This is a genomic window from Flavobacterium sp., from assembly GCF_043760115.1.
GTDB lineage: Bacteria > Bacteroidota > Bacteroidia > Flavobacteriales > Flavobacteriaceae > Flavobacterium.
This window is the reverse complement of record NZ_JAYUPK010000082.1, coordinates 1-49917: the sequence shown is the minus strand read 5'-3', so window position 1 is coordinate 49917 and position 49917 is coordinate 1. Positions and strand designations below refer to the sequence as shown.

The window sequence follows — 49917 nt, the reverse complement described above, 5'->3', positions numbered from 1 at the left end:
TTTTTAGTTTTAATTTCATTTGCATTTGCACAAGCACAAGATAAATTAAAAGATTCAGTAAAATTGGATGAAGTTATTATTAAAACTCAAAAAAAAGCTATAGAGCAAAAGCCAGATAGAACTATTTTTAATATTGCCGATCAACCCAATTTAAATGCTGGAACTTTAATGGAAACTATGAAGCAACTTCCGGGTTTAATATCATCAGATGTTGCTGGAATGATGTATCAAGGAAAATTATTGGAAGTTTTTTTAGATGGTAGACCATTAAATATTAATAATAACGAACTCAATTCTTTTCTTGAAGGAATGCCAGCCAATTCTGTAGATAGGATAGAAGTAATTACGCAACCTGGAGCAGAATTTCCTGCAACTGCTGGTGGCGCAATTTTAAATATTATTACCAATAAAAATGCTAAAAAGTATTTGAGTGCAACGTACACAACAAGTAATGCATTCAACTCTTATGATAAAATTCGTTTTAGAACTTACAACAGTCTTTTATTAAATGCGAGAAATAAATATTTTGGTTGGCAATTAAATATTGGTCAAAATTATAGAGAAAACGCACTTTGGAACGAATTTTCAAGAACTGATACAGGCGTTTTTTTATCAAATACTAAAACCGATAGAATAAATCGTTCTCAGTTTTTAAAAGCAGGATTAACATTTGATATTAAAAAGGATAGATTATTATTAAATTATGATGTTTTTACAAGTAATGGCGACAGCGAAATAGATGGATTTGGTGAAGGATTTACAACATCTGATAGAACTAAAAATCGTTCTACAAGGCAAGAAGCAACTGCCACTTATCAAAAAAGATTTAATGATAAGGATAAAAAATTAGATGTTGTTTTAAATTTTAATACTAATAAAAACGACTTTAATTTATTTGCAAAACTGCAAAATAATACCACTTTAAATAATCTTTCTAATCAAGATTTTTATAGTGCTAAAGTTGATTATTCTCAAAATTTTAAAATTTTAAAAGATGGAGGAAAAGTAAGTTTTGGTGCTTTGTATGACAAACTTATTTTTGATGCTAAAAGTTTTGGAAACTTAAATCTTCAATACGATAGAATCACTACTACTGGATATTTAGAATTTCAAGCAAAATATAATCAATTTGATTTTATATTAGGTTCAAGAGCAGAGAATTATGAAATAGGAGGAAAAACAAATGTTTCAGATTTAATTCCGTTTAATCAATTTCGATTTTTTCCTAATGCGACTGTACAATATAACGTTAGCAATCAAATTTTCTTGAATATGAATTACAATAAGAAAATAACATTGCCTTCTACATCTGCATTGAATCCAAATAATACAACGTATCAAAATCAAAATGTAAATACCATTGGAAATCCAAATTTACAACCCACAATTTTTGATAATTTTGAAGTAAAAATTAGTGCTTTTGATTATGCATATCTTGGTTATAATTTAAGTTCTGCAAAAAATCAAGTCATTCAAGAGTTGAGTGTGAATGCCAATCAGATTCAAAATACAAATTTGAATTTATCAGAAATTAAAATTCACAATTTTAATATTGCAATTCCGTTGCCTTATATGTTGTTTACCAAAGGATTAAAAGAAACTATGAAGTTTGATTTTAATCCAGATAAAATTAATTTTTTATACCTTTATACAGGTTATCAATACCATCAAATTCCTAATTTAGATACCAAAGGATTTTGGAGTATTAATTTAATGTCTCAAATTTTGTTACCAAAAGACATTAAGTTTGTAACCGAATTTGGAATAAATACTGCTGGTGGAAATTACTTTTATTTTGTTGCCGATAAACCTTTTGGAAACTACTTAGATTTTACTTTTAGTAAAAAATTCTTGAAAGATCAATTAACAGTTACACTTTATGCAGATGATGTTTTAAATATGAATAGAAGTTCGTTTCGTCCGGTAAATGCGCCTTTACTTGCTTATAATAAAAATGATACTCGAAAATTTGGGTTTACTTTAAATTATAAATTACCGACCAAAAATAAATTGGCTAAGGAAGATCCTAATTTGTTAAACAATGAAAAAAAAGAATCAGAAACTACTATTGGTAATTAAAAAAACCTGTAAATTATAAAACTTACAGGTTAAAAATAAATTTAAGATTTATTATAAAATATAATCAGTATTGATAAAATTAGATTCTTTATTATTTAAAAGTGCTTGTAAAATTTCATTATTATATTCATTGTCTTTAGAAGCAACAAATGTTCTTATAGAAAAAGAACGTAAGGCATCAAAAATACTCAATGTTCCCACAGCCGAATCTTTTCTACCAGTAAATGGATAAATATCTGGACCACGTTGGCACGAACTATTCAAGTTTACTCTAGTTACTAAATTTACAAGTGTATCAATTAAAGGAGCAATAGTTTTTATGTTTTTACCAAATAAACTCACTTGCTGACCATAATTAGACTCTGCCATATCATCAAGTGGTTCTTGAATATTTTTAAAAGTTAGTATCGGAACAACTGGACCAAATTGTTCTTCATAATACACTTTCATTTTTTTATTTATTGGATATAAAACCGCAGGATAAATATAATTTGCTACTCGTTCACCACCTTTTTTATTCAATACTTTTGCTCCATTTGCAATAGCATCGTCAATTAAACCTTGTAAATATTCTGGTTTGTCTTTTTCTGGTAATGGTGTTAAAAATACATTTTCATCCCAAGGATTTCCATAGTTTAATGCATCTACTTTAGCACAAAATCGTTTATTAAATTCATCAGCAATACTTTCGTGAACATATAAAATTTTAAGTGCTGTACAACGTTGACCATTGAATGACAAACTCCCAGAAATACATTCTTGGATAGCTAAATCTAAATCGGCATCTTCTAGAATTATGGCAGGATTTTTAGCTTCAAGTCCTAATATTAATCGCAATCTGTTTTTATTTGGACTTTGATCTTGCAACGCCACAGCAGCTTTACTGTTTCCAATTAATGCTAAAATTGATATTTTACCCGATTTCATAATTGGTGTTGCAACCTCACGACCACGACCGTAAACAATGTTAATTACACCTTTAGGAAAACTTTTTTGAAAAGCATCTAATAAAGGAGAAAGTAATAATACACCTAATTTTGCAGGTTTAAAAACTACCGTATTTCCCATGATTATTGCAGGAATAAGTAGTGTAAAAGTTTCGTTTAACGGATAATTATATGGTCCAAGACACAAAACTACACCAACTGGACCACGACGAACCATTGCATTAATGCCTTGATTCTTTGTAAACTTGGCCGAGTTTCTATCAATTATTTTATATTCTTCAATGGTTTCGTTAATATAATCTACAGTTCTGTCAAACTCTTTTTGAGAATCTGCCAATGATTTTCCAATTTCCCACATTAATAGTTTTACTACTTCATCACGAGTTTTTTTCATCTCGATAACAAAATTTTGCATGCATTTTATTCTATCAATAACTTTCATTGTTGGCCACGAACCTTGACCATTATTGTAAGCTAAAACTGATGATTCTAGTGCTTCAAGTGCTTCTTTTTCACCCATTACTGGAGTTGAACCTAATAATGTTGGTTCGTAATTTTCTGTAGATGAAATGGTGGAATAAATAGATGTAGTTTCTCCAACCCATTTTTTTAATTCACCATTTATTAAATAGGTTTCTTGGTTGAGTGGAGTTTTTATTTTAAATTTTTCAGGAATTGGTTGCATTATGTAATTTTAAAAATTATTGATTTTTAGTTAACTAAACTTTGAATGTAAGCAAGAAATCTAGAAATTATTCCAGGTTTTTCAGATCTTTCATTATCTAGTTTCTTTGCGCTTTCAAATGCTTTAAATGTTGAAATAAAAAATGTTATAAAACATAGTATAACAACAATATTTAATATTATTATGTCAATATTTTTCATATTATTTTTTCAATTTAAGGTTAAAGAAAATAAGTAATCCTACAATCGTTGGTGGCCATAATCCAATGAAGATTGCACGTTTCCAATCATTCATTACAACAAAATAATATTCTGAAATAAATATTAATACAATTACAACTATTAATGTAAATAATTCTGATTTTTTAAATTTGTCAAACATTTTAAATTTATTTAATTTATTAATTTTTTATAAAAGTAATACAAAAATTGTTTTGTTTAACATTTTGTTAATAACATTAAACAAAAAAAACCTGCAAGTATAAAATTGCAGGTTTGTTATAAACGTATTTTAAAAATTTATGATTTCAGACTTCCATCTTCCATCTACAAACTTCCATCTTATTTTATCAACTCAAAACTTCTCTTTACAAAGGCAGTTAAATCTTCTCCTTTTAATAATCCTTGAGAAATTTTAGCCAAATCTAAAGCTTGTTTCACCAAATGTTCTTGGGTAGATTTATCAGTTGTGTTTAAAATGGTTGTAGCTAATTCTGAATTAGAATTTACAACTAAATTGTACATTTCTGGCATATTTCCCATTCCAAACATTCCGCCACCACCAGATTGACTCATTTCTTTCATTCTTCGCATAAATTCTGGTTGCGTAATTATAAATGGCGATGCGTTACTGTCCATTGCTTCCAATTGCACATTATAAGTTGGTTTTGGAACCAATGTTTCTAAAACTGTTTTCAATTTTTCTGTTTCATCATCAGATAATTTAGAAATTTGAACTTCGTCTTTTTCTATTAATTTTTCTATAGAATCTCCATCAACTCTCACAAAAGTTAGGTTTTCATTATCGCCTTCTAATTTTTGAATTAAGTGCGAAATAATTGGAGAATCTAATAATAATACTTGGTAACCCTTGTCTTTTGCAGCAGCAATATAACTGTGTTGCGCATCTTTATTAGAAGCATAAAGAACAACAAGTTTACCGTTTTTATCGGTTTGATTGTCTTTAATTGCTTCTTTTAGTTCGTTAAGAATATAATATTTATTGTCTACAGTTGGATACAAAATAAACGAACCAGCTTTTTCATAAAACTTTGGTTCAGATAGCATTCCGTATTCTAAGACAATTTTAATATCGTTCCATTTCTTTTCGAAATCTTCTCTGTTTTCTGTAAATAATGCTTTTAATTTATCGGCAACTTTACGAGTAATATAGTTTGAAATTTTCTTAACATTACTATCTGCTTGCAAACCAGAACGAGAAACGTTTAACGGAATATCTGGTGAGTCAATTACACCTTTTAGCATTCCAAGAAATTCTGGAACAATTCCCTCCACATTATCTGTTACAAATACTTGATTTTGATACATTTGTATCTTATCTTTTTGCATTTGCATATCGTTAGACATTTTCGGAAAATATAAAATTCCAGTCAAGTTAAACGGATAATCAACATTTAAATGAATGTTAAATAAAGGTTCTTCAAATTGCATTGGATACAACTCGTGATAGAAAGTTTTGTAATCTTCATCAGTCAAATCTGCCGGTTGTTTTGTCCAAGCCGGATTTGGATTATTGATTATATTATCAACTTCAATTTCTTCTGCAACGTAATCATCTGCTGCATCTTCTGGTTTTGGAAGTGATTGTTTTTTAGTACCAAATTTTATTGCAATAGGCATAAACTTGTTGTACTTATTTAGCAATTCTTTAATTTTATATTCTTCTAAGAAATCTAAAGAATCTTCGGCAATGTGAAGAATAATTTCTGTTCCACGAGTTGTTTTATCGCTTGGAATTAAAGTAAATTCTGGACTACCATCGCAAGTCCAATGTGCTGCAGGTTCGTCTTTGTATGATTTTGTAATTAATTCAACTTTTTCTGCTACCATAAAAGCAGAGTAAAATCCTAGTCCAAAATGACCAATAATTCCTGAATCTTTAGCAGAATCTTTATATTTTTCTAGAAATTCTTCTGCTCCAGAAAAAGCAACTTGATTGATGTATTTTTCAACTTCGTCACTCGTCATTCCTAAACCTTGATCAATAATGTGAAGTTTTTTTCCTTCTTTATCAATTTTAACTTCAATAATTGGGTTGCCATATTCTACTTTAGCTTCGCCAATACTAGTTAAATGTTTTAACTTTAAAGTTGCATCTGTTGCATTAGAAACCAATTCACGAAGAAAAATTTCGTGATCATTGTAAAGAAATTTTTTAATTAGTGGGAAAATGTTTTCTACAGAAACATTAATTTTTCCTGATGCCATATTTTTGATGTTTATATTAGTATTTTAATTAACTTTAACTATTCAAATAGAATACCAAATTAAAATTTCTGACAAATTGACGTAGTGGGATTTCTACAAAATTATATTTGAATTGTATAAATGTTAAATTATTTTAATCTTATATATTTGTATCATTCAAATTATATTTAAAAATCAGTAAAAACACCTAGAAATAATAATTGATTGCAGTATACTTTTGACAAATAATAACTTAAAATTTAAAACAATGAAAAAAACCTTTTTACTACTACTTATGGCAACTTTGGTATTTGGATGCAAATCTAAATCGGCCACAAACACTAAACTTAACAACAAAGCAGAAGTTCTTGTTAAAGGAAATTGGAACATCTCATCAGTAACCTATCCAGGTTCAGATTATATTAAAGTAACTTCGTTTGATGTTGCCGATTCTAAATGTTTTGTTGGAAGTCAATGGAAATTTATTTCTAATAATAACAAAGGCGATATGGCATTAAATAATGCGGCTTGCACAGGATTTAGTTCTCCAATTACTTGGTTTATTAACAAAGAAGGACAATTTGTAATGAAAATTATAAACGAGACTAAATCTAAAAAAGTATTAGATGGTTACGTTTTAAAAGTGGCGAATATGACAGAAACTTCTTTTCAATTAATAGACAATATTAATGTAGGAGGAAAAAATGTTGATGTAGTTTACCAATTTGCAAGAAATTAATTTAAAAAATAAATAAGATGAAAAAATACATAGTATATAGTTTAGTTACAGTTTTAAGTTTTACAACAATTTTAAGCAGTTGTAAAGCAGTAAAAAATTCAAATAATACCCAAAGAGGAGTTGGAATTGGCGCTGTTGCTGGTGGAGTTCTTGGAGCAGTTCTTGGAAACAATCTAGGAAAAGGTGGAAATGGAGCACTTGGAGCAGTTCTTGGTGGTGTAGTTGGTGGAGTTGCTGGTGGTTTAATTGGTAAAAAAATGGACAAACAAGCTAGAGAAATTCAAACTGCTTTGCCTGGTGCACAAGTAGAAAGAGTAGGTGAAGGAATACGTTTAGTTCTTGGAGAAAATTCTGTTCGTTTTGATACTAATAAATCTACTTTAACTGCTGCTGCAAAAGCTAATTTAGACAAAATTATTCCAGTTTTAAAAAGTTATGAAGATACTAATTTAGTAATTTATGGATATACTGATAGTACAGGAAAAGTAGAATACAATCAAACATTATCAGAAAATAGAGCTGCATCTGTAAAATCTTATTTGGCTTCTAAAGGTTTAAGTACTGCTAGAATTACAACTACTGGTTTAGGTATTGCAGATCCAATTGCAAGTAATGAAACTGCAGATGGAAAAGCTAAAAATAGAAGAGTTGAATTTGCAATTACAGCCAACGAAAAAATGGTTGAAGATGCTAAAAAAGAATCTGGAAATTAATACAATTTTTAATTTATATAAAAAAACGACTTCAATTTGGAGTCGTTTTTTTTTGATTTCAAAATTATTGAACGAACATTAACAAAACTTTTTGTTTAATATGTTTTGCAATACGTTAAACAACACTTAACTTTACAACATAAATTTTATAGTATGGAAACAGTAAAAAAAACAACTGCTAAAAAGAAATTGATTGACGATAATTTTATCATTTCTAAATATATGGAAACGGTTCTAGAAAATAGTATGGAACCTAAAAACGTATATTTATTTTGCAAAGAACACAAAATTATAGAATCAGAATTTTACACTTTTTATGGATCTTTAGATGCAGTTAAGCAAGATGTTTGGACTAAATTTTTCGAAAATGCATCTGCTACAATTGAAAAGGATGAAGCATTTGAAAATTATTCAGATAAAAATAAATTATTAACATTGTATTTTACATTGTTTGAAATTTTAACATTAAATAGAAGTTATGTACTTTTTACATTGAAAGAAAATGAAAAAGGAATTCATAATTTAAAAACGCTTAAACATTTTAGAAAGTATTTTAAAGAATTTGTAGAAAATATTATTGAAAGTGAAACTGAAAATAAAAGCGAAAGAGTTTCAAGAATAACCAAACCGGTTTTTGCAGAAGGTGCATGGCTTCAATTTTTATTTTTATTGAAATATTGGATGGAAGACAGTTCCAAATCATTTGAAAAAACCGATGTTTTAATAGAGAAATCAGTTAATACTGTTGTTGATTTATTAGATACAAAACCATTAGAAAGCTTGTTCGATTTAGGAAAATTCCTTTTTAAAGAAAGTAGAAATTAATGAAAACGATTGATAGAATTCCAACAAATAAGATAGACAGAGCAAGTCAATTAGTTAAAACTGGATTTAAAGTAGGAGGAAATTATATTGCTTATTATGGCGAAAAAATTGTAAATCCTAAATTAAATAAAGACAAACTAAACGAGAATAATGCTGAGGATATTTATGATGGACTCAAAAATTTAAAAGGAAGTGCGTTGAAAGTGGCTCAAATGTTGAGTATGGACAAAAGCATTATGCCACAACAATATGTAGATAAATTTTCGTTGTCGCAATTTTCAGTTCCGCCATTATCTGCGCCATTAGTTAGAAAAACTTTTAAAAAATATTTTGGAAAATTTCCAGAAGAATTATACGACACGTTTTCGCCAGATGCTATGAATGCTGCCAGTATTGGTCAAGTACACAAAGCAACCAAAGATGGGAAAAATCTTGCTGTGAAAATCCAATATCCAGGTGTAGCCGAAAGTATAAGTTCTGATTTAACTATGGTTAAGCCATTTGCAACAAGAATGTTTAACCTTAGAGGAAAAGATTCTGAAAAATATTTTAGAGAAGTAGAGGATAAACTTTTAGAAGAAACTGATTATAAATTAGAATTAAAACAAAGTGTTTCAATATCTAAAAAATGTTCTGAAATTTCAAATTTACGTTTCCCAGAATATTATCCAGAGTTGTCATCTGATAAAATATTGACAATGCAATGGATTGATGGTGTTCACTTATCAGAATTTACAAAAGTGAATGAAGATAGAGCGAAAGGTGACAAAATTGGTCAGGCAATGTGGGATTTTTATATGTTTCAAATGCATGGTTTAAAAGAAGTTCATGCTGATCCTCATCCTGGAAATTTCTTAATAGATAAAGATGATAATTTAATTGCCATTGATTTTGGTTGTATTAAAAAAGTACCAGATGAATTTTATGTTCCTTATTTTGAATTGGCATCAGTAGAAGTTATCGATAATCCAATAAAATTTAATGAAAAATTGTACGAGTTAGAAATTTTAAGAAAAGACGATTCGCCTGAAGAAGTGAAGTATTTTACTAAAATGTTTCATAATTTGTTAAGCTTATTTACCAAGCCATTTCATGGTGATTTCTTTGATTTTTCTGATGAAGAGTTTTTTGGAAATATTGCTAAAATGGGAGAAGAATTAACAAAAGATACACAATTAAGAAAAATGAATGGAAACAGAGGTTCTAAACATTTTCTTTACATAAACAGAACGTTTTTTGGATTATATAATTTATTACATGATTTAAAAGCTAGAGTAGATACAAAATCTTTTGAAAAATATATAAAATAATAAAGGTTGTTTTATTGGTTAGGTTGATAAGAGCAATTTTCGGTTTTTGAAAATTGCTCTTTTCTTTTTTAGTTTAGTTTGAAGGTGTTGCTTGTATTCTAGTTTCAGCTTTTTTGGCTTCTTCTTGTAATTGAAAATAATCTATAAAACCTTTTGGCATTGGGGTTGGTTTGTAGTTTTTCTTTTGCTCTTCTTGAAAGCGAACATTTTCATTGTAATTTATTGGTGGTGGAGTTGCATATTGATTGTATTGTCTAGTGTCTCCTTCACCCCAAAGTGGATCATTACCAAAACGATGGTCTTGAAAATGTAAACGTTTAGCCATTATTCTAAATGAAAAAGTGATGTTTGATGTTCCTCCATTTTTTTCTTTTACTATAAAACCTTTATTGTCTGCATCTTTTATAACTATTAATCCATTGCTTTCACCTTCTTCTTGAAGGAATACTCTCATCGGATGGGTTGCATCAACAAAAATAGTTTCTAAAAATATTGGATCCAATTGAATATGAATACTTCCGTTTACTAATTGTCCTCCTCCAACATCTTCAAACCAAACTTCGGGTAATTCAGTAACATACAATAATTGATTTCCTTTACTTGTGCCTACACTTGCAGTTTTTGTTCCGTTAGTAATTACATGATTTCCGTTAAAATATCCGCTATAATTTGCATTGTTTGCTCTCCATCCTACAACTGCAATATCATTATTTCCAGTTATTAGTCCACCTCCAAATCCTAAACCATAAACACCAATACCAAAAGCAGATCCATTGTACAAACCTAAAACACCCATGTGTTGATTTCCAGAACTGGCTTGATTGTTACCTAAAACTGCGGTTCCGCCTGTTGCTATATTTGTAGTTGGTATTGAACCAGTTACTCCTGCTCTTATATTTGAAATATTAGTTCCACCATATGAACCAAAAACGCCAGAACCCAATCCGCTACCATAATATTCACCTTGAACAGAAGAAAAATTTGTAGTTCCAGCTTGTACAGATCCATAAACACCACCACCATCATTTGAGGTATAACCATTTATTGCCCAAGGAAAAGTTGCATTACCAACTGCATTCATTAAATCTCCTGCTAAAGCAGTATTTAAAGTTCCCACAAAAAATTCACCAAGACTACTAAATCTTCCTCTATAAACACCACCAGTTCTAAAATCTAAATTTTGTGCATCGGTAGTTCCAATAAAATTTGTTCCAGCTGTTGTAATAGTTCCACCTGTTGTTCCTGCATTTCCTAAAGTACTCCAAGCAAAATCGCTATTATTTGCCCAAGTTACATTTCCAGTTCCATCAGTTCTTAGTATTTGTCCAACAGTTCCTCTAGAAGGAGGAAAAATATAAGTATTGGCAGTTGTTGTTCCAATACCAACATTTCCTAGAAAATATCCAGCAAAATTTGTTGCTCCAGGTTTTAATACTGATGAATAAACTCCATAGTGTGTTCCGCCAGATAAACTTCCAATTGAATTATAATTTGCATATTTAGTTCCTGTTCCAGTTCCGTCAGTCTGATTCCAAGTTCCATATTGAGTTCCATTTCCAATGCTATTTATTATATTTCTTGTTGCCCAATAATTACCACTACCAGAACTATATATTTCTGAGTTAACACCATAATTATCTCCAGTTCCACTAGATGTAATTGTATTTGTCACACCAACTGTTAAACCATTTCCAGAGCCACCAATTGTATTGAAAATTCCGAAATGATTACCATTGCTGTTATTTGCAATATAATTATCAAATCCAACTAATGCTCCTGAAGTAGAACCTGTTATTTGACTGTGAATACCAATATTATTAGCCGTACCAGATGTATTAAGATAATTTTGAGTTCCATATTTAATACCAGTTCCTGTACCTGTTAAGAAGTTTTTTAATCCAACATGAATGCCGTTTCCTGTATTTAAAATCTCGTTTATTGTACCATTTTTAACACCGTTACTCGTACCACTAATTTGGTTGTGAACACCAGTGTGTATAGTGTTACTATTATTTGTTATATTAATTAAGTTAAAAGCACCATATTGTGCGCCCATTCCACTTCCAGTTAATTCTGTATAACTACCATAATGATTTCCATTTCCTGTATTTGGAATTGTGGTATAAGTACCAAATTGATTTCCAGTTCCAGTTCCAGATAACGTATTATAATTAGCATAATGAACTCCTGTTCCAGTTCCAGTTAAACTATTTTTTAAGCCAAAACTATCGTCATTAGTAGAACCTCCAACAGTATTTGAAATCCCAGTTTTATCAATAGTATTAGTGGTAGCATTATTAAAATCATTATTTACACCAATGTCAAAACTAGTATTATTTACTTCCAAAGGAAAATTAGCTGTATTTTTACCAATAGCTAAATTTCCAGTATGAAACATATCGTCTGTAATAGCATTTGGAGCTAAAGTCGTTCCTTCTTCATACCAATCGTGATCACCATTGGCGGTTGATGAAATTCCTATCCAAGTTAAGGTTGGAAAATCCCAATAATAAAATCCTTTTTGAAATGTTGGAGATAAATTAGTTGTTAAATAAACTAACATTCCTTGTTGTGCAATTGTGGGAACTGCTATTAAATTATCAACTTTCGGAATTAAAATTCCATCATCAATTGCTGGCGAAGCTTGGTTGGAAGATCGAATATCTAACTGAGCATCAGGAACAATAGTTCCCACACCAACCTGTGCAAAACTGATTTTAAAACATAAAATCAATACAATAATAAGGTAACTTTTCATTTTCATAATCTTCCACTTTGGTTATTAATACTCTATTAAAATTAATGAAAATATATTAATTACGCACTAATTGTCGTTATAAGATAATGTTTTATCGATTAAATGCACAATATTATAATAATATGCCATTTTTAAATCTTAAATATATTTTAAATTTTAAGTTTCTTATTTTTACAGAATGCTAAAAGTATCCAATTTAGAGTTTTCCTATTTAAAAAAATTAACCCTTTTCAACACTAATTTCAATTTAGAAAAAGGTAAAAATTTGGTATTGATTGGAGAAAGTGGTTGCGGAAAAAGTACTTTATTAAAATTAATTTATGGTTTGTTTGATTTAGATAAAGGAACTATATTTTGGAATGATATTGAAGTTCTTGGACCAAAATACAATTTAATTCCAGGAATGAATTTTATGAAATATTTGGCGCAAGATTTTGATTTAATGCCTTTTATAACCGTTGCAGAGAATGTTGGAAAACACTTATCTAATGTTGATTTAGAGAAAAAACAACAACGAATTTTAGAGTTGCTTGATGTTGTAGAAATGACAGAATATGCATCTGTAAAAGCTAAATATTTAAGTGGCGGACAAATGCAACGAGTAGCAATTGCAAGGGTTTTAGCTTTAGAACCAGAATTGTTATTACTAGATGAACCTTTTAGTCATATAGATAATTTTAGAAAAAATTCGCTTAGAAGAAAATTATTTGAATACTTCAAGTTAAAAAATATTACAACCATAATTGCAACTCACGATAGTACCGATGTTTTATCGTTTTCTGATGAAGTTTTGATATTAAAAGCTGGAAAAATTATTGAAAAAGGAATTCCAAAAGATATTTATAATTCTCCAAAATCAGTATATATTGCTTCTCTTTTTGGCGATGTAAATCAAATTTCTTCTCACTTTTTTAACGAGAAAAATGATGATAGTATTTTATTATATCCGCATCAATTAGAAGTTGTTAAACATTCTAAACTTAAAGTTCTCGTAAAGAAAACTTATTTTAGAGGAAGTCATTATTTAATAGAATGCAACTATGAAAATGGAACTTTATTTTTTGAAAACAAAACTAATATTGATTTAGAAACTGTGGTTTTTTTAAATAAAAAAGACCTTTGATTTTTCACTTCAAAGGTCATTTACATTTTTTTTAATTTTTCAAATACTTTTCTAAAAACTGATCTTGTTCCCAAAGTAAGTGTAAAATATTATCTTTTGCTACATAACTGTGTGCTTCTTTTGGTAGTATTACCATTCTTGCTGGCGCACCAAGTCCTTTTAAAGCTTGAAAGTAACGTTCTGTTTGCAAAGTAAAAGTCCCAGGATTGTTATCGGCTTCACCGTGAACTAGCAATAATGGTGTTTTCATTTTATCTGCATTCATAAAAGGCGACATGGTATTGTAAACACTTGGAGTTTCCCAGTAATTACGTTGCTCACTTTGAAATCCAAACGGAGTTAATGTTCTATTATAAGCACCACTTCTGGCAATTCCGCAAGCAAAAATATTGGAATGTGTAAGCAAGTTTGCTGTCATAAATGCACCATAAGAATGTCCGCCAACTGCCACTTTTTTTCTGTTTATGTAACCCAATTTATCAACAGCATCAATTGCTGCTTCTGCATTATCAACAAGTTGTGTAATAAAATTATCGTTTGGTTCAGTAGTTCCTTCTCCAATTATTGGAAAAGCAGCATCATCAAGAACTGCGTAACCTCTTGTTACCCAATATACAAATGAACCATAGTATGGCGCAGTAAATTCATTTGGGTTTTGACTGCCTTGTCCAGCACTGTTTTTATCCTTGTATTCTGCTGGATATGCCCAAATTAATAATGGTAATTTTTCTTTTTTAGTTTTGTCGTAACCTACAGGTAAATATAGCGTTCCGCTAAGTTCAACACCATCTTTTCGTTGGTATTTTATAACTTCTTTATATACATCTTTTATGCTTTCAAAAGGATTTTTAAAACCTGTAATTGAAGTAATTTTTTTAGATTTTATGTTTCTAAAATAGTAATTAGGATATTCATTTTTAGATTGCATCATTACCAAAACATCTCCTTTTTTAAAATCTTCAATTGATAAAATATCTTCTTTTTTATCTTTATAAGTTGAGGTATAAAGACGTTTTGCTTTAAATGTTTTTAAATTATACTCAGCAATAAATGGAAATTGACCTTCTTTTGTAAATCCGTCACCAATTAAAAATGCATTATTATTTTCTAAAGCTAAAACATATCTGTTGAATTCATTTTTCTTGGTTTCAAAACTTCCTGGATCAGAATAAATATCTTGCGAATTTCTGTCAAATAATACTTTTTGTGCTTTTAATGGATTGGACGGATTGATAAGAAAAGTTTTTTCATTTCTAGTATCGTACCATTGTTCTGATAAAATTGCTGTAGTTTCATTTCCCCAAATTATTCCGCTATAACGTTGAACTGTTTTGGTTAAAGTTGATGGATTATCAGTAAAAGGCGCATTCCATAAAAAAACTTCATCTCTAAAAGCTACAGTATTTGCAGGATTTCCTTCATCTAATGCTTCAACATAATATAATGTTGCTGGTTTGTCTAATCGCCAACTCATATTTCTTTTTCCTTTTCTAACCGCCATAAAACCTTTCGGAATTATCTCGTTTAACGGAACTTCATTTACCGTTTTTAAAGCTGTTCCATTTAAATCACAAACAACAGTTTTTGATGGAAATCTATCTAAAGGAACAATGTAAGAAAATGGTTTTTGAATAGTTGTAATCATTATTAAGGTTCCATCTGGCGAAAATCCTAGTCCAGAATATAAATCGGCTTCTTTATATAATGTAGCATTTCCGTCAAGAGAAATTTTGTATAATTCGGATGTTACTAAGTTTTCAAAATTTGTTTCATCAGTTTTATTTTTCAATAAATCCTGATAGGTTCTATTTTGCGATTTTTTTCCGTCAGCATTAGAAATAATTGGTCCACTTGGTAAATCTTTTTTGGTGTCTAATAATTGATTTCTGTTTTTTGGCAACATTTTTACTAAAATACTTTCACTATTATTGAACCAGTTAAATGGATTTCCTAGATTGGCATTTAGTTTTGCATCAGTAAGTTTAATAGCTTTTGCAGAAGCAACATCAATTATCCAAAGTTCAACTCCTGTAGCAATTGTATTTGTAAAGGCAATTTTCTTTTCGTTTGGCGACCAAGCAACATTAGTAATTTTTGCATTTTGTGGCAAACCAGAAACTTGAATTTCGTCTTTTCCTGAAACTTTTCTAATTTTTAAATTATTTATGTAAGTAACAGCGCTAGAGATGTTTGTAACTGGATTAATTCGCAATCCGCCCAAACGCATTTCTTCTTGATTCAAATCGTCCAATGTTTTATAGGTATTTCTATAAGACAATAACATATATTCTTTTTTGGTATCCATAGAAACCGATGGCGCACGTTCATAATCGGCTAAGTCTAAGATAGATTTTGGTGGTTTTTGATAGGAAACATTTTCTTGTGAAAATCCTAAAAAAGAGATGAATAGCAATAATAGAAATTTTATTTTCATAAAAATAAATTGAAGTTAGTTAGTGAATTATTGGACTAAAATAAGACAAACTTGTTACATAAATAATTTGTTTTAAAGTTTTAACAATTTTTATACTATTGATAAATCATTTATCTTTACAAAAATATTTATTGATGAAAAAGTTTTACATTTTATTAGTACTAGTAAGTTCATTTTCAAATGCTCAACTTAGTTGGTCGCCAATTACAACAATTCCTACCGATGTAAACGGTCAGCGATTTGATGATGTTTTTTTCTTAAATGAAAATTTAGGTTGGGCAATTAAAGGATATTATTCGGCACTTTTTAAAACTACAGATGGTGGTGTAACTTGGACACAGCAAATTGCAAATGGTGGTTTGGGTGGATTTTTATATTTTAGAAATGTTGAATTTATTGATGAAAATATAGGATTTTTAGGAACTTTAAGTGGTTCATTTTTTAAATCTATAGACGGTGGAACAATTTGGAATGAGGTAACTACTATTTCTCCAAATCCTCCTGCAATATGTGGTATGGATGCAGTTGGAACTTCAACAATTTATGGTTGTGGTACTTATTTTGGTCCAGCATTTATTATAAAATCTACAGATAGTGGAACGACTTGGCAACATATTGATATGAGTGCTTATGCCACTACTTTGGTAGAGGTTTTATTTTTAGATGAAAATATTGGTTTTGCTGCAGGTGGTAATTCTAATGGAGCAGTAATTTTAAAAACTATTGATGGCGGAACAACTTGGACTACATTATATAACGGAACAATTGCAGGAGAAAATGTTTGGAAACTTCAAATTTTATTAAATTCTGGCAATAATGTAATTTTTGGATCTGTAGAATCTTTTGCTCCTAATAATGGTAGAATGGTTAAAAGCGTTGATGGTGGAAGTAATTGGATATCTAAAAATGTACCAGATATAAATGTTCAAGCAATTGGCTTTGTAACTGAAAATCATGGCTGGATTGGAGGACATCAGACTGGTTTTTTTGAAACTTTTGATGGTGGTGACACTTGGACAAATACTACAGTAGGAAGTAATTTAAATAGAATTATATTTTTTTCAGATGTGCTAGCGTATGCTTGTGGAACTACGATATATAAAATGACAAACAATTTATCAACAACAACTTTTCAAGAGCAAGCTAGAGTTCCTTTAAAGGTTAGCGTTGCTCCAAATCCAATAAAAGATAAATTAAATGTTTCAATAGATTTTATTGGTAGTGATAATTTAATTTTAGGATTATATTCTTCAACAGGACAATTATTATCAGAACTTAAAAAAGATTTAATTTCATCTCCACAAACTAAAAATTACACTTTTGATTTTCCTTATTCTAGTGGAATTTACATTTTAAATTTACATACAAATACTGGTAGACAATCTATCAAAATTATAAAGTAGAATTAATTGTACAATGATTATTTGTTAAATTAGAAAAAAAAATATAATTTTAGTTCCTATTTACTTAACAAACTAAAAATACAATTATGGGAAAATTTGTAATTTCAACTAGAAAAAACGGCGAATTTCAATTCAATTTAAAAGCAGGTAACGGTCAAACAATCTTAGGAAGTGAAGGTTATAAAACTAAAGCGGCTTGCGAAAACGGAATAGAATCTGTTAGAAAAAACTCTCAAGACGAAGGAAGATTTGATAAACTAGAAGCTAAAAGTGGTCAACCTTACTTTAATTTAAAAGCTGGAAACGGACAAGTTATTGGAAACAGTGAAATGTACGAAAGTGTAGCTTCAAGAGATAACGGAATTGCTTCTGTAATGAAAAATGCACCAGATGCAACTGTAGAAGAAGTAGAATAATTTTTATAAAATTCACTATGAACCAATTTATTAATTTAGATTGGTTTTTTTATTGAAAAAAGTGAAAAAAACTTCATTACTTAAAATTTAAAAATCTAACAATTGTTAAATATTTGTATCAAGAATAGCATCGGTTTTAAAAGATGACTAAATTTGTGCTACTAAATTTGCTAAATAAATAAAATATGTATCATTCTAAAATAGCTGGTCTTGGATATTACGTTCCAGAAAATGTTGTAACAAATAACGATTTATCCAAAATTATGGATACTAACGACGAATGGATTCAAGAACGAACCGGAATTAAAGAGCGCCGCCACATTATTAGAGGAGAAGATACAACTACAACTATGGGAGTAAAAGCTGCCAAAATTGCAATTGAACGTTCAGGAGTTGCTAACGAAGATATAGATTTTGTTGTTTTTGCGACGTTGAGTCCAGATTATTATTTTCCTGGTCCAGGAGTTTTGGTACAAAGAGATTTAGGTTTACGAACTGTTGGCGCATTAGATGTTAGAAATCAATGTTCGGGATTTATTTATGCATTATCGGTTGCAGATCAATACATTAAAACTGGAATGTATAAAAATATTCTTGTTATTGGTAGTGAAGTGCATTCTACAGGATTGGATATGACTGATAGAGGAAGAGGAGTTTCTGTAATTTTTGGTGATGGTGCAGGCGCAGCAGTTGTGAGTAGAGAAGAAGATTTATCTAAAGGAATTCTTTCTACACATTTGCATAGTGAAGGTTTGCATGCTGAGGAATTAATTGTAAAAGCACCAGGAATGGGAAGTCGTTGGGTAACAGATATTATTGCAGATAATGATCCAAATGATGAAAGTTATTTTCCCTATATGAACGGACAATTTGTGTTTAAAAATGCGGTGGTTCGTTTTAGTGAGGTAATTATGGAAGGTTTAGCAGCCAATAATCTTGAAGTTTCCGATATTGATATGTTGGTTCCACATCAAGCTAATCTTAGAATTTCGCAATTTATACAACAAAAATTTAAATTAACAGACAATCAAGTTTTTAATAATATTCAAAAATACGGAAACACAACTGCCGCTTCAATTCCAATTGCTCTTACAGAAGCTTGGGAATTAGGAAAAATAAAATCTGGAGATACTGTTGTACTTGCTGCTTTTGGTAGCGGATTTACTTGGGCAAGTGCTATAATTAAATGGTAGGAATTTACAATTTAAACGCAAATCTAATTATTTTTTAGTTGGTTTTTCAAATACCATAATATTAATAGTTATCGATGAAAGTAATCGCATTATTTGTCATTCTGACGAAGGAAGAATCTCTTTGTTTTTTTACTTGAATTGTTTGTGGAGATTCTTTCTTTGTCAGAATGGAAAAGCATCACAACAAAATAAAATTAGAATAGAAATCAAGTTTAAATAAAATACAAAAACCTCGAATTGCACTTCGAGGTTTTTTAGTTCAAATGGTATTGTTTTTTGGCAGTTATCGTTTCAATGTAAAATGGGCTTTAAATTCTTTAGATTCTCCATTCTTTAAGTAAGAAATAGTAAACCAGTAATCGTCAGCAATCAGTATTTGATTGTTGTACATTCCATCCCAACCTTGACCAGATGGTTTTATTTGTTTTAATAATTTTCCGTATCGGTCATAAATATATATTGTTGCAAATTGCTGTTCAGATAAATCTACAATATTCCAAGTTTCATTAAATCCATCGCCATTTGGAGTAAAATATTTAGGATAATTTACCACAATTGCTTCAACAGATGTTGTTCCGCAACCGTTTTTATCTCTAACAGTTATGATATGAATTCCAGACATTACATGATCAAATATTGGACTGTCTTGAAATTGACCATCATCTAACTGATATTCATAATCGCCACCAGTTCCAGTTGCTTCAATTGTTACAACTTGATTATTGGCAAAATCTTCATTAACTGTATACGCTATAATTGCTGGCTCAGATGCATTTGCTGTAGCAAAAACTTCGGCAGAAACACAACCAGTAATAGTATTTGTAGCAATTACACTAAAAGTTCCAGCTACGTTAGTTTGATAATTTGCGCCAGTTCCAACTTGAATTCCTGTTGCATTAAACCATTGAAATGTGTGAGTACTTGATGATAATCCTGACATAAATACATACGGATTTAATAACGTATTGGTTTTACTGTCAATACACACAATTCCATCTTTAGGTGTTGGTTTTGGTAATTTATTTACAATTATCGTAATCTGTTTTACGTCATAACAATTTGGAGCTAAACTATTACTAACTCTAACAAATGCTGTTGTAGAAGTTGTATTTAAAATAGTATTTATATTAGCATTAGCTTCTTGAGAAGTGGCAAAATAAGTAATACTAAATTCACTTCCTGTTTGATTTCCTAAAATAGTTGCATTTAATTGCGCCAAATTAAAAGCTGTAATTCCATCGTTTAATCCATCTTCATCGCAAACGGTTCTCATTATTATTGGAACTGAATTTGCAATTGGAGTATCAATAATGGTTATATCAAACTGAGTTTCATCAGAACAATTCGGATTAAATCCTGAATTTGCAAATACATAAATAGTTTTACTAGTAGAAATTGAACTTCCTTGTGCAATCATTCCACCAGTTCCGTTTGCGCCATTATAATAATTTCCTACTGATAAAGTTGGTAAAATGTAGCTTTCGCAAATAGTAACATCTTGCAATTGATCTACATTAAATATAGTTACACTAAATAGTTTTTCGTCAAAGCAATTTGGAGTTGTACCAGTTTGGGCATAAACAAATAAAGTTTGATTAGTAGTTAAAACTGTTCCTGCTAAAATCTCTGCTCCAATTCCACCAGATTGTGAAAAATAGTTCCCAACTGTTAAACTTGGTAAAGTATATGAATTACAAACAGTTACATTTGGAATAGTACCAATTACAGGAGTTTTATTAATTGTTACAACAAAACTACTTTCGTTGGTACAATTAATTCGTTCTCCAGATTCTATAAAAATATAAATTGTTTGAGTAGAAGTTATAGTTGTTCCAGCAGCAATTTGAGTTCCAGTTCCAAATGGACCATTTGGTTGCGTATAGTATTTATTGCTTCCAGTTAAAGCTGGTAAAACATAACTATCACAATGAGTTTCGTTTGCCACAACTTGAGCATCAATTGTAAAAATATTTAATTGAAAATTGGTTTCATTTACGCATCCATTTGCCACAGCATAAATATAAACTAATTGCGAAGTTGTTAAAACAGTTCCACCATTATACATCGTTCCTGTTCCGTTTGGTGCTGTAAAATAATTTCCATTTACTAAATTTGTTAATGTGTACGAATGACAAGCATCAATTTCTGATCTTGAATCAATAAATGGAGGTAAATTTACAGTTACATTAAATGAAACATCGTTTGTACAACCATTATTATCATTCAAATAAATATAAATTGTTTGCGAAGTTGTTAAAACATTTCCAGCAAATAACGCAGTTCCTGTTCCGCCAGAACCAGTAAAATAATTTCCTATTGGAATATTTGGTAAAACATAATTTTCACAAGCAACTGTAATTGTTGGAACTTCAATAACTGGAAGTTGTATGGTTACTGTAAAATTATAATTATCTGTGCAATTGGGTTGCGATTGACTAACTGCATATACATAAATTGTTTGCGTAGTATTAATAATTGTTCCGGCAGCAATTTGAGTTCCAGTTCCCATTGGTCCAGTAAAATAATTTCCAACTGCAAGTTGTGGTAAAACATATTGCGCACATTTTGTAATTGAAGTTGGAAAATCAATTCCAATAACTACTTGAAAACTTGATTCGCTAACACAATTGGCAGTTTGACCAAAAATATAAATTGTTTGCGATGAGGTAATTGCTATTCCAGCAGGAATTTGATTTCCAGTTCCGCCAGCTGCATCATAATAATTTCCAAAAGTTAATGGTTGTAAAATATAGGAAGTACAATCAAAAGCATTTGTAAAAATCGGAACATCTTGAGATTGTACAATTTCTATTGTAAAAGATAAATCCAATACACAAAATGGTGGCGTTACTGATTGAAAGTAAAAATAAACAGTTTGATTGGTAGTAATTTCTGTTCCACCAGGAATCATAGAACCATTTCCGCCTGTTTCGGTAAAATAGTTACCAAATTGTAAAGCAGGTAAAGTATAGCTATCACAGTATATTCCTGAACCAATAGTAAATTGATCTGGTTCAATTATTAAAACCATAAAGTTACTCTCATTAGGACAACTTGGAGTTGCAGTACTAGTATTGTAAATATAAATTAACTGTGAAACTGTAATAATATCGCCAGCAAATAATGCAGTTCCAGAACCGTTTGATCCTGTAAAATAATTTCCATTATTTAATGGTTGCAATGTATAACTGTCACAAGTAATTACATCTTCAAGAGAGTCAACAAGTGGTAATGCTGAAACTATTAAATTTGCACTTGTAACTGCAAAACAAGTTGGATCATCAAGTAATTGAACTCTTGGATAAATTGTCGCGCCACTAGAAGTATAATTAAATGGTAACGGATTTGTTCCTGCATTTGCATCTGCCAATGTTGAATAATAAACTACATTATATAAATTTATAGATTGACCATTTAATATTTGACTGTTTAAATTTTCTAAAGAAAAACTTGCTTCACTTGTAATTACGTTACTAGAACATTTTACATAATTACTTGGTTGATTGGCAATTGGAGCGTTTGTAACTAATAATTCAAATGATTTTACAACATAACATCCAACTTCATTTGGGTTATTAATTCTAACATACACTGTTGTATTTGGCGCGCTAGAATAATTTAATGGCAATGCATTTACATTATTATTTGCATCAGCAATTGAAGTATGATAAGACAAAACCAATTGTGGACTTGTACCAATATTCATATAAGCAGTGTTTATTGATAAATCATAATTGTAAGTACTAGAACCATTATCACATTTATAAATATTTTTAGGATTGGATGACGTAAACGATGGTAAAAACTCTACTATTACAAAATCTGTAACCGTTTGACATGGAAATGAAGCATTGGCATAAGTCAATTCATAAGTTCCAGGTTGAGAAACCGTTAATGTTGGATTGTTTTGACCAGAAATTACAACTCCATTTTTTTTCCAAACAAAACTATATAATGTTGGATTTAAACCAGAATCTAAAAGTGTAGTTTGGTTAAAACATATTGCAGTATTGTTAGCAATTGTTAAATCATTTCCTAAAACTTCTTGACCAATATTAAAACTATTTGAAGATAAAAATATTGCCGAGTCCGATTGATAATCACTTCTATCTGCAATAACCAATTTTATTTTATAAGGAATATTTGGCGATAATGATGCCGATGCATTTAATACAACAGTTTGTCCATTAAAATTTGTAGCAGAATTTGCAGCATTAGAACCTCCATTAAAAGATCCAAAATACTGTGAATTTGCAGAAGCACAAGTAGAATTGTATAAAAAATCTCTAATGGTAACAACAGATATTGGTGTATTTGTACCTGAAACAACTGCTAAATTAGTTGTAACACCAGTTACTGTATTTGTTAATAGAAAAGCAAAAGCATCTGAAAATTGACATTGAAAATTACCATATTCTTCCGATGCAAATAGAAAATCAAAATCAAAATGTGGTGATAGTGGAACAAAATCAAATTCTAAAACGGTTGCATTTGCCGATGTCATAGTAATTCCTGCCGCAGCCAAAGTTGCCTCTAATGATGCATCTCCAGTCCAAGAAGCATTTCCAGCAGAAAGTATAGTAGCATTAGGACCAACGGCTTGATTTACATTTCCAGTAGTTAAAATTACACCACTTTGCATAGGAAAATTGGGATTGGTATTTTCAAAATATCCAATTCCGTTTGTAGAGCCAAAATTAGTTCCTGTGCGCCAAGTGATATTTGTTGCATTGATACATGGTGAGTTAATTAACACGTTGTTAACTAATTGCGGAACTGTGTAGGTATTAGTGTTAACCGAAATACTTTGGGAGTAAAACGATAAGGAAAAAATACAAAATAGTAGGGTAAAAGTGTTTTTCATTTGGGATGAATAGTTTAACACAACAATACTACAATGTATATCGTTTAAATGCAAATAAAATCGTTTATGTGTAAATATTTTATAAAATAATATTTATAATCTTACAAATAGAATTAATTCTACAAAACTATTTATTTTTCAAATCATTATCATCTGTTTTTAAATACATTTTTTCTAATTAAAATATATCTTTGCATGCTTAAAAACTATATAATGTCACTACAAGAAATTTTAAATCCAAGTATTAAAAAAGCGGTTAATGAACTTTTCGAAATCAACATCGAAAAAGTAGAATTTCAAGCTACAAGGAAAGATTTTGAAGGCGATATTACCGTAGTTATTTTTCCGTTATTAAAACTAATAAAAGGAAATCCAGCCGAAATTGGTTCTAAAATTGGAACTTATTTAGTAGAAAATGTAAAGGAAGTTGTTAAATTTAATGTTGTTGCCGGATTTTTAAATATTGTAATTTCTGATGATTATTATGTTACTTTTTTTAATGAAATAAAGGACAATAAAGATTTTGGAAAACGTACTGCTGTAGCAAATGATAAAGCGATTATGGTAGAATATTCTTCGCCAAATACCAATAAACCTTTGCATCTTGGTCATGTTAGAAATAATTTATTAGGATATTCTGTTGCCGAAATTATAAAAGCTTCTGGAAAAAAAGTATACAAAACACAAATCATAAACGATAGAGGAATTCATATTTGTAAATCAATGTTGGCTTGGCAGAAATTTGGAAACGATCAAACTCCAGAAAATTCTGGTTTGAAAGGTGACAAATTGGTTGGAAATTTTTATGTAGCTTTTGATAAAGTGTATAAAGAAGAAATTGCAACTTTAGTTTTTAATGGTAAAACTGAAGAAGAAGCTAAAAAACAAGCTCCAATTATTCTTGAAGCACAACAAATGCTACTAGATTGGGAAGCAGGAAAACCAGAAGTAATTGAGTTATGGAAAACTATGAACCAATGGGTTTATGATGGTTTTGCAACAACTTATAAAAATTTAGGTGTAAATTTCGATTCCTATTATTATGAAAGCAATACCTATTTATTAGGAAAAGAAGTAGTTCAATTGGGTTTAGAAAAAGGTGTTTTTGAAAAAGATGCCGATGGTTCAGTTTGGATAGATTTAACCGAAGATGGTTTAGATAGAAAAATTGTATTACGATCTGATGGAACTGCAGTTTATATGACGCAAGATATTGGAACCGCAATTCAACGTGTGAAAGATTTTCCAGATGTTGGCGGAATGGTTTACACAGTTGGAAACGAGCAAGATTATCATTTTAAAGTGTTATTTTTAATTTTGAAAAAACTAGGATTTGATTGGGCAGCAAGCTTATATCATCTGTCTTATGGAATGGTAGAATTGCCTTCTGGCAAAATGAAATCTAGAGAAGGAACTGTTGTAGATGCTGACGATTTAATGCAAGAAATGATAGAAACAGCAGGAAGAATTTCATCAGAACTTGGTAAATTAGAAGACTATTCAATTAACGAAAAAGAAAAATTATACACTACAATTGGTCTTGGAGCATTAAAATATTACATCTTAAAAGTAGATCCAAAAAAACAAATTCTATTTAATCCAGAAGAATCTGTAGATTTTGCAGGAAATACTGGACCATTTATTCAATATACTTACGCTAGAATTCAATCTATTTTGCGCAAAGCTAATTTTGATTACCAATCTGTCATTCTGAACGATAATGAAGAACCTTTGCATGTAAAAGAAAAAGAATTAATTAAACAATTATCACTTTTTCCAGAAGTTATACAAAGTGCAGCTCACAATCACAGTCCAGCTTTAGTTGCCAATTATACTTATGATTTGGTTAAAGAATACAATTCTTTTTATCAAACTGTTTCTATTCTTGGCGAAGAAAACCATGATAAAAAAGTATTTAGAGTTCAACTTTCTCAAAAAGTTGCCGATACTATAAAATTGGCTTTTTCTTTACTTGGAATTGAAGTTCCAGAGCGAATGTAAAAACTAAAAAAGGTTGCTAAAATTTATTAGCAACCTTTTTTAATACTTTATATTTTTACTTCTTAACTTCTAGCAAAAAGTTAATTCCAATTTTAATGTCTTCGGCAATTTTATTTTTTACCAAGCTTGGTATTGCAATTGAATAATCTTTGGCTTTTACATTAAAATTGCTTGTTGCCACAACTTTACCCTCTTTTAAAGATAAATAAATTTTGGTTTTAATCTTTTTAGTAATACCATGTAGAGTTAAATCGCCTTCTAAATCGTAAGCGGTTTTAGTAGAAGTAATTTTAGTTGCATCATAATTTACAACTTTTCCTTTAAAAGACGCTTTAGGAAATTTAGACGATTCTATATAATTTTCATTAAAATGTTCTTCCATCAATGGCACTTTAAATTTGAATTCTTTAACCAATCCTAAAACTACAAATTCTCCAGTTTTTTGATCAAAAATACAAGATGCCGATTTATTTACTGCAGCAATTTCTTCAAACGATGGCATTGATGCTTCAAATTTTATTTCGCCATTTCGTGTCATCATTTTTTGAGAAAATACACTTTGCGCTAGAGCAAAACTAAAAACTAGAATTAAATACTTTTTCATAAATTTATTTATTGGTTTGTATATCCATTGGTTGCCCATAATTTAATTAAATCTATTGTGTTTTGATCCATTCTACCTGTTTGTGGCATAACATTACCGCAAGACTGTGTATCAATTCTACAAATTACATTTCCGTTTTGGGTTGCGTCTTTTACTTGCGCGTAAGTTTCTAAAGTTGGAAATTCATTTCCACTTGCGTGACAATTTAAACATCTGTTACTAACAATTGGTGCAACATTGGCAACGTAAGTTGGATTTAAAATTTTTGCTCCAATTTCATCATAGGTTTTGCTTTCGCAAGACGCAAAAAGTACTGCTAAAAATAGCATTACAAGAAGTTTATTATTTTTCATAGCATTGATATTTAAAAAACTCTGTATAAATTAAATCCAAAATAAACTTTTCCTTTTGTCCAATCTCCATTAGCATTGGTGTAAACTGAAATATCGTTCATTGGCTGACTGTTAGAAAAAACCAATTGAAAAACGTGACCTCCAGTTTCTATATCTAACCCAAGAGTTAACGGATTACTATTTAAAGTATCCACTTTTGGCACTTTTAATCTGGCTGCATATTCTAAATTGATACTCATTCTTTTTGTAATTTTATATCTTCCGCCAGCACCAAGTAAAAAAGTACTTTTTTGATCAGAAACAGCATCATACAAATTTTTGTGTACATAAATAGAAGCAACTTGTGCCGAAAAAATTTCAGAAAACTTTTTAGAAATTAAAAGTTGCGTTGAGTAAGCCATTCGTTGCGAAAATTCTAAATTTGGATATATATCTTTACTCAACTCACTATTAATATCTAAGGTATTGTAACCAACAATTGTTACAGGAAAACCATCAATTTCTTGATTGGCTAGTTTATATTTAACTCCAACTTCATAGGTTTTATTGTAAGTGTGTCTAGATAAACCTAATGACAACCAATTGGTTGCACCATAAATTCCTCCTAGTTTGGTTAATGCATTGTCAAACCCAAAAAAGTTATCAAATCCGTTAGATAAATCTCCAAATCTGTGTGCAACAAGAAAATACCAATCGCCTTTTACTGGTAATTTAGTAGACTGCATTGTAGCAATTTGTAATGCTTTAAAAGCTGCAGTTTCTATTTCTTTTTTATCAGATTTTATGGTGTCTAATTCTTTAAATAAGTCCTCTTGACCAAAAGAAAAAGTATAAGTTAATAGTATAAAAAAGCAAATAATTTTTTTAAAATTCATAGTTACCATTTATTCTAATCAATAAAACATTGATCTAATTTTATTTCCTGCATTAAGTCGTCATAACCAACAACTCTTCCTTTTATTGTTACTACGTCATCAACTTTTATTTTAGTTTCGGCAGCATTAAAGTTGCATACAATTGCATTTTCTAAGATAACTTGATTGCCATCAATTGAAATAATTTTTCCTGTAACAGCAACTGCTTTTTCTATATATTTTTTATTAGAAGCATCAATATTAGTACTGTATTCTTTAGAGATATCTGATGTTGAAACTGTAAATTCTGCTTTTTCACTTGCCAAATTTCTTCCTCCACCATACATAATATATAGATAAACCGATACAAGTATAAAAAATATTGATATAATTCCGATTAGTAGTCTTCTATTCATAATTAATAGTAGTTTAGAATTTTAAAAACGTAAATATAATTATTAAAAATTATTTAATTTAAAAATTGCATCTCAAAAATGTATTAAATGTTCGTTCTAACGAAAATGTGTTTACTTGTTCTATAGAATTTGTGTTTCTATTTAATCTATAATTCTCATTTATATTACTTTTTGCATCCAAAAGATTTAGAACAGAAAACCCAAACAATAATTGAGATTTTTGACCAATTGATATTCCATAACTACCAGAAAAATTCATTTGAAAATAATCTTCAAGATTCGTAGAATTTGGTTTATTGTAATCTATTTCTGGATTTTCTGGAGTAGGAAAAATTGGCGTATTACTTAACGGAGTTGTATTTGTTTTTCCCGAGAACCATTTGGATCCAACCGCAATTTTTAATTTTTTATAATCATAAATTAATGCCATTGCAACATTGTGTTTTAATTCATAATTATTTGGAAAAATTGGAGTTGAATAGGTTTCAAAATTATAATCATTATTGGTATACGAATAACTTAACCAAGTTGTAAACTTATTCAATTGTTTTTGAATAAGAAATTCGGTTCCAAAAACGCTATAACTTCCATTGATTTTTTCAAATTCCAATTGGTTTTGAAAAGCTTGACTTCTGCTAGAAATTCCGTTTACGGTTTTAAAAAAATTTTCTAAACTAAGTAACCAATTGTTTTTTTTAAAAGTAAAACCTACAGAAACTTGATTGTTTTTAATAATAGGAACGGATTCATTATCTGCCAAAATCCATCTTCTTTTTTCTATTCCTAAAAAATCTTGCTGTAAATCTACAATTTGAGAAGTAACTTGACTTTTCTTTTCGCCAAGAATTTCTACAAAAAATGAATTAGAAAACGAGTAATTAAATTGCAATCTTGGTTCAAATAAATAAGTTTTTAATTCTTCAATATAATTTTGTCTAATACCAAAAGTTGTTTTTAATTTTTTATTGTCACTAATATGATTAAGTTCTGTAATTATGGCGTGCATTTTTAAAACATCTTTAATTTTTCTAGAAAATAATGGACTATTGATTTTATCAAAATTTCTAATTCCGATTTCATTAAACTGATAACCAGAGTTAAATTGCAATTTTGTATTTATTTGATGACTATTTTTTAAACGAAATCCTGTATCTAAAATGGTATTTTCTTGGTTAAAAATTTGATTATTTTGAATAGATTGATTTTCTGATGATACTTCGTAAAATGAACTATAAAAATTTAATTCGGTTAACGTTTTCTTATTCCAATTAATTTTTAAAGCAACATTTGCGCCTAGTGATTGTTGTTCTAAGAAACTATTTTTAGAGATAACAATATTGTTTTCTTTTTTGCTTTCTTTTAAATCTAACAAGTTTGAAATTGCAATTGCATCAAATAAAAAATCTATTTTAGAATTAATTTTTTGTTTGTATTGAACTGTAAAATCATAAAAATAAAAGTCTTCATCGTTAGCATAATTAATCAATTCGTTGTTGTTTAAATTGGTAACGGCAGTATTTTGAAAAATTCTATTGTAGTAACTTCTGTAGGTAGGAGAATTAGAAAAATCGGTATGAGATCGTCTTGCGCTAAGTTCTAAATTAGCATTTTTTGATGTTTTAAATTTTGCATAAACATCGGCATTAATCATATTTAAACCTACAGAAAACGCATTGTTTTCTATAGAAGTTGCGTGTGTAGAAATATCAACAACGCTTGAAACACTTTCTCCATAAAAGGCAGAACTTCCATTTTTTGTGACTTTAATTGTTTGTGCCAAATTGGGATTTAAAGCAGAAATTAATCCAAAAAAATGACCAGTTTGAAAAAGCCGAATTCCGTTCCAAAGAAATAAATTTTGATCGTGCGTTCCGCCACGAACATTAATGTTAGAAATGGTTTCGTCTACACTTGTTATACCAGGAATTTGGTTTAAAGTTTGAAAAATATCAACTTCAATAAGTCCAGGTAATAGTCCAAATTTTTTAGGTTTAATTTCATAAGTTCCATCAATTTTTTTAGAAATACCTTTGGTTAAATATACTTGCGTTACTACTTCATCAAGTTCATTAATAATAGGTTTTAAGTATATTTTTGGGCAATTTTCTTTGTATAAATCTTCTGGTTTAACGAGTAGATTTTCATAATTTACATGAGAAATTACAATTAAATTTGGCAATTTATTTTTAAGTTCAAAATAGCCGTTTTCGTCACTTATTATAGTAATTGCAACATCTTTTAAAGAAACATTAGCAGAAACTATAGGCAGTTTGGTTTCATTATCTAATAAAAAAGCACACAAAGGTTTGTCGAGATTTTTATTGTTAATTACAGAAATATAGGTTGCAGAAATTATCTTAAATTCAAGCTTAGTTCTATCTGATAAATAATTCAATTTCTCTACTAAAGTTAAACTTTTTGGTGGCGAAATAATTTTAAAAATTGTAATTTCCTCTTCAATATACGAGAACGTAACTTTATGTTGTTTTTCTATTGAAAGTAAAATGTTTTTTAGCAATACCAACTCTTCTTTGTTCTGAGAAAAACTACTCGTAACAAAAAATAAATTTATAATTAGTACATAAAAAAACTTCTTTATTATCATTTACTTTATTCAAAAATATAATTAGAATTATTTACTTTTTTTAATTGTAAATGATAGCTTGAGGCAATTATTTTTAAAGCAACATCTATATCGTTCATAGGAATTTTTCCTGTAAACAATTGATCTGATTTTATTTTAGAAAAGTCAATTGTAACTGCATAATTTCGTTGTAATTCTTCTATAATAGTATTGATTTTATCAGATTCAAATGCCATTTCATTATTTTTCCAAAACGGAATTGTGTTAGTAATATTTTTGTCAATAATCCTGTTATTATTTTCAAATGAAACTGTTTTACCTTTAGTTAAAATAATTTCTTGATTGTTGTAGTTTACTTTTACTTTTCCTTCAAAACAACTAATGTCAAACCTGTTTTTTCTTGCTTTTACATTAAATTGCGTGCCAAGAACTGTAACTTTACCTAATGAAGTTTTTACTTCAAATTTTTTGCCTTTGGCAACTTTAAAATACGCTTCGCCAGTTAAATTTAAAGTTCTATTGTCTTCCCAATTCCAATTTTTATATTCTATTTGCGATCCAGAATTTAAAAAAACCTGAGAGTTATCTGGTAATAAAAAGTTGTTTTTTTCTCCATTTTTTGCAATATATTCTTCGTTTGAAAAGGTATTAAAAGTAAATAATAAACCAAATGCTAGAACAAGTATTGCAGCAATTTTTACAAACCAGTTGTTGTAGAAAGAAATAACTTTTGGAGTGGATTTTTTAGATGACAAGATAGTAGCAAGAACTTCGTTTTCATTAAAACTTGATGTTTCTAAGGAAGCAGAATAGTTCTTTATTTTTTCATATAAATGATAGTCATCACTTTGCTTAAATTCTTTCAATTCAGCATCGCTCATTTCATCATTTATCCATTTGGCCAATAAGTAATTCTCTTCCATAATTTTAGTATCACTTTAATGAAACAGTTTAAGTATAGTTTACCCTACTTAAAGTTTTTAAATTCTTTTTTAAGTTCTGTAAGTGCAATATGCATTCTTTTTTCAACAGCTTTTACACTAATATTTAACTCTTCTGCAATTTCAGAATATTTTTTACCATCAATTCGGTGCATTAAAAAAGCAGTTCGTTGTGTTTCGTTTAAATTTTCAATTGCAGTAAGTAATTTATCTTTAAATTGTTTTTCTTCTAAAATAAATTCGGGACTTTCATTATTATAATCACTTAAAGAATTATTTTTTTGATAATTTAAAACAACTTTTTGGTGCGCAATACCATTTAATGATGCATTATTTGCAATGGTATATAAATAGGATTTAGCTTTTTCAACTGAAACTTCTGTACAGTTTTGCCACAATTTTATAAAAGATTCTTGTGTTATATCTTCAGCTTGTTGCTCATTTCCAAATTTATAAATAAGATAATTTCGTAATGAATTTACGTGATTTTTAAAAAAATTAGAAAAAACAGTTTCTTTACAAATTCCTGTATTTAAAGAGTTTTCCATACTATATGAAAGATATTTTTTTTAAATAAATAAAAAAATGAATTATTAAAGTAGGGTAAAGTTAAGTTATATTGTTTTATTATCAAACCATATCTATTTTTAATTATGAAAACAATAAAATACCTACTAGTAATTTGTATTGCATTAGTTTTTACAAATTGCCAAAAAGAAGAAGTTGAAATTGTTGATGAAACTGTTCCTAATAATGTAATTTCTTCTAACTCGACATTAACAACTTTAATTTCTAGAGTATCGCAAAATCCTACATCTAACGATAATGTTTTAGATAATTCTAGTTGTTTTAGCATTCAATTACCTGTAACAGTAATTGTAAATTTACAACAAATTATTGTTACAACTGCTGCTCAATATCAAACGGTTCAAGATGCAATAAATGCTTTTTCCAATGATGATGATATTGTGAACTTTGTATATCCAATAACAATTAATTTTCAAAATTTTGGCACGCAAGTAATTGCAAATTCGAATCAACTTGATGATGTTCTTGATGATTGCGATGACGATGATGGCTTTGATGAAATAGATTGTATTGCTGTAAATTATCCAATAACTATTAATGTTTATAATACTTCAACACAACAAGCATCAACAGTAACTATACAAAACAATATTCAACTTTTTGCATTTATTGCTACAGGACTTTCGTCTGGTGTAATTGCAACAATTAATTATCCTATTTCAGTTACTAATTCTAATGGTCAAAGTGTAGTTATAAATGATAATGCTCAACTACAAGATTTTATAGAAAATAGTATAGACGATTGCGACGATAATTCTTCTGGTGGTGGAAGTGGTGGTGGAAATAATCCAACATTTACAAGTGTTTTAACAACAGGAAATTGGAGAATTACTTATTCTTTTGATGATGGTGATCAAACTTTAATTTATGCAGGTTACAACTTTACATATAATGTTAACGGAACTGTTACTGCTGTTAAAAACACAACTTCAATAAACGGAACTTGGTCTACTTATGTCGATAGTGGCGAAAATAAATTTGAACTTTCATTTGATGGATTAATTCTAGATGAAATTGAAGAAGATTGGCGCATATTAGAATTTACAAGTACAACAATTGTCCTTAAAAATGTTAGTGGAGGAAATGGTGGTACAGATTATTTAACTTTTACAAAAAATTAATTCAAATCAATTTAAATAATAAACACAAAAATTATGAAACGACTTATTTTAATTCCAGCACTTTTTTTAGTTTTCATGCTAAATATTGCTTCAACTTGTAGTGATGATGATACGCCTACCAATTCTTCTGTAGATCCAACACCAGTTATAAACTCTGTAAATACTGGTAACTGGCGAGTAACGTTTTTTGAAGATTCTGGAAACGTAGAAACTACCAATTTTACTAATTTTAATTTCACATTTGGATCTGGCAATGTTTTAACAGCAAGTAACGGAACTAATAGTTATTCAGGAACTTGGTCTGTAACTTCAGATAATAGCGGTGATGATAGTCCAAGTAACGATTTAGATTTTAATATCGGATTTGTTTCACCACCAAATTTTGAAGAATTAACCGAAGACTGGAATATTATTTCTTATACATCTACAAAAATTCAATTAATTCACGTTAGCGGTGGAAACGGTGGAACAGATTATTTGACATTTGAAAAAAATTAAAAAGATTAATTTTAACAGGATGTAATTTATAAAATCACATCCTGTTTTTTAATTTCAATAATATGAAAAAAACATACTTTATTTTTATATTTTTATTTTTACTTAATAATGTTTATAGTCAAGCCCCAACATATAATTGGACGAAAGTTAATTATGGAGAATGGGATGATTATGCCACAGCAGTAGCAACAGATTTAAATGGAAATGTTATTGAAGCAGGACATTTTAAAAGTAACGATTATTTTAATGTTCAAGGGCAAAATTTAACCCTTTCATCAGTAATTTCTGGAAGTTATGATTATTCCGATTCCTATATTGTAAAATATGATTCTAATGGTAATGCTTTATGGCGTGTTAAAACTATTGGAACTTATGCAGAAAGAATTTTATCAGTTACTACAGATTATCAAGGAAATATTTATGCTACAGGATATTATAATGGCGATAGCACAACATTTGGTTCTATTCAAGTTAACAATACAGGTAATTTTTTTTGGAAAGCTTTTATAATGAAATTGTCTCCAACAGGAACTGTACTTTGGGTAAAGACAGAAGTTTCATCAGTTGGATTGTTTCCTAACACAACACCTGGAGCAGGTTTTTCGTATACTTCTATAAAGACAGATATCAATGGAAATATTTTTGTTTCTGGAAAATTATTAGCATCATCAATAACAATTGGAACAACAACATTAAGTAATAATCCAGATTTAAATTTAGTTAGCGCAAATATAGTTTTTGTAAAATATGATTCAGATGGAAATGTAGTTTGGGCAAAAACAAATCAAGGTGGTGGTTTTGAAGAATCCGGAAGATTAGATATTGACACATTAGGAAATGTTTATGCAATAGGTTCAAGTACCAGTAGTGTCCTTACTGTAAATACAACTTCGGCTACTCATCCAGGATATGAAATCGTGCCAAGTCCATTCGTTTTAAAAATGGATAATGATGGCAATACTGTTTGGCTAAAACGTTTTGGAGGATTTGATTTTTCAGATTATGGAAATGACATTTCTATTGATAATATAGGTAATGTATATGTTTGTGGTAGTTATAGAAGTTCTCAAATAAATTTTGCAGGACAACAATTAACTAATAATTTACAATCAACAACTACTCAAAGAAATCCAGATTTATTTATTGCAAAATATAATTCTGATGGAATAGAGCAATGGATAAAAGGAGCAACAATAATAACAAGTGGTTTATTTAATATGAATTCATTTGAAAATGCAAATGCTATAAATGTTGATGATAATGGATGTATATATTTAGTAGGAACATTTAGTTTTCCAATTAACATAGGAGGTTTTAATTTAATTAATAGCAATCCACCTGTAACTCTACCTTATGATGATGGTTTTATTGCAAAATTTAATTCAACAGGTAATGTAATTTGGGCAAAATCTTTTGGCGGACCAGGAAGTGATGAACCTAGAAAAATAGATTTAGATCAAAACGAAAATATCTTAATAGTTGGCTTTTTTAATAGTTCTTCTTCTGGTATAACTTTCGATAATAATTCTTATGTAGGACATTCAGGAACAAATCTTTTCAGAAACGATACTTTTATAACAAAACTAAATTCAAGCTTAGGTGATTGTTCATCATTATCAATAAATAATCAGTTAAAAACAAAAACAACTTTTGTATTTCCAAATCCAAGTAATCAAATTTTTAATGTTAAAAATGATGATATTATTTTAAAAATTAATGTTATTGATTTTTTAGGCAGGACAGTGATGACTAAAAATTTACAATCTAATGAAATAGAGCTGAATATGAATAGTTTTTCAAATGGAGTTTATGTTTTGGAAGTAATTAAAATAAATTATGAAAAAGATTTTATAAGAATAATAAAAAATTAATTAACCTACTGTTATGTTTAAAGCCATCCAATTTATTGGGTGGTTTTTTTATGCAACAATTTCTAAACTTTATCACATTAGAACTTTCCAACTTTAAGACTTTACCTTATATTTGCATTTCAATAAAAAAAACTACAATGTTCAATAACCTAAGCGAAAAACTAGACAAAGCATTTCATATATTAAAAGGTCACGGAAAAATTACCGAAGTAAATGTTGCCGATACTTTAAAAGAAGTACGTCGTGCCTTGCTTGACGCCGATGTTAACTTTAAAATTGCTAAAGATTTTACAACTAAAGTAAAAGAAAAAGCACTTGGTCAAGACGTTTTAACTACGTTGCAACCAGGACAATTAATGGTAAAAATTGTAAAAGACGAACTTACCGAATTAATGGGTGGCGAAGCAGCAGGAATTAATTTATCTGGAAATCCAACCGTAATATTAATGTCTGGTTTGCAAGGTTCTGGAAAAACAACTTTTTCTGGAAAACTAGCCAACTATTTAAAAACTAAAAAAAATAAAAAACCATTACTTGTAGCTTGTGATATTTATCGTCCGGCAGCAATAACACAATTAAAAGTTGTTGGAGAACAAGTTGGAGTAGAAGTATATGCTGAACCAGATAGTAAAAATCCAGTTTCAATATCAGAAAATGGAATTGCTTATGCTAAAGCAAATGGTTTTAATGTTGTAATTATAGATACTGCTGGTAGACTTGCAGTTGATGAAGAAATGATGACTGAAATTGCTAATTTTCACAAAGCAATTCAACCACAAGAAACGCTGTTTGTTGTAGATGCAATGACTGGTCAAGATGCTGTAAATACTGCCAAAGCGTTTAATGATATTTTAAATTTTGATGGCGTTATTTTAACAAAATTAGATGGAGATACTCGTGGTGGAGCAGCAATTTCTATACTTTCTGTAGTTGACAAACCAATAAAATTTATTGGAACTGGCGAAAAAATGGATGCAATTGATATTTTCTATCCTTCACGTATGGCAGAACGTATTCTTGGTATGGGTGATGTTGTGTCGCTTGTAGAAAGAGCGCAAGAGCAATATGATGAAGAAGAAGCTAGAAAAATTCAGAAGAAAATTGCTAAAAATGAATTTGGTTTTGACGATTTCCTTTCTCAAATTCAACAGATTAAGAAAATGGGAAGTATGAAAGATTTAGTTGGTATGATTCCTGGAGCTGGAAAAGCATTGAAAGATGTAGAAATTGAAGACGATGCTTTTAAACATATTGAAGCCATAATTCATTCTATGACGCCAATTGAAAGAACAAAACCTGCAGTAATTGATATGAAAAGAAAAACCAGAATTGCAAAAGGTTCTGGAACTAAAATAGAGCAAGTTAATCAGTTAATGAAACAATTTGAACAAATGAGTAAAATGATGAAAATGATGCAAGGTCCAGGAGGAAAAAATATGATGCGAATGATGGGCGGAATGAAATAATAAAAAAATTGGTACAGACGCGATTTATCGCGTCTTTTTTTATTATAAAACAACAACAACAACAATAACAATAAAAACCATCCGAAATGCAATTACTAGACGGAAAAAAAGTATCAGACGATATTAAAGCAGAAATAACTGCCGAAGTAAACTTGATGAAAGCCAATAATGAAAAAGTACCACATTTAGCAGCTATTATTGTTGGAAATGATGGCGCAAGTTTAACTTATGTTGGAAGCAAAGTAAAGTCGTGTCAGTTGGTTGGCTTTGAATCTACATTAATAAAAATGCCAAGTACAACATCTGAAACTGAATTGCTTAAAAAAATTATTCAGCTTAATGAAGATGATGAAATTGATGGATTTATAGTACAATTGCCTTTGCCTAAACAAATTGATACTCAAAAAATTCTAATGGCAATTGATCCTAGCAAAGATGTTGATGGTTTTCATCCAGAAAATTTTGGCAAAATGGCTTTAGATATGACCACATTTATTCCTGCAACACCATTTGGAATTCTAGAATTATTAGAACGTTATAATGTTGAAACTAAAGGAAAACATACTGTAGTTATTGGAAGAAGTCACATTGTGGGAAGACCAATGAGTATTTTAATGGGAAGGAAAGGTTTTCCTGGAAATTCTACCGTTACATTAACACACAGTTACACTAAAAATATTGCTCAAATTACTACACAAGCCGATATTATAATTACTGCGCTTGGAGTTCCAAATTACTTGAAAGCCGAAATGGTAAAAGATGGAGCAGTTGTAATAGATGTTGGAATTACTAGAGTTCCAGACGAAACAACCGAAAAAGGTTATCGAATTACTGGCGATGTAGATTTTGATTTAGTTTCTAAAAAAGCATCTTACATAACTCCAGTTCCTGGTGGAGTTGGACCAATGACTATTGCAATGTTATTAAAAAATACTTTATTGGCAAGAGAACAAAAACGTTTAAAATTACAATAATTAATGATAATTTCTGAAGTAAAAACAGAACAGCTTTTTATAATTCAAGATTTAGCATATAAAATTTGGCCTTCTACTTATGGCGAAATTCTCTCTAAAATTCAATTGGATTATATGTTAGATAAATTTTATAATTTAAACTATTTACAAAATCAATTAGAAAATGGGCAAAATTTTATTTTAATTTCAAATGAAAATGTAATTGTTGGTTTTGCATCGTATGAATTTAATTTTGAAAAATCTAACAAAACAAAAATTCATAAAATATATGTTTTGCCAGAAATACAAAGAAAAGGAGTTGGTAAAATTTTGATGGATTTTATTAAAAATAAAGCAGTTGAAAATACTAATTTAGGTTTACTATTAAATGTAAATAGATTTAATAAAGCCATTACTTTTTATGAAAAATACGGATTTACTAATGTAAGTTTAATAGATATTGAAATTGGAAATGGCTATTTAATGCAAGATTATGTAATGGAGTTAAATTTATAATACAATAAAAAATGAAAGTACATACTAAAAAAGGAATTGATAAACTTTTGTTTGGAATGAAACAAAAAGATGTAGAATTGTTATATGGTAAACCAAACAAACACTATAAAGACGATGATAAAAATATAATTTATCTATACAATCTAGAAAAATTACGATTGACTTTTTATGAAGATGAAGATTTTAGATTGGGTTATATAATTTCATCCAATTCAAAATTAGAATTATTTGAAAGCACAATAATTGGAAAAGATATAAAAACAATTAAAAATAATTTAATTGAAAAAGGCATAAAATCTTGGGAAGTTGAAGATTTTGATTCTACTCAAAATCATTTTAATGAACCCAATTGGATAATTTTGCAAAGTGAATTTGATGAGGTTATCAAATTAGAAATAGGAGCAATTATTAATGATAAAGACGAATTTGATTGGAAATTTAATGCATAAAAAAAGGGACAAACGTCTCTTATCTTAGCATCAGTTGGGGATTTGACTAGCAAAATGTATCGATTTAAAACCGATTTCCAAGTACAAAACCAACTTTAAAGTTTGCCTAAAACCCCAATTCCGACAAACCGCTTTTTGCGGATCGTTTCTTTTCTTTAATTTTCGATTTCGTTTTCAATTAAAGGTTTGTAATTTTTATATCTTGTATAAATATCTTTCTCAAATTTTTCATTCCTGATTTCAGTTTTTTTTCCGTAAATGTCAGTATCAATAATTGTAATTCTGTTATCAAAAAGTTCTACGCTTGCAAATTCCCATAACGTGTCTTTACTAATTTTCATAAATGCTGTTTGAGTTCCGCCATAAATTATAAATGCATCCAAACAATTCAACTCTTTATTATATCTTATGTTTGGAAAATTTTCTGAGTTTCTTATGTATTTCAGTTCTCCTTTTGGTTTGTCAAAAATAAATAATTTTCTAATTTCATTTGCTCCTCTAGCGGCAACAGAAGATTGAAAAGTCATATCATTCAGTCCATCGTTATTAAAATCTTTAATTTCAATATCACAACTTGTAAGTCCATCTTTCTCGAATTTTAAGTTTTGCTTTAAATTCCATTTTGTGTTTTGTTTTTCAAAGAATTTAATTTCAACATAAACACTATCCAAACTTCTGTATTTTTTTAAATCAATTCTAAATTTACCTTTTAAACCAATATTTACGCTGTCAATAAATTCTTCTTCGGTAATTAATTTTTCAAATTGATTTTTATTTACAACTTTTGATTTTATTTCAGTTTTGTTTTCGCTTTTTTTGTCTTTGCAACTAAACGTAAAAATCACAATTACAATAAAAAATATTTTCTTCATTTGTTCTTTTAGATATTGATTTTGCTAAGTTTTGTGAAAATATCTGCCAACTTTAAATTTGTCTCTTTTATTATAGAAGTCGTTTAAACTTTTTTAATTGAATTGAAAAAAGTTTAAACGACTTTACAAAATTATTTTTTTGGATTTCCGTCTAAAAGTTCAATTTCAAAAATAATATTTGAATTTGGCGGAATAACATTTCCTGCGCCTCTTTCTCCATAACCTAAATTGGCTGGAATGAATAAAGTTGCTTTGTCTCCAATATTCATTAAGTTTAAACCTTCTACAAAACCAGGAATAAATTGATATTTTCCTGCTTGCGCTTGCATTGGTTGGTATCCATTTCCTGAAGCTCTGTTTTGATCAAATTTTCCAAATTCTTTAGTAACACTTTCAATACAACTGTCAAATAAAGTTCCGTCTTCTAAAAATCCTGCGTAATTAATTAAAACTGGTGCGCCATCAATAGGTTTTACATCACTACCTTTTTGAGTAATTAAATATTTTAATCCTGATGTGGTTGTAGTTGCTTTAGCTTTTGCAGTATTTAAAACAGCAACTTTTGCAGCCATTACTGTTCCAAATTTTTCAACATATACTTTTTTAGCTTGAGCATCAATTTCTGCTTGTTTTTTCTTGCTTTCAGCATCAATTAAAGCTTGTTTTTGTTTAGCTTCGGCATCTATTATAGCTTGTTTTTTATCATCTTCTCCTTTATTGGCAAAGTAATCAGAAAAAACTTTAGCAGCATTAAATTTCATTGCTTCGCCACCTTTTCTTGAAATTGTCACTTTCGTAATTAAATCATCTTGTGCAATTGCATTTACAACATCCATTCCTGTAACTACATGTCCAAATATAGAATGCTTATTGTTTAACCAAGAAGTTTCTTTATGAGTTATAAAAAATTGTGAACCATTAGTTTTAGGTCCAGAATTAGCCATTGATAAAATTCCACCTTTATCGTGAACTAAACTTGGATCAAACTCATCTTTAAATGCATAACCTGGTCCACCAGAACCATTTCCATCAGGATCGCCACCTTGAATCATAAAATCTTTTATAACTCTGTGAAATTTTAAATCATCATAAAACTTTTTACCTTTAAATTTTTCTGCAACTTGAGTATTTGTTCCTTCAGAAAGTGCTATAAAATTAGCAACAGTAATTGGTGCTTTTTTATATTCTAATTGTACAACAATTTTACCTTTAGTAGTTTCAATTTCTGCAAAAATTCCTTCGTTACTATTAGAAGTTGCAGATTTAGTTGTAGTTGTTTTAACCGCTTTTTTTACTGTTTTTTTCTTTGTTTGAGCATTAGTTATTGTTAATCCTAAGAAAAGTAACAATACAATTTTTAATTTTAGTTTCATTAGTTATAGATTTAATTTAATAATTTTTATGTGTAAATGTGTTATTTATTTTCTAATAATTCTACTTCAAAAGTAATATTTGCATTGGGCGGAATTACATTTCCAGCACCATTTTCTCCATAAGCTAAGCTTGAAGGTATAAAAACAACTGCTTTATCGCCAATACTTAATTTGTTTAATATCTCTTCAAGTCCAGGAATCATTTGACCTGGCTTTCCAACAACATAAGGTAAAACTTGATATCCGTTTTGTGCTGCTCTTTGTAAATCTAATTTTCCAAAAGCTTTTAAATTTTCTACATCGCTAGAATCAAACAATTCACCATTTTCTAAATAACCAGAATAGGCAACAAGTACAGAAGTTTCGTTGGCAGGTTTTTTTCCAGAACCTTTTACTAAAACACTATATTGAACTCCAGAAGCAGTTTTTGTAGCTTTTGATTTGGTTGCTGCTAAAAATGCTAGTTTATCTGCAATCAATTTTTGTAAAGCATCAGCATCAATCTTGGCTTGTTTTTTTTGTTCTTCTGCAGCAATACTAAAGTAATCGCTAAAAACTTTTACAGCATCAAACTTTTTTGCATCTTCTCCTTTACGAATTATTTTCACAGAATTTATTACATCATCTTGAACAATTGTATTAACAACATCCATACCTTTTTCTACAACATGACCAAAAATAGTATGTTTGTCATTTAGAAAAGGTGTTTCAACATGAGTAATAAAAAACTGACTACTGTTTGTTCCTGGACCAGAATTAGCCATTGCTAGCAAGCCACTTTTGTCAAATTTTAAATCGCTAAATTCATCTTTAAATTTATAACCTGCATCTCCAGTTCCGTTTCCTAATGGATCGCCACCTTGAATCATAAAATTTTCAACTACTCTATGAAATTTTAAACCATTGTAAAATGATTTATTTTTATAATCGTCAGATACAAATGTATTTGTGCCTTCTGCAAGAGTTACAAAATTGGCAACTGTAATTGGCGATTTTTTATATTCTAATTCCAATAAAATGGTTCCTTTAGAAGTTTCTATTTCGGCATACAATCCATCGGCAAGTTTTTCATGTTTATCTGTGCAAGATGTTACTAATAAAACTATTACAATGGTAATTAAACTAATTATTCTTTTCATTTTTATTATTCTGGAGTTACTAATTTAGGTGTTGTATTTTGTTTTTTCGGAGTTGTATCAAATTTAAAATCATTAAGAGTTACAGTACAAATTAATGGTTCGTTGGCACCAATTTTGTCATTATCGCCATGATATCCAAAAGCCATATTAGATGGAAATAAAAAAGTAACTTTTTCTGTTTTACGCATTAATTTTATTCCATCACGCAAACCCATCATAATATTTTGCTTGTCAACAAGATAAGTTTGAGGTTTTAATTCTTCTTGAGAATATATAATGTTACCTTTTAAATCTTTAATTTCATAATCAAAAAAAGCAACATCACCTTTTTTAGGAGTTATAGAATCAGTTTCATTTTTCGTTTCATAATGATACCAATATCCTTTTTTAGAACCAATATATTTTACTTCAGGATTACTTTTTATTATGGTTTGAATTTGATTTTCTTCGCTTTTATTTAATTTTATATTTCGCTCTACAGATGCATTTAAAAACTCACCAGATGATCTAGAAATTGGCATTCTTGCTTGTTGTTGCTTGCAACTAATTAAAGTTAAAAGCACAACTAGTAAAGTTAAAAAACTTTTTATATTTTTCATTTTCAATTAATTAAATTCTATTTTTGAAACTAAATATTCAAATTTTTTGATGGCGTTTTCAATTGAATCATACGATTTTCCACCAGCAGCATTAATATGTCCGCCACCACTAAAATGATCTCTTGCGAATTGATTTACATCAAAATTTCCTTGTGAACGAAAGGATATTTTAATCACATTTTCTTCTTTATTTTCTATAAATATAGCTGCAAAAATAATGCCTTTTATTGATAATCCATAATTTACAATACCTTCTGTATCGCCTTTTTCATAATGAAATTCGTCCATTTCCTTTTGAGAAAGTGAAATATAAGTGGTTTTATATTGTGTTAAAACTTTCATATTTTGCAATGCACGACCTAAAAGCTGTAATCTATTATAAGAATTATTGTCAAATAATAAGGTTGGAATTTCAGTGTTTTCTACTCCTAAATCAATAAAATCGGCTACAATTCTGTGTGTTTTTCCAGTTGTTTTAGGAAATTTAAATCCTCCAGAATCGGTAAGAATTCCGGTATATAAACACGTTGCAATAGTTTTATCAATAAGTTCTTTTTTACCTAAAAGTGCTATAAAATTGTAAACCATTTCGCAAGTAGAACCAAAACTTGTATCAGAATAAGTATATTTGGCATAACTATCTGGCAATTGATGATGATCTATCATAATCATTGGAGCAGCAAGTTTGTTTAAAACGTTTTCCATTTCGCCAGTGCGATGCAAAGCATTAAAATCTAATGTAAAAATTAAATCTTGTTCTTGCAGAATTTTAGCAACATTTTCTTTGTCGTTTTCATAAACTAAAACAGTTTCTGATGCTGGTAACCAAGCTAAAAAATTTGGAAAATCATTAGGAATGACTACAATTGGTTGTTGATTTAATTTTAGCAAAAAATGATACAATCCAAGTGTTGAACCCATTGCGTCTCCATCTGGACTTCTATGCGGAATTATTGCAATTTTATTAGGTGTTGCAAGTAATTGTTTAATTTCTGTAATGTCTTTTTCATTCATAGTGTGCGAAAATACTAAAAATTACTAAATGGTAAGTACAGATTAACATCATTTTTTGTGTTTTATTTAGAAACAAAAAGTCCTATCCAAACTGCAAAAAGCCCAAAAATTATACTTAAAGCAATGTATGAAAATGCAAGTAAAGAATTATTATTTATAAAAAGCGAATAATTTTCATATCCAAATGTAGAAAAAGTAGTAAAACCACCACAGAAACCAGTAATTAATAACCATTTAAGATTGGAATTTGCTAAATTATTTTTCTCTAGAATACCTATGATTAATCCAATTAAAAAACAACCCAAAACATTAGTAATAAATGTTGCTAACGGAAAATAATTAGCCCAATATTTACTAATAAAAACAGTTGTTAGATAACGAAGAACACTTCCTATTGCTCCTCCAATGGCTATGTAGATTATTGTTTTTAGCATTTAATTTAATTTTTTTAATGTCTATTTCCTTTCCAAGTGCCACTATATTTATAGAATTCTAATTTTTGAGATTTTTCACAACATAATTTACATACAAAAATCCAAGTTTTACCTTTTGTAATTTGAATTCTAAAAAGTATGGTTTCTTCTAGATTACATATTTCACAAATTTTAGTTTTCATTTCTATTCTGTTTATTTTTAAAAATTAAAAACTATTTCGTTTGTTATAAAATTCTGTTTACTAAGGTATAATTATTTTTTTTAAATATAATTATAAGATTAACGTATAAAAATGTAAGTTTAAAGATTATTTAAATTATTATGGAACAAAATAAGTTATTTTTAGTTAAAGAAATTAAACGTCTATCTAATTTATTGGACGTTAAATATAATAATGAATTAAATTTTAGAAATCATTGTTATTTACGCATTGCATTTGATGCTACTATTGGTGATAAATGGGATTTGAAAGTGAAGAAACCTTTTGTTAAAAACGCTACTGAAGAGCAACTTACAACAGTTTTACAATTATTAAATAAATATATAATTGATAAAAATTCGTTGTTATTTGACAATGAAAAAAGTTTACTATTTAGAGAAAATCAAAAAATAATTGAGAATAAATTGAATCCTGAATTATTCTGATTTGACACTTTTTAATTCTTTCAAGGTCACATAATCTAGAGCTTTTATGTTGGTTGCTTCTAAAATTACTGGTGGTGCAACTCCAGCTTTTAGCGCTTCTTTCCAGCGAAGTGCACACAAACACCAAACGTCTCCAGATTTTAAACCAGGAAATCCACTTGCTGGATAAGGTGAAATTAAGTCGTTTCCTTGAGACAAAGAATAGTTTAAAAATTCATCAGTAACAACTGCTGCAACAACGTGAACGCCACGATCTTTAGAATCTGTTGCGCAAAATCCTGTTCTAAAAAAACCTGTTATTGGGTCAATACTTGCTAATTTCAAATCTGTACCAAGTACATTTTTTTGGGTAGTTTCCATTTTTTTTATTTTGGTATTTTTGTTTGTTTCGGTTTCACAATTTTCTTTGGTTTGATTTTTATTTTGTGCTAATAACGAGAAATTTATACTTAATAATAGAATTATAATTGTTACTTTTTTATAATTATTTGGTTTCATATTTTTATGATTTACTTCAAATATACTTAAATTTATTTATATTTTTATAAGTTTGAATTTTACAAAAGACAAAAATTTTTAGTCCTGACAGTAATGGAAATCCTTTTTTTAATTGCCTTGGGTTTAAACCCAAAGCAATTAAAAAAAGATTGAAATGTATGGCAGGAATTTCGTAAATAGAAATGCCTAAGCCAATAGCTTCAAATAAAAATATTAAATTGTTACATCTACTTTTTATTTTCAATCGAAAAAAGTACTTTTGCCTATGCAACACAACGTACTTATTTTAGATTTCGGTTCGCAATACACACAACTTATTGCTCGTAGAGTTCGCGAATTAAATATTTTTTGCGAAATTTTTCCTTATAACAATTATCCAACTGATTTATCTTCTTACAAAGCTGTTATTCTTGGCGGAAGTCCGTTTTCTGTTCGTGCAGACGATGCTTTAAAAATTGATTTATCTAATATTCGTGGCAACTTGCCTTTGCTTGCTGTATGTTATGGTGCGCAATATTTAGCACATTTTTCTGGTGGAGAAGTTGCTGCTTCAAATACAAGAGAATATGGTAGAGCAAATCTTACTTATATTAAGGAGAACGAAAAATTCTTTGAAAATGTAAATTTGAATTCGCAAGTTTGGATGTCGCACAGCGATACTATTAAACATTTACCAACAAATGGAATAAAACTGGCAAGTACAAATGATGTTGAAAATGCAGCTTACAAAATTGAAGGTGAAACAACTTATGCCATACAATTTCATCCAGAAGTATATCATTCTACTGATGGAAAACAAATGCTTGAAAATTTCTTGGTAAAAATTGCCGAAGTTCCTCAAAATTTTACTCCAAATGCTTTTGTTGATGATTGCATTAAAGAGTTGAAAGAAAAAGTGCAAAATGACAAAGTTGTTTTAGGACTTTCTGGTGGAGTTGACTCTAGTGTTGCTGCTGTTTTGTTACACAAAGCAATTGGAGAAAACTTATATTGTATTTTCGTAAATAATGGTTTACTTCGTAAAAACGAGTTTGAAAGTGTTCTTGACCAATATAAAGGAATGGGTTTAAATGTAAAAGGAGTTGATGCTTCGGCACGTTTTTTGACTGAATTGGCTGGAGTTGATGATCCAGAGACGAAACGTAAAATAATTGGTAGAGTTTTTATAGAAGTTTTTGACGATGAATCGAAAATTATAGAAAACGTATCTTGGTTGGCACAAGGAACAATTTATCCAGATGTAATAGAATCTGTTTCTGTGAAAGGTCCAAGTGCAACTATAAAATCACATCATAATGTTGGTGGTTTGCCCGATTTTATGAAACTTAAAATTGTTGAACCACTAAGAATGTTGTTCAAAGACGAAGTACGTAGAGTTGGAAAAACACTAGGAATTGATGCTGAATTATTAGGTCGTCATCCGTTTCCTGGTCCAGGATTATCTATAAGAATTTTAGGAGATATTACGCCAGAAAAAGTACGTATCTTGCAAGAAGTTGATGCCATTTTTATTGAAGGATTAAAATCGCACGGTTTGTACGACAAAGTATGGCAAGCTGGAGCAATTTTACTTCCTGTAAATAGTGTAGGAGTAATGGGTGATGAACGTACTTATGAAAAAGTTGTAGCTTTGCGCGCTGTAGAATCTACAGACGGAATGACTGCCGATTGGGTACATTTACCGTATGAGTTTTTGATGAAAATATCAAACGAAATTATAAATAAAGTGAAAGGTGTAAATAGAGTAGTGTATGACATTAGTTCTAAACCACCAGCAACTATTGAGTGGGAATAAATAACAATATCAATGTCAATGTCAAAAATCAATTTCAAATTACAAAAATCATATTTTTTTATTGATATTGAGTTTGATTTTTGATATTGCAATTTAAATCTTAAGTTATGTTAAAAAAAATCTTTAGTATATTATTTTTAATAATTACAAGTTTTGTATCGGCTCAAAGCTATATAAAACACACCGTAAATACTGATGAAACAATTCAGACAATTGCCAAAAAATATAAGGTAACACCATTTGATATTTATAAATTAAATCCCGATGCTCAAAACGGAATTCAAATAACCGATGTTTTATTGATACCTAAAAGTATTGTTAAAGAAGATAATGTTGAGGTAAAACCTAAAGAAACTACACCAAATAAACCCAAAGAAGTTGTTGTAGTTAAACCAAAAGAAGCAGTTATTCCAAAGCTTATAGCTAAAACGCATACTGTTGTGGCAAAGGAAAGTTTGTACTCTATTTCGAAAAAATATAATATTTCTATTGAAAGTTTAAAAAATTTTAACCCTTCTTTAAAAACTGATAATTTACAACTTGGACAAATCTTGTTAGTATCTGGAAAACCAGTTCCTGAAAAATTAACAGAAAAGAAAATAATAGAAAAGGTTGAAAAAAAAAGCGAAGTTAAAGTTGAAAAAACTGTAGAAGTTAAAAAATCTATTGCAACTTTTACTCACGAAGTGCAACCTAAAGAAACCAAATACGGAATTGCAACCAAATACGGAATTTCAGTTGAAGAATTGGAAAAATTAAATCCAGAAATTTTAGAAAATCTTCCTATTGGGTTTAAATTAAAAATTGTAAAGAATGGTTTTAAACCAGAAATTGTAAAAGATATAAAAGTTCAAACAACTAACCCAAAAGCAGAAGTTGTTCCAATTAAAACTATTAATTTTCTTGTTCAAAGTGGCGAAACAATTTACAGTTTAACACGAAAATTTAATACCTCAGAAGCTACTTTACTTGCATTAAATCCAGATTTAAAAGATGGTGTAAAAGAAGGAATGACGTTAAAAGTTCCTGCAAACACCTCTATAACGAATGAGTTTAAAAGCGAATTTAAAGATTTTACAAAATCAATTTCAACTAAAAACAAAAAGAAATTAGTATTATTTTTGCCTTTTAATGTTAGCAAAATTCAAAGTGATTCGTTAACCTCAATTGGCGAACGACTAAAGAAGGATAAATTTTTAAACATGACTTTAGATTTTTATTCTGGTGCAATAATGGCAATTGATTCTGCTAAAGTTCTAGGATTAAATTTAGATATTCAAATTTTAGATTCAGAAGAAACTAAAAATTCAACTTCGGCTTTAAGCCAAATTCAAACAAACGATTTTAGTGATACAAATGCTATAATTGGTCCGTTTTATCAGGTAAATATTGAAAAAATCGCATCAGAGTTAGAGTCTAAAAACATTCCAGTAATTTCTCCATTGTCTAAAGATGAAGGAAAATCGTATGCTAATTTATATCAATCAATGCCACAAAATGATGCCATAAAAAATGCAATGTTTAGTTATATGCGAGAGAAAAATGGAAATATTATAAGTTTTGTTGATCCAAAAAAACCATTGATAAAACAATACATTTTAGACTATCAAAAAGATGTAAAAATTGCTGGACTTTCAGAAAAAGGAGGATTTGTTGCAGACAGTATCAAGAAATATTTTGTAAAAGACAAACTCAATTTTGTTGTAATGGCAACCGAGAGAACAGAAACTATTATTACAATTACCAATGTTTTGGCTAATGCAATGAAAGAATATCAAATTCAGTTAGTACTTTTAGAAGCAAATGATAATATCGATTTTGATGAAATTCCGTTATCACGATTAACAAAGTTAAAATTGACTTATCCTTCATTAACAAAAGAAAATACTTCTGGTGAAGCTAAGAAATTTGAACGCGCTTATAAAAAGAAAAATAAAGTATTTCCAAATCAATATGCAACTCGTGGTTTCGATTTAACTTTAGATACAATGTTACGATTATCTCAAGAAAAAACATTTGAAGAAACTTGTAATACTATTGCAACAGAACAAGTTGAAAATAAATTTGAATACAGCAAAAAATTATCTGGAGGATATGCCAACAATGGTTGCTACATTTTATTTTATGACACTGATTTAACTATAAAAACTGCACAATAATGACTTCCAAAATAATCTATTTAGGACATTTACGAACATCGTCAGTTCACGTACAATCTGGTACAGAAATTCTTTCAGATGCGCCAGTTGATAATCACGGAAAAGGTGAAGCATTTTCGCCAACAGATTTAGTTGCCAACGCATTAGGAAGTTGTATTCTAACTATTATGGGAATAAAAGCCCAAGACTTAAACGTAGATATTTCTGGAACAACAGCAGAAGTTACCAAAATAATGCAAACTGAACCAAGAAGAATTG

Annotated in this window: 42 protein-coding genes; 21 read left to right on the top strand and 21 right to left on the bottom strand. The window is 29.1% G+C overall.

Features of this window, described 5'->3' with window-relative positions; all coding sequences use genetic code 11:
• Positions 1 to 2079: TonB-dependent receptor domain-containing protein (locus ACH2BC_RS07065; RefSeq protein WP_395053289.1), on the top strand; the 2079-nt coding region annotated here is incomplete at its 5' end.
• A 51-nt stretch (positions 2080 to 2130) separates the two neighbouring features.
• Here ACH2BC_RS07065 and ACH2BC_RS07060 read toward each other — a convergent pair.
• The 3 genes from ACH2BC_RS07060 to htpG form a co-directional block, all read right to left on the bottom strand.
• Entirely contained in the window at positions 2131 to 3711 is a 1581-nt protein-coding gene (locus ACH2BC_RS07060; protein ID WP_395053288.1) for an NADP-dependent glyceraldehyde-3-phosphate dehydrogenase, read from the bottom strand.
• 26 nt (positions 3712 to 3737) lie between these two features.
• Entirely contained in the window at positions 3738 to 3911 is a 174-nt protein-coding gene (locus ACH2BC_RS07055) for a hypothetical protein (RefSeq protein ID WP_395053287.1), read from the bottom strand.
• A 360-nt stretch (positions 3912 to 4271) separates the two neighbouring features.
• Positions 4272 to 6158, bottom strand: a complete 1887-nt coding sequence (gene htpG, locus ACH2BC_RS07050) for a molecular chaperone HtpG (protein WP_395053286.1) — start codon at positions 6156 to 6158, stop codon at positions 4272 to 4274.
• A gap of 247 nt (positions 6159 to 6405) precedes the next feature.
• Between htpG and ACH2BC_RS07045 the strand changes: the two genes are divergently transcribed.
• From ACH2BC_RS07045 to ACH2BC_RS07030, 4 genes are all read left to right on the top strand, one after another.
• Complete coding sequence (locus ACH2BC_RS07045; RefSeq protein WP_395053285.1) at positions 6406 to 6876, top strand: hypothetical protein; 471 nt, start codon at positions 6406 to 6408, stop codon at positions 6874 to 6876.
• A 17-nt stretch (positions 6877 to 6893) separates the two neighbouring features.
• Positions 6894 to 7589: an OmpA family protein gene (locus tag ACH2BC_RS07040; protein WP_395053284.1), complete on the top strand. Its 696-nt coding sequence runs from the start codon at positions 6894 to 6896 to the stop codon at positions 7587 to 7589.
• Positions 7590 to 7742: 153 nt separating this feature from the next.
• The gene (locus ACH2BC_RS07035; protein ID WP_395053283.1) at positions 7743 to 8414 is read left to right on the top strand and encodes a TetR family transcriptional regulator C-terminal domain-containing protein; all 672 of its coding nucleotides are present in this window, start codon (positions 7743 to 7745) and stop codon (positions 8412 to 8414) included.
• On the top strand, positions 8414 to 9724 hold the full coding sequence (locus tag ACH2BC_RS07030) for an ABC1 kinase family protein (protein WP_395053282.1): 1311 nt from the start codon (positions 8414 to 8416) through the stop codon (positions 9722 to 9724). Before ACH2BC_RS07035 ends, ACH2BC_RS07030 begins: the two co-directional genes overlap by 1 nt.
• Before the next feature lie 73 nt (positions 9725 to 9797).
• On the opposite strand, the gene ACH2BC_RS07025 is transcribed toward ACH2BC_RS07030, so the two are convergent.
• On the bottom strand, positions 9798 to 12482 hold the full coding sequence (locus tag ACH2BC_RS07025; RefSeq protein WP_395053281.1) for a beta strand repeat-containing protein: 2685 nt from the start codon (positions 12480 to 12482) through the stop codon (positions 9798 to 9800).
• A 178-nt stretch (positions 12483 to 12660) separates the two neighbouring features.
• Between ACH2BC_RS07025 and ACH2BC_RS07020 the strand changes: the two genes are divergently transcribed.
• The gene (locus tag ACH2BC_RS07020; protein ID WP_395053280.1) at positions 12661 to 13605 is read left to right on the top strand and encodes an ABC transporter ATP-binding protein; all 945 of its coding nucleotides are present in this window, start codon (positions 12661 to 12663) and stop codon (positions 13603 to 13605) included.
• 31 nt (positions 13606 to 13636) lie between these two features.
• On the opposite strand, the gene ACH2BC_RS07015 is transcribed toward ACH2BC_RS07020, so the two are convergent.
• On the bottom strand, positions 13637 to 16039 hold the full coding sequence (locus tag ACH2BC_RS07015; protein WP_395053279.1) for a prolyl oligopeptidase family serine peptidase: 2403 nt from the start codon (positions 16037 to 16039) through the stop codon (positions 13637 to 13639).
• Between the two features lie 134 nt (positions 16040 to 16173).
• Between ACH2BC_RS07015 and ACH2BC_RS07010 the strand changes: the two genes are divergently transcribed.
• From ACH2BC_RS07010 to ACH2BC_RS07000, 3 genes are all read left to right on the top strand, one after another.
• Positions 16174 to 17442: a T9SS type A sorting domain-containing protein gene (locus tag ACH2BC_RS07010; RefSeq protein ID WP_395053278.1), complete on the top strand. Its 1269-nt coding sequence runs from the start codon at positions 16174 to 16176 to the stop codon at positions 17440 to 17442.
• An 86-nt stretch (positions 17443 to 17528) separates the two neighbouring features.
• Entirely contained in the window at positions 17529 to 17858 is a 330-nt protein-coding gene (locus tag ACH2BC_RS07005; RefSeq protein WP_395053277.1) for a YegP family protein, read from the top strand.
• A 185-nt stretch (positions 17859 to 18043) separates the two neighbouring features.
• A complete protein-coding gene (locus ACH2BC_RS07000; protein ID WP_395053276.1) occupies positions 18044 to 19051 on the top strand; it encodes a 3-oxoacyl-ACP synthase III family protein in 1008 nt (335 codons plus the stop codon).
• 283 nt (positions 19052 to 19334) lie between these two features.
• On the opposite strand, the gene ACH2BC_RS06995 is transcribed toward ACH2BC_RS07000, so the two are convergent.
• Positions 19335 to 23915 carry a choice-of-anchor L domain-containing protein gene (locus ACH2BC_RS06995; protein ID WP_395053275.1) on the bottom strand — a complete coding sequence of 1527 codons (4581 nt, stop codon included), beginning with the start codon at positions 23913 to 23915 and terminating at the stop codon, positions 19335 to 19337.
• Between the two features lie 213 nt (positions 23916 to 24128).
• Between ACH2BC_RS06995 and argS the strand changes: the two genes are divergently transcribed.
• A complete protein-coding gene (gene argS, locus ACH2BC_RS06990; RefSeq protein ID WP_395053274.1) occupies positions 24129 to 25916 on the top strand; it encodes an arginine--tRNA ligase in 1788 nt (595 codons plus the stop codon).
• Between the two features lie 55 nt (positions 25917 to 25971).
• On the opposite strand, the gene ACH2BC_RS06985 is transcribed toward argS, so the two are convergent.
• Genes ACH2BC_RS06985 through ACH2BC_RS06955 form a run of 7 tightly spaced genes read right to left on the bottom strand, consistent with a single transcriptional unit; the run spans position 25972 to position 32216 of the window.
• Positions 25972 to 26520 (bottom strand): YceI family protein, encoded by a 549-nt coding sequence (locus ACH2BC_RS06985; RefSeq protein ID WP_395053273.1) that lies wholly within the window; start codon positions 26518 to 26520, stop codon positions 25972 to 25974.
• 8 nt (positions 26521 to 26528) lie between these two features.
• Positions 26529 to 26873 carry a hypothetical protein gene (locus ACH2BC_RS06980; protein WP_395053272.1) on the bottom strand — a complete coding sequence of 115 codons (345 nt, stop codon included), beginning with the start codon at positions 26871 to 26873 and terminating at the stop codon, positions 26529 to 26531.
• Positions 26874 to 26884: 11 nt separating this feature from the next.
• On the bottom strand, positions 26885 to 27748 hold the full coding sequence (locus tag ACH2BC_RS06975; RefSeq protein ID WP_395053271.1) for a DUF5777 family beta-barrel protein: 864 nt from the start codon (positions 27746 to 27748) through the stop codon (positions 26885 to 26887).
• A gap of 14 nt (positions 27749 to 27762) precedes the next feature.
• Complete coding sequence (locus tag ACH2BC_RS06970; protein WP_395053270.1) at positions 27763 to 28143, bottom strand: hypothetical protein; 381 nt, start codon at positions 28141 to 28143, stop codon at positions 27763 to 27765.
• A 58-nt stretch (positions 28144 to 28201) separates the two neighbouring features.
• The gene (locus ACH2BC_RS06965) at positions 28202 to 30748 is read right to left on the bottom strand and encodes a TonB-dependent receptor plug domain-containing protein (RefSeq protein ID WP_395053269.1); all 2547 of its coding nucleotides are present in this window, start codon (positions 30746 to 30748) and stop codon (positions 28202 to 28204) included.
• A gap of 5 nt (positions 30749 to 30753) precedes the next feature.
• Complete coding sequence (locus ACH2BC_RS06960) at positions 30754 to 31650, bottom strand: FecR family protein (protein ID WP_395053268.1); 897 nt, start codon at positions 31648 to 31650, stop codon at positions 30754 to 30756.
• 44 nt (positions 31651 to 31694) lie between these two features.
• Positions 31695 to 32216, bottom strand: coding sequence for an RNA polymerase sigma factor (locus tag ACH2BC_RS06955; protein WP_395053267.1), 522 nt, complete (start codon positions 32214 to 32216; stop codon positions 31695 to 31697).
• Between the two features lie 105 nt (positions 32217 to 32321).
• Here ACH2BC_RS06955 and ACH2BC_RS06950 point away from each other — a divergent pair, with 105 nt between their 5' ends.
• The 7 genes from ACH2BC_RS06950 to ACH2BC_RS06920 all read left to right on the top strand — a co-directional run bounded on the left by ACH2BC_RS06950 (position 32322) and on the right by ACH2BC_RS06920 (position 39130).
• The gene (locus ACH2BC_RS06950) at positions 32322 to 33377 is read left to right on the top strand and encodes a hypothetical protein (protein ID WP_395053266.1); all 1056 of its coding nucleotides are present in this window, start codon (positions 32322 to 32324) and stop codon (positions 33375 to 33377) included.
• A 33-nt stretch (positions 33378 to 33410) separates the two neighbouring features.
• Positions 33411 to 33875: a hypothetical protein gene (locus tag ACH2BC_RS06945; RefSeq protein ID WP_395053265.1), complete on the top strand. Its 465-nt coding sequence runs from the start codon at positions 33411 to 33413 to the stop codon at positions 33873 to 33875.
• 62 nt (positions 33876 to 33937) lie between these two features.
• Positions 33938 to 35746 (top strand): T9SS type A sorting domain-containing protein, encoded by a 1809-nt coding sequence (locus ACH2BC_RS06940; RefSeq protein ID WP_395053264.1) that lies wholly within the window; start codon positions 33938 to 33940, stop codon positions 35744 to 35746.
• A 137-nt stretch (positions 35747 to 35883) separates the two neighbouring features.
• Entirely contained in the window at positions 35884 to 37212 is a 1329-nt protein-coding gene (gene ffh, locus ACH2BC_RS06935) for a signal recognition particle protein (RefSeq protein ID WP_395053263.1), read from the top strand.
• A gap of 86 nt (positions 37213 to 37298) precedes the next feature.
• A complete protein-coding gene (locus tag ACH2BC_RS06930) occupies positions 37299 to 38186 on the top strand; it encodes a bifunctional 5,10-methylenetetrahydrofolate dehydrogenase/5,10-methenyltetrahydrofolate cyclohydrolase (protein WP_395053262.1) in 888 nt (295 codons plus the stop codon).
• Positions 38187 to 38189: 3 nt separating this feature from the next.
• Positions 38190 to 38681 (top strand): GNAT family N-acetyltransferase, encoded by a 492-nt coding sequence (locus ACH2BC_RS06925; protein ID WP_395053261.1) that lies wholly within the window; start codon positions 38190 to 38192, stop codon positions 38679 to 38681.
• A gap of 11 nt (positions 38682 to 38692) precedes the next feature.
• On the top strand, positions 38693 to 39130 hold the full coding sequence (locus ACH2BC_RS06920) for a hypothetical protein (protein ID WP_395053260.1): 438 nt from the start codon (positions 38693 to 38695) through the stop codon (positions 39128 to 39130).
• A gap of 155 nt (positions 39131 to 39285) precedes the next feature.
• On the opposite strand, the gene ACH2BC_RS06915 is transcribed toward ACH2BC_RS06920, so the two are convergent.
• From ACH2BC_RS06915 to ACH2BC_RS06885, 7 genes are all read right to left on the bottom strand, one after another.
• Positions 39286 to 40002, bottom strand: a complete 717-nt coding sequence (locus ACH2BC_RS06915) for a hypothetical protein (RefSeq protein ID WP_395053259.1) — start codon at positions 40000 to 40002, stop codon at positions 39286 to 39288.
• 131 nt (positions 40003 to 40133) lie between these two features.
• On the bottom strand, positions 40134 to 41375 hold the full coding sequence (locus tag ACH2BC_RS06910) for a peptidylprolyl isomerase (protein ID WP_395053258.1): 1242 nt from the start codon (positions 41373 to 41375) through the stop codon (positions 40134 to 40136).
• A gap of 41 nt (positions 41376 to 41416) precedes the next feature.
• A complete protein-coding gene (locus tag ACH2BC_RS06905; protein WP_395053257.1) occupies positions 41417 to 42514 on the bottom strand; it encodes a peptidylprolyl isomerase in 1098 nt (365 codons plus the stop codon).
• 5 nt (positions 42515 to 42519) lie between these two features.
• Positions 42520 to 43113 (bottom strand): gliding motility-associated peptidyl-prolyl isomerase GldI, encoded by a 594-nt coding sequence (gene gldI, locus ACH2BC_RS06900; protein WP_395053256.1) that lies wholly within the window; start codon positions 43111 to 43113, stop codon positions 42520 to 42522.
• A 6-nt stretch (positions 43114 to 43119) separates the two neighbouring features.
• A complete protein-coding gene (locus ACH2BC_RS06895) occupies positions 43120 to 44127 on the bottom strand; it encodes a bifunctional oligoribonuclease/PAP phosphatase NrnA (protein WP_395053255.1) in 1008 nt (335 codons plus the stop codon).
• Positions 44128 to 44189: 62 nt separating this feature from the next.
• The gene (crcB, locus tag ACH2BC_RS06890; RefSeq protein ID WP_395053254.1) at positions 44190 to 44561 is read right to left on the bottom strand and encodes a fluoride efflux transporter CrcB; all 372 of its coding nucleotides are present in this window, start codon (positions 44559 to 44561) and stop codon (positions 44190 to 44192) included.
• Positions 44562 to 44575: 14 nt separating this feature from the next.
• Positions 44576 to 44743: a hypothetical protein gene (locus tag ACH2BC_RS06885; protein ID WP_395053253.1), complete on the bottom strand. Its 168-nt coding sequence runs from the start codon at positions 44741 to 44743 to the stop codon at positions 44576 to 44578.
• 140 nt (positions 44744 to 44883) lie between these two features.
• Here ACH2BC_RS06885 and ACH2BC_RS06880 point away from each other — a divergent pair, with 140 nt between their 5' ends.
• A complete protein-coding gene (locus ACH2BC_RS06880) occupies positions 44884 to 45207 on the top strand; it encodes an acetyltransferase (protein WP_395053252.1) in 324 nt (107 codons plus the stop codon).
• On the opposite strand, the gene ACH2BC_RS06875 is transcribed toward ACH2BC_RS06880, so the two are convergent.
• Complete coding sequence (locus ACH2BC_RS06875; RefSeq protein WP_395053251.1) at positions 45199 to 45705, bottom strand: DUF2237 family protein; 507 nt, start codon at positions 45703 to 45705, stop codon at positions 45199 to 45201. The two genes, ACH2BC_RS06880 and ACH2BC_RS06875, sit on opposite strands and share 9 nt — an antisense overlap.
• A 265-nt stretch (positions 45706 to 45970) precedes the next feature.
• Between ACH2BC_RS06875 and guaA the strand changes: the two genes are divergently transcribed.
• The 3 genes from guaA to ACH2BC_RS06860 all read left to right on the top strand — a co-directional run.
• Positions 45971 to 47500, top strand: coding sequence for a glutamine-hydrolyzing GMP synthase (guaA, locus tag ACH2BC_RS06870; RefSeq protein WP_395053250.1), 1530 nt, complete (start codon positions 45971 to 45973; stop codon positions 47498 to 47500).
• 107 nt (positions 47501 to 47607) lie between these two features.
• A complete protein-coding gene (locus ACH2BC_RS06865; protein WP_395053249.1) occupies positions 47608 to 49659 on the top strand; it encodes a LysM peptidoglycan-binding domain-containing protein in 2052 nt (683 codons plus the stop codon).
• On the top strand, positions 49659 to 49917 hold a 259-nt coding region (locus ACH2BC_RS06860), incomplete at its 3' end, for an OsmC family protein (RefSeq protein ID WP_395053248.1). The genes ACH2BC_RS06865 and ACH2BC_RS06860, both read left to right, overlap by 1 nt.

What these genes read in the sequence shown, in the direction of transcription:
- ACH2BC_RS07060 (WP_395053288.1), bottom strand. Translation starts at nt 3,711, where the DNA reads ATGCAACCAATTCCTGAAAAATTTAAAATAAAAACTCCACTCAACCAA.
- ACH2BC_RS07055 (WP_395053287.1), bottom strand. Translation starts at nt 3,911, where the DNA reads ATGAAAAATATTGACATAATAATATTAAATATTGTTGTTATACTATGT.
- htpG (WP_395053286.1), bottom strand. Translation starts at nt 6,158, where the DNA reads ATGGCATCAGGAAAAATTAATGTTTCTGTAGAAAACATTTTCCCACTA.
- ACH2BC_RS07045 (WP_395053285.1), top strand. Translation starts at nt 6,406, where the DNA reads ATGAAAAAAACCTTTTTACTACTACTTATGGCAACTTTGGTATTTGGA.
- ACH2BC_RS07040 (WP_395053284.1), top strand. Translation starts at nt 6,894, where the DNA reads ATGAAAAAATACATAGTATATAGTTTAGTTACAGTTTTAAGTTTTACA.
- ACH2BC_RS07035 (WP_395053283.1), top strand. Translation starts at nt 7,743, where the DNA reads ATGGAAACAGTAAAAAAAACAACTGCTAAAAAGAAATTGATTGACGAT.
- ACH2BC_RS07030 (WP_395053282.1), top strand. Translation starts at nt 8,414, where the DNA reads ATGAAAACGATTGATAGAATTCCAACAAATAAGATAGACAGAGCAAGT.
- ACH2BC_RS07025 (WP_395053281.1), bottom strand. Translation starts at nt 12,482, where the DNA reads ATGAAAAGTTACCTTATTATTGTATTGATTTTATGTTTTAAAATCAGT.
- ACH2BC_RS07020 (WP_395053280.1), top strand. Translation starts at nt 12,661, where the DNA reads ATGCTAAAAGTATCCAATTTAGAGTTTTCCTATTTAAAAAAATTAACC.
- ACH2BC_RS07015 (WP_395053279.1), bottom strand. Translation starts at nt 16,039, where the DNA reads ATGAAAATAAAATTTCTATTATTGCTATTCATCTCTTTTTTAGGATTT.
- ACH2BC_RS07010 (WP_395053278.1), top strand. Translation starts at nt 16,174, where the DNA reads ATGAAAAAGTTTTACATTTTATTAGTACTAGTAAGTTCATTTTCAAAT.
- ACH2BC_RS07005 (WP_395053277.1), top strand. Translation starts at nt 17,529, where the DNA reads ATGGGAAAATTTGTAATTTCAACTAGAAAAAACGGCGAATTTCAATTC.
- ACH2BC_RS07000 (WP_395053276.1), top strand. Translation starts at nt 18,044, where the DNA reads ATGTATCATTCTAAAATAGCTGGTCTTGGATATTACGTTCCAGAAAAT.
- ACH2BC_RS06995 (WP_395053275.1), bottom strand. Translation starts at nt 23,915, where the DNA reads ATGAAAAACACTTTTACCCTACTATTTTGTATTTTTTCCTTATCGTTT.
- argS (WP_395053274.1), top strand. Translation starts at nt 24,129, where the DNA reads ATGTCACTACAAGAAATTTTAAATCCAAGTATTAAAAAAGCGGTTAAT.
- ACH2BC_RS06985 (WP_395053273.1), bottom strand. Translation starts at nt 26,520, where the DNA reads ATGAAAAAGTATTTAATTCTAGTTTTTAGTTTTGCTCTAGCGCAAAGT.
- ACH2BC_RS06980 (WP_395053272.1), bottom strand. Translation starts at nt 26,873, where the DNA reads ATGAAAAATAATAAACTTCTTGTAATGCTATTTTTAGCAGTACTTTTT.
- ACH2BC_RS06975 (WP_395053271.1), bottom strand. Translation starts at nt 27,748, where the DNA reads ATGAATTTTAAAAAAATTATTTGCTTTTTTATACTATTAACTTATACT.
- ACH2BC_RS06970 (WP_395053270.1), bottom strand. Translation starts at nt 28,143, where the DNA reads ATGAATAGAAGACTACTAATCGGAATTATATCAATATTTTTTATACTT.
- ACH2BC_RS06965 (WP_395053269.1), bottom strand. Translation starts at nt 30,748, where the DNA reads ATGATAATAAAGAAGTTTTTTTATGTACTAATTATAAATTTATTTTTT.
- ACH2BC_RS06960 (WP_395053268.1), bottom strand. Translation starts at nt 31,650, where the DNA reads ATGGAAGAGAATTACTTATTGGCCAAATGGATAAATGATGAAATGAGC.
- ACH2BC_RS06955 (WP_395053267.1), bottom strand. Translation starts at nt 32,216, where the DNA reads ATGGAAAACTCTTTAAATACAGGAATTTGTAAAGAAACTGTTTTTTCT.
- ACH2BC_RS06950 (WP_395053266.1), top strand. Translation starts at nt 32,322, where the DNA reads ATGAAAACAATAAAATACCTACTAGTAATTTGTATTGCATTAGTTTTT.
- ACH2BC_RS06945 (WP_395053265.1), top strand. Translation starts at nt 33,411, where the DNA reads ATGAAACGACTTATTTTAATTCCAGCACTTTTTTTAGTTTTCATGCTA.
- ACH2BC_RS06940 (WP_395053264.1), top strand. Translation starts at nt 33,938, where the DNA reads ATGAAAAAAACATACTTTATTTTTATATTTTTATTTTTACTTAATAAT.
- ffh (WP_395053263.1), top strand. Translation starts at nt 35,884, where the DNA reads ATGTTCAATAACCTAAGCGAAAAACTAGACAAAGCATTTCATATATTA.
- ACH2BC_RS06930 (WP_395053262.1), top strand. Translation starts at nt 37,299, where the DNA reads ATGCAATTACTAGACGGAAAAAAAGTATCAGACGATATTAAAGCAGAA.
- ACH2BC_RS06925 (WP_395053261.1), top strand. Translation starts at nt 38,190, where the DNA reads ATGATAATTTCTGAAGTAAAAACAGAACAGCTTTTTATAATTCAAGAT.
- ACH2BC_RS06920 (WP_395053260.1), top strand. Translation starts at nt 38,693, where the DNA reads ATGAAAGTACATACTAAAAAAGGAATTGATAAACTTTTGTTTGGAATG.
- ACH2BC_RS06915 (WP_395053259.1), bottom strand. Translation starts at nt 40,002, where the DNA reads ATGAAGAAAATATTTTTTATTGTAATTGTGATTTTTACGTTTAGTTGC.
- ACH2BC_RS06910 (WP_395053258.1), bottom strand. Translation starts at nt 41,375, where the DNA reads ATGAAACTAAAATTAAAAATTGTATTGTTACTTTTCTTAGGATTAACA.
- ACH2BC_RS06905 (WP_395053257.1), bottom strand. Translation starts at nt 42,514, where the DNA reads ATGAAAAGAATAATTAGTTTAATTACCATTGTAATAGTTTTATTAGTA.
- gldI (WP_395053256.1), bottom strand. Translation starts at nt 43,113, where the DNA reads ATGAAAAATATAAAAAGTTTTTTAACTTTACTAGTTGTGCTTTTAACT.
- ACH2BC_RS06895 (WP_395053255.1), bottom strand. Translation starts at nt 44,127, where the DNA reads ATGAATGAAAAAGACATTACAGAAATTAAACAATTACTTGCAACACCT.
- crcB (WP_395053254.1), bottom strand. Translation starts at nt 44,561, where the DNA reads ATGCTAAAAACAATAATCTACATAGCCATTGGAGGAGCAATAGGAAGT.
- ACH2BC_RS06885 (WP_395053253.1), bottom strand. Translation starts at nt 44,743, where the DNA reads ATGAAAACTAAAATTTGTGAAATATGTAATCTAGAAGAAACCATACTT.
- ACH2BC_RS06880 (WP_395053252.1), top strand. Translation starts at nt 44,884, where the DNA reads ATGGAACAAAATAAGTTATTTTTAGTTAAAGAAATTAAACGTCTATCT.
- ACH2BC_RS06875 (WP_395053251.1), bottom strand. Translation starts at nt 45,705, where the DNA reads ATGAAACCAAATAATTATAAAAAAGTAACAATTATAATTCTATTATTA.
- guaA (WP_395053250.1), top strand. Translation starts at nt 45,971, where the DNA reads ATGCAACACAACGTACTTATTTTAGATTTCGGTTCGCAATACACACAA.
- ACH2BC_RS06865 (WP_395053249.1), top strand. Translation starts at nt 47,608, where the DNA reads ATGTTAAAAAAAATCTTTAGTATATTATTTTTAATAATTACAAGTTTT.